The 56,969-nt window shown below is 63.4% G+C and carries 54 protein-coding genes, 1 other RNA gene and 3 pseudogenes (2 of these 58 cut by a window edge); 39 read left to right on the top strand and 19 right to left on the bottom strand.

The features are described 5' to 3' along the window. The 10 genes from AC5Y7E_RS09755 to AC5Y7E_RS09710 all read left to right on the top strand — a co-directional run. Nucleotides 1-237, top strand: partial view of an Rv3103c family proline-rich protein gene (locus tag AC5Y7E_RS09755; RefSeq protein WP_499919885.1) — the final stretch only. 255 nt of this gene lie to the left of the window's left edge; only the last 237 of its 492 coding nucleotides appear in the window; its start codon lies beyond the left edge, outside the window; its stop codon occupies nt 235-237. A gap of 43 nt (nt 238-280) precedes the next feature. Beyond that, nucleotides 281-970 carry a cell division ATP-binding protein FtsE gene (ftsE, locus tag AC5Y7E_RS09750; RefSeq protein WP_067938740.1) on the top strand — a complete coding sequence of 230 codons (690 nt, stop codon included), beginning with the start codon at nt 281-283 and terminating at the stop codon, nt 968-970. After that, nucleotides 971-1,864, top strand: a complete 894-nt coding sequence (gene ftsX / locus AC5Y7E_RS09745; protein WP_499948705.1) for a permease-like cell division protein FtsX — start codon at nt 971-973, stop codon at nt 1,862-1,864. 2 nt (nt 1,865-1,866) lie between these two features. Beyond that, the gene (gene smpB, locus AC5Y7E_RS09740; RefSeq protein ID WP_499919887.1) at nt 1,867-2,376 is read left to right on the top strand and encodes an SsrA-binding protein SmpB; all 510 of its coding nucleotides are present in this window, start codon (nt 1,867-1,869) and stop codon (nt 2,374-2,376) included. Continuing rightward, nucleotides 2,373-3,215, top strand: a complete 843-nt coding sequence (locus AC5Y7E_RS09735) for an EamA family transporter (protein WP_499948838.1) — start codon at nt 2,373-2,375, stop codon at nt 3,213-3,215. The genes smpB and AC5Y7E_RS09735 overlap by 4 nt, the downstream gene beginning before the upstream one ends. 39 nt (nt 3,216-3,254) lie before the next feature. Continuing rightward, complete coding sequence (locus AC5Y7E_RS09730) at nt 3,255-4,100, top strand: maleylpyruvate isomerase family mycothiol-dependent enzyme (protein ID WP_499948703.1); 846 nt, start codon at nt 3,255-3,257, stop codon at nt 4,098-4,100. Nucleotides 4,101-4,188: 88 nt separating this feature from the next. Continuing rightward, nucleotides 4,189-4,556: a transfer-messenger RNA gene (gene ssrA, locus AC5Y7E_RS09725) on the top strand. Between the two features lie 86 nt (nt 4,557-4,642). After that, on the top strand, nt 4,643-5,755 hold the full coding sequence (locus AC5Y7E_RS09720; protein WP_499948702.1) for a tyrosine-type recombinase/integrase: 1,113 nt from the start codon (nt 4,643-4,645) through the stop codon (nt 5,753-5,755). A 559-nt stretch (nt 5,756-6,314) separates the two neighbouring features. Further along, complete coding sequence (locus AC5Y7E_RS09715) at nt 6,315-8,459, top strand: AAA family ATPase (RefSeq protein WP_499948700.1); 2,145 nt, start codon at nt 6,315-6,317, stop codon at nt 8,457-8,459. A 186-nt stretch (nt 8,460-8,645) separates the two neighbouring features. Continuing rightward, on the top strand, nt 8,646-9,032 hold the full coding sequence (locus AC5Y7E_RS09710; protein ID WP_499948699.1) for a hypothetical protein: 387 nt from the start codon (nt 8,646-8,648) through the stop codon (nt 9,030-9,032). A gap of 775 nt (nt 9,033-9,807) precedes the next feature. On the opposite strand, the gene AC5Y7E_RS09705 is transcribed toward AC5Y7E_RS09710, so the two are convergent. After that, nucleotides 9,808-10,353 carry an alpha/beta hydrolase gene (locus AC5Y7E_RS09705; RefSeq protein WP_499948695.1) on the bottom strand — a complete coding sequence of 182 codons (546 nt, stop codon included), beginning with the start codon at nt 10,351-10,353 and terminating at the stop codon, nt 9,808-9,810. Here AC5Y7E_RS09705 and AC5Y7E_RS09700 point away from each other — a divergent pair. Beyond that, nucleotides 10,267-10,758: an alpha/beta hydrolase gene (locus tag AC5Y7E_RS09700; RefSeq protein ID WP_499948693.1), complete on the top strand. Its 492-nt coding sequence runs from the start codon at nt 10,267-10,269 to the stop codon at nt 10,756-10,758. The two genes, AC5Y7E_RS09705 and AC5Y7E_RS09700, sit on opposite strands and share 87 nt — an antisense overlap. Before the next feature lie 565 nt (nt 10,759-11,323). On the opposite strand, the gene AC5Y7E_RS09695 is transcribed toward AC5Y7E_RS09700, so the two are convergent. Next, a complete protein-coding gene (locus tag AC5Y7E_RS09695) occupies nt 11,324-11,590 on the bottom strand; it encodes a hypothetical protein (RefSeq protein WP_499948691.1) in 267 nt (88 codons plus the stop codon). A 304-nt stretch (nt 11,591-11,894) separates the two neighbouring features. Here AC5Y7E_RS09695 and AC5Y7E_RS09690 point away from each other — a divergent pair, with 304 nt between their 5' ends. The 5 genes and pseudogenes from AC5Y7E_RS09690 to AC5Y7E_RS09670 all read left to right on the top strand — a co-directional run bounded on the left by AC5Y7E_RS09690 (nt 11,895) and on the right by AC5Y7E_RS09670 (nt 15,472). Beyond that, nucleotides 11,895-12,170, top strand: coding sequence for a helix-turn-helix domain-containing protein (locus AC5Y7E_RS09690; RefSeq protein WP_499948689.1), 276 nt, complete (start codon nt 11,895-11,897; stop codon nt 12,168-12,170). Nucleotides 12,171-12,271: 101 nt separating this feature from the next. Beyond that, on the top strand, nt 12,272-12,463 hold the full coding sequence (locus AC5Y7E_RS09685; protein ID WP_499948687.1) for a hypothetical protein: 192 nt from the start codon (nt 12,272-12,274) through the stop codon (nt 12,461-12,463). A gap of 52 nt (nt 12,464-12,515) precedes the next feature. After that, a pseudogene (locus AC5Y7E_RS09680) lies at nt 12,516-13,040 on the top strand (putative alpha/beta hydrolase); the annotation flags it as partial. 322 nt (nt 13,041-13,362) lie between these two features. Beyond that, nucleotides 13,363-14,148: pseudogene (locus AC5Y7E_RS09675) on the top strand (IS3 family transposase); the annotation flags it as partial. Nucleotides 14,149-14,719: 571 nt separating this feature from the next. Next, the gene (locus AC5Y7E_RS09670) at nt 14,720-15,472 is read left to right on the top strand and encodes a TetR/AcrR family transcriptional regulator (RefSeq protein ID WP_499948685.1); all 753 of its coding nucleotides are present in this window, start codon (nt 14,720-14,722) and stop codon (nt 15,470-15,472) included. Nucleotides 15,473-15,648: 176 nt separating this feature from the next. On the opposite strand, the gene AC5Y7E_RS09665 is transcribed toward AC5Y7E_RS09670, so the two are convergent. Further along, nucleotides 15,649-15,807, bottom strand: coding sequence for a DUF6307 family protein (locus AC5Y7E_RS09665; protein WP_499948683.1), 159 nt, complete (start codon nt 15,805-15,807; stop codon nt 15,649-15,651). 218 nt (nt 15,808-16,025) lie between these two features. On the opposite strand from AC5Y7E_RS09665, the gene AC5Y7E_RS09660 reads away from it, so the two are divergent. From AC5Y7E_RS09660 to AC5Y7E_RS09645, 4 genes are all read left to right on the top strand, one after another. Continuing rightward, nucleotides 16,026-17,687 carry a wax ester/triacylglycerol synthase family O-acyltransferase gene (locus AC5Y7E_RS09660; RefSeq protein WP_499948682.1) on the top strand — a complete coding sequence of 554 codons (1,662 nt, stop codon included), beginning with the start codon at nt 16,026-16,028 and terminating at the stop codon, nt 17,685-17,687. A 501-nt stretch (nt 17,688-18,188) separates the two neighbouring features. Then, nucleotides 18,189-18,659: a hypothetical protein gene (locus AC5Y7E_RS09655; protein WP_499948680.1), complete on the top strand. Its 471-nt coding sequence runs from the start codon at nt 18,189-18,191 to the stop codon at nt 18,657-18,659. Then, the gene (locus tag AC5Y7E_RS09650) at nt 18,656-18,880 is read left to right on the top strand and encodes a hypothetical protein (protein WP_499948678.1); all 225 of its coding nucleotides are present in this window, start codon (nt 18,656-18,658) and stop codon (nt 18,878-18,880) included. The genes AC5Y7E_RS09655 and AC5Y7E_RS09650 overlap by 4 nt, the downstream gene beginning before the upstream one ends. Before the next feature lie 1,067 nt (nt 18,881-19,947). Then, the gene (locus AC5Y7E_RS09645) at nt 19,948-20,397 is read left to right on the top strand and encodes a DUF5994 family protein (RefSeq protein ID WP_499948676.1); all 450 of its coding nucleotides are present in this window, start codon (nt 19,948-19,950) and stop codon (nt 20,395-20,397) included. A gap of 432 nt (nt 20,398-20,829) precedes the next feature. Here the strand turns inward: AC5Y7E_RS09645 and AC5Y7E_RS09640 are convergent. The 5 genes and pseudogenes from AC5Y7E_RS09640 to AC5Y7E_RS09620 form a co-directional block, all read right to left on the bottom strand. Next, nucleotides 20,830-21,624: pseudogene (locus AC5Y7E_RS09640) on the bottom strand (serine/threonine-protein kinase); the annotation flags it as partial. A gap of 16 nt (nt 21,625-21,640) precedes the next feature. Further along, nucleotides 21,641-23,131 (bottom strand): serine/threonine-protein kinase, encoded by a 1,491-nt coding sequence (locus tag AC5Y7E_RS09635; RefSeq protein WP_499948675.1) that lies wholly within the window; start codon nt 23,129-23,131, stop codon nt 21,641-21,643. A gap of 856 nt (nt 23,132-23,987) precedes the next feature. After that, a complete protein-coding gene (locus AC5Y7E_RS09630) occupies nt 23,988-25,376 on the bottom strand; it encodes an aromatic ring-hydroxylating oxygenase subunit alpha (protein WP_499948673.1) in 1,389 nt (462 codons plus the stop codon). Nucleotides 25,377-25,392: 16 nt separating this feature from the next. Further along, nucleotides 25,393-26,298 (bottom strand): SDR family NAD(P)-dependent oxidoreductase, encoded by a 906-nt coding sequence (locus tag AC5Y7E_RS09625; RefSeq protein WP_499948671.1) that lies wholly within the window; start codon nt 26,296-26,298, stop codon nt 25,393-25,395. Nucleotides 26,299-26,378: 80 nt separating this feature from the next. Next, on the bottom strand, nt 26,379-27,275 hold the full coding sequence (locus AC5Y7E_RS09620) for an enoyl-CoA hydratase/isomerase family protein (RefSeq protein ID WP_499919891.1): 897 nt from the start codon (nt 27,273-27,275) through the stop codon (nt 26,379-26,381). Nucleotides 27,276-27,353: 78 nt separating this feature from the next. On the opposite strand from AC5Y7E_RS09620, the gene AC5Y7E_RS09615 reads away from it, so the two are divergent. Genes AC5Y7E_RS09615 through AC5Y7E_RS09580 form a run of 8 tightly spaced genes read left to right on the top strand, consistent with a single transcriptional unit; the run spans nt 27,354 to nt 36,412 of the window. After that, nucleotides 27,354-27,794, top strand: coding sequence for an SRPBCC family protein (locus tag AC5Y7E_RS09615; RefSeq protein ID WP_499948669.1), 441 nt, complete (start codon nt 27,354-27,356; stop codon nt 27,792-27,794). A 33-nt stretch (nt 27,795-27,827) separates the two neighbouring features. Next, nucleotides 27,828-29,138, top strand: a complete 1,311-nt coding sequence (locus tag AC5Y7E_RS09610; protein WP_499948667.1) for an amidohydrolase family protein — start codon at nt 27,828-27,830, stop codon at nt 29,136-29,138. Further along, on the top strand, nt 29,135-30,328 hold the full coding sequence (locus AC5Y7E_RS09605) for an acyl-CoA dehydrogenase family protein (RefSeq protein WP_499948665.1): 1,194 nt from the start codon (nt 29,135-29,137) through the stop codon (nt 30,326-30,328). The genes AC5Y7E_RS09610 and AC5Y7E_RS09605 overlap by 4 nt, the downstream gene beginning before the upstream one ends. Next, nucleotides 30,318-31,400 carry an acyl-CoA dehydrogenase family protein gene (locus AC5Y7E_RS09600; protein WP_499948664.1) on the top strand — a complete coding sequence of 361 codons (1,083 nt, stop codon included), beginning with the start codon at nt 30,318-30,320 and terminating at the stop codon, nt 31,398-31,400. The genes AC5Y7E_RS09605 and AC5Y7E_RS09600 overlap by 11 nt, the downstream gene beginning before the upstream one ends. 2 nt (nt 31,401-31,402) lie before the next feature. Beyond that, complete coding sequence (locus tag AC5Y7E_RS09595; RefSeq protein ID WP_499948662.1) at nt 31,403-33,484, top strand: CoA transferase; 2,082 nt, start codon at nt 31,403-31,405, stop codon at nt 33,482-33,484. Further along, complete coding sequence (locus AC5Y7E_RS09590) at nt 33,474-33,716, top strand: hypothetical protein (protein ID WP_499948660.1); 243 nt, start codon at nt 33,474-33,476, stop codon at nt 33,714-33,716. Before AC5Y7E_RS09595 ends, AC5Y7E_RS09590 begins: the two co-directional genes overlap by 11 nt. Continuing rightward, the gene (locus AC5Y7E_RS09585) at nt 33,713-34,831 is read left to right on the top strand and encodes a thiolase family protein (protein ID WP_499948658.1); all 1,119 of its coding nucleotides are present in this window, start codon (nt 33,713-33,715) and stop codon (nt 34,829-34,831) included. The genes AC5Y7E_RS09590 and AC5Y7E_RS09585 overlap by 4 nt, the downstream gene beginning before the upstream one ends. Nucleotides 34,832-34,834: 3 nt before the next feature. After that, complete coding sequence (locus AC5Y7E_RS09580) at nt 34,835-36,412, top strand: GMC oxidoreductase (protein WP_499948656.1); 1,578 nt, start codon at nt 34,835-34,837, stop codon at nt 36,410-36,412. A gap of 74 nt (nt 36,413-36,486) precedes the next feature. On the opposite strand, the gene AC5Y7E_RS09575 is transcribed toward AC5Y7E_RS09580, so the two are convergent. Then, complete coding sequence (locus tag AC5Y7E_RS09575) at nt 36,487-37,707, bottom strand: CaiB/BaiF CoA transferase family protein (RefSeq protein WP_499948655.1); 1,221 nt, start codon at nt 37,705-37,707, stop codon at nt 36,487-36,489. A gap of 10 nt (nt 37,708-37,717) precedes the next feature. Then, entirely contained in the window at nt 37,718-38,923 is a 1,206-nt protein-coding gene (locus tag AC5Y7E_RS09570) for a cytochrome P450 (protein WP_499948653.1), read from the bottom strand. Between the two features lie 58 nt (nt 38,924-38,981). Here AC5Y7E_RS09570 and AC5Y7E_RS09565 point away from each other — a divergent pair, with 58 nt between their 5' ends. Genes AC5Y7E_RS09565 through AC5Y7E_RS09535 form a run of 7 tightly spaced genes read left to right on the top strand, consistent with a single transcriptional unit; the run spans nt 38,982 to nt 46,191 of the window. Then, nucleotides 38,982-40,217, top strand: coding sequence for a CaiB/BaiF CoA transferase family protein (locus tag AC5Y7E_RS09565; RefSeq protein ID WP_499948652.1), 1,236 nt, complete (start codon nt 38,982-38,984; stop codon nt 40,215-40,217). Then, nucleotides 40,214-41,443 carry a CoA transferase gene (locus tag AC5Y7E_RS09560; RefSeq protein WP_499948836.1) on the top strand — a complete coding sequence of 410 codons (1,230 nt, stop codon included), beginning with the start codon at nt 40,214-40,216 and terminating at the stop codon, nt 41,441-41,443. Before AC5Y7E_RS09565 ends, AC5Y7E_RS09560 begins: the two co-directional genes overlap by 4 nt. A gap of 43 nt (nt 41,444-41,486) precedes the next feature. After that, nucleotides 41,487-42,290: an SDR family NAD(P)-dependent oxidoreductase gene (locus AC5Y7E_RS09555; RefSeq protein ID WP_499948651.1), complete on the top strand. Its 804-nt coding sequence runs from the start codon at nt 41,487-41,489 to the stop codon at nt 42,288-42,290. Between the two features lie 20 nt (nt 42,291-42,310). Then, nucleotides 42,311-42,757 (top strand): VOC family protein, encoded by a 447-nt coding sequence (locus tag AC5Y7E_RS09550; protein WP_499948648.1) that lies wholly within the window; start codon nt 42,311-42,313, stop codon nt 42,755-42,757. Nucleotides 42,758-42,803: 46 nt separating this feature from the next. After that, nucleotides 42,804-44,003: a cytochrome P450 gene (locus tag AC5Y7E_RS09545; RefSeq protein WP_499948646.1), complete on the top strand. Its 1,200-nt coding sequence runs from the start codon at nt 42,804-42,806 to the stop codon at nt 44,001-44,003. Nucleotides 44,004-44,005: 2 nt separating this feature from the next. Beyond that, the gene (locus AC5Y7E_RS09540) at nt 44,006-45,049 is read left to right on the top strand and encodes an acyl-CoA dehydrogenase family protein (protein ID WP_499948644.1); all 1,044 of its coding nucleotides are present in this window, start codon (nt 44,006-44,008) and stop codon (nt 45,047-45,049) included. 2 nt (nt 45,050-45,051) lie between these two features. Then, a complete protein-coding gene (locus AC5Y7E_RS09535; protein ID WP_499948642.1) occupies nt 45,052-46,191 on the top strand; it encodes an acyl-CoA dehydrogenase family protein in 1,140 nt (379 codons plus the stop codon). 11 nt (nt 46,192-46,202) lie between these two features. Here AC5Y7E_RS09535 and AC5Y7E_RS09530 read toward each other — a convergent pair whose 3' ends face one another. Continuing rightward, the gene (locus tag AC5Y7E_RS09530) at nt 46,203-46,409 is read right to left on the bottom strand and encodes a hypothetical protein (RefSeq protein ID WP_499948640.1); all 207 of its coding nucleotides are present in this window, start codon (nt 46,407-46,409) and stop codon (nt 46,203-46,205) included. Nucleotides 46,410-46,528: 119 nt separating this feature from the next. On the opposite strand from AC5Y7E_RS09530, the gene AC5Y7E_RS09525 reads away from it, so the two are divergent. Beyond that, a complete protein-coding gene (locus tag AC5Y7E_RS09525; RefSeq protein WP_499948638.1) occupies nt 46,529-47,824 on the top strand; it encodes an amidohydrolase family protein in 1,296 nt (431 codons plus the stop codon). Nucleotides 47,825-47,853: 29 nt separating this feature from the next. On the opposite strand, the gene AC5Y7E_RS09520 is transcribed toward AC5Y7E_RS09525, so the two are convergent. Genes AC5Y7E_RS09520 through AC5Y7E_RS09510 form a run of 3 tightly spaced genes read right to left on the bottom strand, consistent with a single transcriptional unit; the run spans nt 47,854 to nt 50,201 of the window. After that, nucleotides 47,854-48,801, bottom strand: a complete 948-nt coding sequence (locus AC5Y7E_RS09520; RefSeq protein WP_499948636.1) for an SMP-30/gluconolactonase/LRE family protein — start codon at nt 48,799-48,801, stop codon at nt 47,854-47,856. Continuing rightward, complete coding sequence (locus AC5Y7E_RS09515; RefSeq protein ID WP_499948634.1) at nt 48,798-49,328, bottom strand: nuclear transport factor 2 family protein; 531 nt, start codon at nt 49,326-49,328, stop codon at nt 48,798-48,800. Before AC5Y7E_RS09515 ends, AC5Y7E_RS09520 begins: the two co-directional genes overlap by 4 nt. A 57-nt stretch (nt 49,329-49,385) precedes the next feature. Further along, nucleotides 49,386-50,201, bottom strand: a complete 816-nt coding sequence (locus AC5Y7E_RS09510) for an SDR family NAD(P)-dependent oxidoreductase (protein WP_499948631.1) — start codon at nt 50,199-50,201, stop codon at nt 49,386-49,388. A gap of 174 nt (nt 50,202-50,375) precedes the next feature. Here AC5Y7E_RS09510 and AC5Y7E_RS09505 point away from each other — a divergent pair, with 174 nt between their 5' ends. After that, nucleotides 50,376-51,233: a mycofactocin-coupled SDR family oxidoreductase gene (locus tag AC5Y7E_RS09505; RefSeq protein WP_499919912.1), complete on the top strand. Its 858-nt coding sequence runs from the start codon at nt 50,376-50,378 to the stop codon at nt 51,231-51,233. A 22-nt stretch (nt 51,234-51,255) separates the two neighbouring features. On the opposite strand, the gene AC5Y7E_RS09500 is transcribed toward AC5Y7E_RS09505, so the two are convergent. Together AC5Y7E_RS09500 and AC5Y7E_RS09495 are read right to left on the bottom strand one after the other, a co-directional pair. After that, entirely contained in the window at nt 51,256-52,053 is a 798-nt protein-coding gene (locus tag AC5Y7E_RS09500) for an enoyl-CoA hydratase/isomerase family protein (RefSeq protein ID WP_499948630.1), read from the bottom strand. Further along, nucleotides 52,050-53,246 (bottom strand): cytochrome P450, encoded by a 1,197-nt coding sequence (locus AC5Y7E_RS09495; protein ID WP_499948627.1) that lies wholly within the window; start codon nt 53,244-53,246, stop codon nt 52,050-52,052. The genes AC5Y7E_RS09500 and AC5Y7E_RS09495 overlap by 4 nt, the downstream gene beginning before the upstream one ends. Nucleotides 53,247-53,348: 102 nt before the next feature. Here AC5Y7E_RS09495 and AC5Y7E_RS09490 point away from each other — a divergent pair, with 102 nt between their 5' ends. Continuing rightward, the gene (locus AC5Y7E_RS09490; RefSeq protein WP_499919915.1) at nt 53,349-54,161 is read left to right on the top strand and encodes an enoyl-CoA hydratase-related protein; all 813 of its coding nucleotides are present in this window, start codon (nt 53,349-53,351) and stop codon (nt 54,159-54,161) included. Between the two features lie 2 nt (nt 54,162-54,163). Then, entirely contained in the window at nt 54,164-55,366 is a 1,203-nt protein-coding gene (locus AC5Y7E_RS09485; RefSeq protein ID WP_499948624.1) for an acyl-CoA dehydrogenase family protein, read from the top strand. 9 nt (nt 55,367-55,375) lie between these two features. Here the strand turns inward: AC5Y7E_RS09485 and AC5Y7E_RS09480 are convergent, their stop codons facing one another. The 3 genes in view from AC5Y7E_RS09480 to AC5Y7E_RS09470 are tightly spaced (at most 10 nt apart) and all read right to left on the bottom strand, a layout consistent with a single transcriptional unit that may run on beyond the window. Then, nucleotides 55,376-56,146, bottom strand: coding sequence for an enoyl-CoA hydratase/isomerase family protein (locus AC5Y7E_RS09480; RefSeq protein WP_499948623.1), 771 nt, complete (start codon nt 56,144-56,146; stop codon nt 55,376-55,378). Between the two features lie 10 nt (nt 56,147-56,156). After that, complete coding sequence (locus AC5Y7E_RS09475) at nt 56,157-56,954, bottom strand: enoyl-CoA hydratase/isomerase family protein (RefSeq protein WP_499948621.1); 798 nt, start codon at nt 56,952-56,954, stop codon at nt 56,157-56,159. 6 nt (nt 56,955-56,960) lie between these two features. After that, nucleotides 56,961-56,969, bottom strand: the 3' end of a protein-coding gene (locus AC5Y7E_RS09470) for an enoyl-CoA hydratase/isomerase family protein (protein ID WP_499919919.1). Its footprint extends 843 nt past the window's final position; only the last 9 of its 852 coding nucleotides appear in the window; the start codon falls outside the window, past its right edge — the gene reads right to left on this strand; the stop codon is at nt 56,961-56,963.

The raw sequence follows: 56,969 nt of genomic DNA, 5'->3' as shown, positions 1-56,969 counted from the left end.
CCGCCGACGACCGTCACCTATACACCGACCCCGACGAGCACGCCGCCGCCTCCGCCCCCGCCGCCCCCACCGGTGACGACGACGACAACGACCACGCCGCCGTTCCAGCTGCCACAGCTCCCGTGCGTCTTGCCGGCCCCGTTCTGCCCGCCCAGCTCGAGCCCCACCCCGTCGCCGCCGCCGCAACCGCAGCCGGGGCCCGGTCCGGTGCCGACTTCGCGGCCACCGGCCAGTTGACTTCGCCTGCCAGCGAAATTCACCGCTACACTGGCGTGCCGTGATGATCACCCTGGACCATGTCAGTAAGAAGTACAAAGCGTCGGCGCGCCCGGCGCTGGAGGACGTCAACGTCAAGATCGACAAGGGTGAATTCGTCTTCCTGATCGGCCCGTCGGGGTCGGGTAAGTCCACGTTCATGCGGCTGCTGCTCGGCGCGGAGAACCCGACCAGCGGTGACGTCCGGGTCTCGAAGTTCCACGTCAACAAGCTGCGCGGTCGTCACGTCCCGAAGCTGCGCCAGGTGATCGGCTGCGTTTTCCAGGACTTCCGCCTGCTCCAGCAAAAGACGGTCTACGAGAACGTCGCGTTCGCGCTGGAAGTGATCGGCAAACGAAGCGACGCGATCAACCGGGTGGTGCCGGAGGTGCTCGATACCGTCGGACTGTCCGGCAAAGCCAACCGGTTGCCCCACGAGTTGTCCGGCGGCGAGCAGCAGCGGGTGGCGATCGCCCGCGCGTTCGTCAACCGGCCGCTCGTCCTGCTGGCCGACGAGCCGACGGGCAACCTCGACCCAGATACCAGTAAGGACATCATGGATTTGTTGGAGCGGATCAACCGCACGGGGACGACGGTGTTGATGGCGACGCACGACCACCACATCGTCGACTCGATGCGCCAGCGCGTCGTCGAGCTGTCGCTGGGCAGGCTGGTTCGCGACGAGCAGCGCGGCATCTACGGGATGGACCGCTAAGTGCGCTTCGGTTTCCTACTCAACGAGGTCCTGACCGGCTTTCGTCGCAACGTCACGATGACGGCCGCGATGATCCTGACGACCGCGATCTCCATCGGCCTGTTCGGCGGCGGCCTGCTGGTGGTCCGGCTGGCCGACAACTCGCGCGAGATCTACCTCGACCGCGTCGAGACGCAGGTGTTTTTGACCGACGACATCTCGGCCAACGACACCACGTGTGCGTCCGCGCCGTGTAAAGGGTTGCGCGACAAGATCGATGCGCGTCAAGACGTCAAATCGGTGCGCTTCGTCAATCGGCAGGACGCCTACAACGACGCCATCAAGAAGTTCCCGGAGTTCAAGGACGTGGCGGGTAAGGACTCGTTTCCCGCCTCGTTCATCGTCAAATTGAACAATCCCGAACAGCACGCGGAGTTCGATGCCGCGATGCAGGGCCAGCCCGGAGTGCGCAGCATCCTCAACGAGAAGGACCTCATCGACCGGCTGTTCGCCGTGCTGGACGGGCTGCGCGATGCCGCGTTCGCCGTCGCCCTGGTGCAGGCCGTCGGAGCAATCCTGTTGATTGCCAACATGGTGCAGGTCGCCGCGTACACCCGTCGCACCGAGATCGGAATCATGCGGCTGGTGGGAGCCAGCCGGTGGTACACCCAGCTGCCGTTCCTGGTGGAGGCGATGCTCGCCGCGTCCGTCGGTGTGGCCATCGCCGTCGTCGGGCTCATGTTGGTCCGGGCTCTGTTCCTGGACAATGCGCTGAGTCAGTTCTATCAAGCACATCTGATCGCCAAGGTCGACTATGCCGACATCCTCTACATCTCGCCGTGGCTGTTCCTGCTCGGCGTGTCGATGGCTGCAGTGACGGGGTACGCGACCTTGCGCCTCTACATCCGGCGTTAGCTGTGGCCAAGGGTTCCGGCCGCGCCAAGGCGGCGGGCGGCAAAGGTGGCAGCAAACAAATCATCGCCACCAATCGCAAAGCGCGGCATAACTATTCGATCATCGAGTTGTTCGAGGCCGGAGTGTCTTTGCAGGGCACCGAGGTCAAAAGCCTTCGCCTGGGCCAAGCATCGTTGGCTGACGCGTTCGCAACGATCGACGACGGCGAAGTTTGGTTGCGTAATTTGTACATTCCGGAGTATCAGCACGGTAGCTGGACCAATCATGAGCCACGTCGCAACCGAAAGTTGTTGTTACATAGGCAACAAATCGACAGACTGGTGGGCAAGATACGAGATGGTAACCTCGCCTTGATGCCGCTGTCTCTGTACTTCTCGGAGGGCAAGGTCAAAGTCGAGCTCGCCCTTGCTCGCGGCAAAAGAGCTTATGACAAGCGCCAGGATATGGCGCAGCGTGATGCACAGCGTGAGGTGGTCCGTGAAATGGGGCGACGAGCAAAGGGCATGACCTGATCGGGGCGGCTTACGCCCAGCTGTCTGCCGTTACGTACGGCGTCAGCGATTTCGTGGGCGGCGTGGCAGCGCGGCGAGTGGCCGCGCTGCGCGTAATGCTGGTCGCTTACCCGATTGAAACGCTGATATTGGGCGTGATGGCCGTCTTCGTCGGCGGTCCTATCCATGTCGGCGCCGTTCTGTGGGGGTGCCTGTACGGCATCGGCATGGCCTTCGGCATGTGGGCGTTCTTCGCCGCACTTGGTTCCGGGCCGATTTCGGTCGTCTCGCCGTTGGCGGCCGTGCTCAACGCCGCGGTGCCGGTGGCGGTCGGCATGGCCCTCGGGGAGCGGCCCGGTCAGGCGGCCCTGGTGGGGGTCGTCCTGGCGCTGGCTGCCGTGATGCTTGTCAGCCGGGAGGCCCCCGTGGAGGGCACGCCGTATCGGTTCACGCCAAAAGTGGCCTGGCTCACAGTAGTTGCGGGTTCCGCGATGGGCTTGAACCTGGTGTTCCTGCACCAGGCGCCGCACGTGTGCAAACTCTGGCCGCTGGTCTTCGCTCGGGTGGCGGCCAGCCTGGTGGTCTTCGCCATGGCCAAAACCAGCCAGAACTTGGCGATGCCGCGCGGACGGCCGCTCAAACTGGCCGTGGCCGTCGCGTTGCTGGACATCTTCGCCAACATCACCATGCTGGCGGCGTTGCACACCTGGCTGCTGTCGTTGGCCAGCATCCTGATCTCGCTGTATCCCGCCGCGACGGTGGTGCTGGCGATGGTGGTGCTGCGCGAGCGGGTGACCCGCTTGCAAGGGATCGGCATGGTGCTGGCAATGGGCTCCGTGGCGATGATCGCCTCGGCCTGACGGCCCCATGCGTGATTGATCGGCCTACGATCGACGACCATGGCCGATCGCCCCGTCACCAGACTCGACAAGTCCACCGTTCTCTCCGGACTCTTCGCGGTGTGGGACGACATCGACGCGCTGCTGGCCGGGCTGTCCGAAGCGCAATGGCGAGCGGCCAGTCCGCTGCCGGGCTGGGACGTCAAGGCCCTGGTGGCGCACATGATCGGCACCGAGTCGTTTCTCGCCGGCATCGCCGCACCGCAGCCCGATATCGACGTCTCGACGCTGGAACACGTGCGCAACGACGTCGGGGTGATGAACGAGTGCTGGGTTCGCCATCTGAGCGCGCACGCCGATGCCGACGTGTTAGAGAGCTTCAGGGCGATCACCAACGATCGGCGCGAAGCGTTGAAGGGCCTGTCCGGCGAGGAGTGGGACGCGGTGACGATGACTCCGACGGGTCCGGACTCCTACGGCCGGTTCATGCGAATCCGGGTGTTCGACTGCTGGATGCACGAAGAAGACATTCGCATGGCGCTGGGTCGGCCGCCCTCCGATGACGAGCTGGCCGGGCCGGCGGCGTCGCTCGCCGTGGACGAGATCGCCGCCACGATGGGTTACGTCGTGGGCAAGCTGGCCAAGGCTCCCGACGGCTCACGCATCCAGTTCGAGCTCACCGGCCCGCTGGCCCGCACCATCCGGGTCAGCGTCGACGGCCGGGCCGCGGTGGTCGAGGACTTCGGCGGCCAAGAACCGACCGCGACCATCCGTCTGGACGGGTTGCAGTTCACCAGGCTCACCGGTGGCCGCCCGATGTGTCCCACGCGTGTCAAGGACATCGAGCTCGACGGGGACAAAGGCGTGGCCAAGCAGGTCGTCGAGCACCTCAACTTCGTGATCTGATCGCAGCGTGGCGGGGAAGATAATCCCGTTGCCGCTGGTTGATAGCCAGGTACCATTGATATTCCTGCCGAAAGTCGGCGGGGTGCGAGGGGCTGAAAGGTTTCGACTTCGCGCATCGAATCAAGGGAAGCGTGCCGGTGCAGGCAACTGACCACCGTAAGCGTCGTTGCAAACAGATAAGCGCCGATTCACATCAGCGCGACTACGCTCTCGCTGCCTAAGCGACAGCTAGTCCGTCAGACCGGGAAAGCCCTCGACCCGGACCCTGGCGTCAGCTAGAGGGATCCACCGATGAGTTCGGTCGCGGGACTCATCGGGACACCAACAGCGACTGGGATCGTCATCCTGGCTTGTTCGCGTGACCAGGAGATCCGAGCAGAGGCATAGCGAACTGCGCACGGAGAAGCCTTGAGGGAATGCCGTAGGACCCGGGTTCGATTCCCGGCAGCTCCACTGAGTATGTGCTGTTCAAAGCGATAAATTGGCTCGAAATCGAGTCCACGTCAAGATTCCAGTCAAGATTGGGTGTAGTCTGCCGGTTCGTGGCCAGCATTCGCACCCGCGCCCGCAAGGACGGCACCGGTTACACATCCGTCCTATACGTGTTCAATGGCAAACAAACGTCGTCATCGTTCGATGACCACACGGAGGCGCTGCGGTTCCGGGATGTCGTCAATCGGCTCGGTCCCGCCGAGGCGCTGAGGATCTGGCGCGCGGCCACGCCCAGCCAGGGGCACACGGTTGCCAGCTTCCTAACCGAGCACGTCGATGCACTGTCCGGGGTCGAGCGCAAGACCGTGGCCGAGTACCGGCGCTATCTCTCCCGTGACATCCAGCCCACGCTCGGCCACATCCCGCTGACGACAATCAGCAGAACCGACATCAGCCGGTGGGTCAACCAGATGCGGGATGCAGGATCGTCGGGCAAGACAATTAGTAACAAGTTGGGGTTCCTGTCCGGCTGCCTCAACCTTGCTGTGCGCGATGGGCTCATGCCCGCCAACCCCGCTGCCGGTGTCCGGCTGCCCCGCACCGTCCGGCGAGAAACGACCTTTCTGACCAAAAACGAGTACCGGTTGCTACGGGCGGGGTTCACTGCTCGCTGGCACCCCTTCCTGGACTTTCTGGTGTCCAGCGGGTGCCGGTTTTCTGAAGCCACCGCGCTGACCCCGTCTGATGTTGACCGAGACGAGTGCACGGTTAGGATCACCAAAGCCTGGAAGCGCATGGACACCTCGGGCGACGCCCGCTACGAAATCGGTCAGCCAAAGACGCGGCGGTCTATCAGGACCATTAACCTGCCGAAGGCGATTTTGGACCAGCTGGACTATTCCGGGGAGTGGCTCTTCCTCAACAGCGACGGAGGCCCCATCCGATTGTACTCCTGGCGGTCAAACGTCTGGATGCCGTCGTTGGCCAAGGCTAGGGCGAAGGACGCGAAGAATCCGGACAAGATCGTCTTGGAGAAGAAACCGCGCATCCACGATCTCCGCCACTCTTGCGCCAGCTGGCTACTCGGTGCCGGAGTCCCGCTCATCGTCGTCAGCGGACACCTGGGCCATGAAGACACTGCAACGACAGCCAGAGTGTATGGTCACCTTGACCGCACAGCTGGGCAAGCGGCGGCCGCTGCTATGGCCGACCTGCTCAGATAGGAACTGTGGCAGTCAATTTCCGCCTTAATCGAGCACCGTCGTGGAACGGCGCGTAAGATCAAGAGCGCGCAAGGCTCACTTTTCTTTCGACCCAGTCCTTGAATTGGCCGAGCGCGACTAGGTGCGCATCGCGAGCGCGAAACGCCCGCCGAGCAAGTGGAGTCCAGGGCTCGGCTAAGGGGCATTACGCGAACTCCCCCAACGACTGACCAACGGTCGACCGTGGGACCCTGCGAGGCTTGGAAGTTCGCGCACCTATGGCTTCTCCTTCCATTTCGATATCCCCACTTGTCGTTGACATCCCAGCAGCAGCCCCGCTGATTGGGTCGTCCCAGCGATTTCTGGCCGATCAGCTTCGGGCAGGCCGCTGGCCTGGCCGCAAAGTTGGACGCAAGTGGGTCCTGACCCAGGAAGATCTAAAAGAGATCCTGCGCCTGTGCGCAATAGCGCCCACGGCTGTAGCAAGCGGTGACACCAATTCAGATGGCGTGCCAGGCAGTTCGATGACGCGGACGACCGCCCGACGGATGCGCGGGGTTGATCAGTCGTGACAGTGTCAATGACCCTCAATGGCAACGGCGGCCCGCCAGTACGAACACCAGGGGCTACCCGCACCAGAGACGAATTGAGGCGCGCCAGTGGCCGAGCAGGTCATGTTGACGACGCAAAAGATAATGGGCGTGCGGCCGTCGAGTTCGTGCGGCACGTCATGGATCTGGGTGTGCCCGTGTGGGTTGCTCCGCCCGGTGGCCAAGAGTTCGTCCGCCCAAAAGGTTGGCACAAGCAGACCCCCGACGGGAACGATGAACGGGTCGGACACTTCAGGCAGGGTATGGCGCTGTGCGCCAACATGGGTGGCGTTGTTGCGGCGGTCGACGTTGATCCCCGGAACGGCGGCGACGCAGAGGCGGTCAGATCTTTGTTGGCCGAGCTAACCGTGCGTGTCTTCGCCGAGATCACCTCGCCGTCCGGAGGGAAGCACTTCTATATCGCTGGGCATGAAGCACTACCCAGCGTGCACGGCAGTAAGATTCCCGGTTTCCCAGGCGTGGACATCCAGTCGTTCGGCACCAATGTGTTTCTGCCGGGCACCCAAAGAGGAAAGTACAAGGGCAAGGGCTACGCGGTCGAATTTGACCACCTCCCTGCACTGGCCGATGGCGGTGACGCCTCTGGGGCAGAAGCTTTCGCCCAGTGGTTGGCAAAAAGTCTTGCGGCGCACGCTAAGCAGAAGGCCAAGAAGTCAAAGGCGCGCGGTGCGTCAGAGTTCATGTTTGAGCCGACCGAACCTTGGAGCGGTGGCGTCCCTGATGCTCGCCAACAGGCGTATCTCGCGGCAGTGCTCGAAGAGAACGCAAAGCGGGTGGCCGAGGCGCAGAGCGGCGAGCGCAATGATGCTCTCTATAGCGCGGCGTTGAAGTGCTCTTCGCTCGTCGCGGGAGCAGGGATGGATCAGCAGTTGGTGGCTGAGCGGCTATTAGTCGCCGCATCAGACTGTGGCCTGTCGGACGATGACGGGGAACGGGCAGTGCTCGCCACCATCAGCTCGGCGTTTCAGGTCGGGCTTTCGAATCCACGGGCGATCCCGGATGAGCAGTCCGGGGTTATCGGTGGCCGCCGCCGGGAAATCGAATGGATCTCGCTGGAAAACGTTAACGACGCTGCACCGAAGTGGGGCTGGTCCTACCAGGGCCATGGGCGCATGCAGGCCGCAGCGCTAACCCTCCTGGGTGGTCGCCCCGGTACGGGGAAGTCCACTGCAGCGCGTTGGTTCGCCGCCGGTTTCAGCAGGGGCGAACTCGATGGCTGCTGGAAAGGCAAGCCGCAGAAGGTGGCCTACATCGCCGCCGAGGAGACGGCCATCTATGTACTCAAGCCCGCCCTGCGCGCGGCTGGGGCTGACATGACTCGAATCATCACCCCTAGGGTGAGAATCGGAACCGGCGAGTACGTGTCACTCTTGGCCACCGACGACGAACGTGCCATGACCGAATACCTCGTCGAACACAACGTCACGGTGATCGTCGTGGACCCGGTGATGGCGACGTTGAAGAGCAAGGTCGACATCTACCGCTCCAACGAGCTGCGGGAAGCGCTGAGCCCGTGGGTGCGTATCGCGGAGGCCATCGACGGGGTCGTCATGGGGATCGTCCACTTCGTCAAGGGCAGCACAGGTGATCTAGTGGCCAGCATCAACGGGTCCTCGGCGTTCGGTGAGGTAGCGCGGTGTGTGTTCGGGTTTGCCAAAGAGGACTCGTCATCTGGCGAAGCCCTCCGCGTTATGACCCAGGGCAAGAACGCCTGCGGTCGCGAAGATTTGTCGTTGGAGTACGCCATCGAAAGCAAGAGCGTGACCGTCTCGACCGGCGAGGAGGTGGAAGTCGGCACGTTCGTCCTTGGCGGTGAGTCCGATGTCAGCGCCAGCGACTTGCTGAGGCCCCGCAAGGGAACACGCCCACTGAACCCGCCGATGCAGCTCGTCCTGGATTACGTCGACAGCCAGGAGAGCCGGGTCACGCCGATGGAGGTGTTCCACGCCGGGCTTGCCACGGACAACAAGCTGGCCGGACAGATGCTGAATCGGCTATACAAGCGCGGGCTGATCCTCAATCCCGCGCAGGGCGAGTACCAGCGGCTCCCCGTTTCTTCACTAGCGGGCAGAGACCTTGCGTCGGTGCTCATACAGGGGGAAATGAAGAAATGAAGGAATACGCGCGTGAACTGCAAGTATGTGAATCAATGATGATTCCCATTTCTTCAGTTCTTCATTTGAATACGGGGGAAAGACCTACCACACAACACACAAGATGCTCGGCCTCGGGAGCCGCGCCCCAGGTACGGTTGTTCAAATCTTTCGTCGGTCAATCCGGTCTACGAAGGAGGCGACCGAATGAAGATCTCTGGTGGCCGCGTACACAACGGGCGATTCGAGCGCATTGAGCCACGTTGTCACATTTGTCGCAATGAGAAAGTGCGGCTTCGGGTTAACGTGCTGCTGGATTGGCACGGTGTTTCGATGCGCTGGGATCACGGTCAGGTGAACGCTCTAACTTACTCAGCCATCCTGCGCGACGTGAACGATGGTCGTGACGAGGCTGATCAGATTACTCATGCCAGTCTGCGAGTTCACGCAAAGCGTCACTACGAGCTTGCCGGGATCGTGGATCACTGGGCAGCCCAGATGGACAAAAAGCTGAGGAGTCTTCCGAAGCTATTGAGAAGTTATAGCCAAATAGCACCAAGTGAGCGTGCCGGGTTCGCCGCAGGTGACGCTTGACTATAGATCTCCTATAGTGTCGGTTAGGTGCAAGGGGGGCGGGCCGTAGCTACGCCCCTGCGTCGTGCTTTCAGGGTTCGGCTCGCCTCGGCGGTCGCGGCGGCTCAGCACATCTTCGGTTATCTCGCGGGAGAGGTCTGATTTATTGCTGTGGGGACAGGCGACCCGTCCTTCCGAAGGTTGCCTGGGAAGCATGGAGATTGCCCAATGATCGTCGGCGCTGAGCCAGGCGGATACGCTGCCTTGATTTGGACGACGTAACCGTCAGGGGCGTAACCAAACCTGTTGGGCTTCTCGAAGCCTTGACGCTCAAGAACCTGCCAACCCCAGCCTTTCCAGATGCTCTCCACTTGCCCGAAAATGGTGTTGATGTCCGTACCCGGCGGAAGGTTGAGATCACCCCAGTAGGAGTAATTGACGGGGGAATTTTGGTTTTTTGGCTCGTCTTCGCAGTAGGCGATTCCGGAACCGACGCCGCTGTAACGGGTCCCGTCCACGTTGGTCCCAGGGGGGCAGCGCGTCCACGGTCTGCTGAATGTAATGGACGACCGTGTTCTGCGCTTCTTGTTGGCTAGCAGGAATTTTCGGTGAGGGAGCGGCTGGTGTCGATTCCATCGGACCTCCTGGGATTGCCGTTGCACCAGACGGCGCGCGCGACGAAGTTTGTTTCGGGGATGTAGATGACGATCCTGATGAGCATGCAGCACATAGCCCCGCTGTGAGCAGCACAGCCAATAAGCAAAGCAGGTTACGGATCGCTGATTTCATCATTTGATTAAGGCGTGAAGGTGGGTGGGGTGACATCGACTCTTCCGGCGATGATACGGCCCATATTGTCCAGTGCCGGGTTGCCAGGGTCCCAGTAACTACTATGGGCCGCTACTGTCGGCAGGCCCAGGGGCCAACCGGGTCCCGGCGCTGCTTCAAAGGGGATTCCTCCGAACTTTGAACTCATGGGGTCCGGTCCCAATGTCATGCCGGTGACTACGCCGATGACATCGTTTTGGGCGCGGGTCGCGAATACGTGCGCTCCGGGATCGAGGTTGAGGTCGCTGGCGTGTCCGGCCAGTACCCCAGGGCTGCCCACCGTGACGACGTTGTTTGCGTCAAGGTGGTGGCCTCCAAGTGCCGCTGCCCCCAGTTCGGTCGAGCCGTAGCTGTGCCCGATGACAGTGTTCAGGGAGGAGGGGCCGCCGGTGATGCGGCCAATCGTGCCCGCGACGGATACGCGAAGGTGAAAGACAGTCTTGGCCCGCCACCGGACAAAGTCCCAACTGGCCAACTGCCGAGGTACCTCGGCATCATCGACGACCAGGGCCACGCCGCAGTCTCAATCAACAATCCTGATACGGCAAAACGCGACGCCACCTTCATTCCGGGCACAGGCCAAGACCTCACGCGCTTCGATGCCAGCGCGTTGAAATCCGAACGGATGCTTTCTGCAACGCTCGCTGCCGACAAGAGTCTTCGTCCCGGCGATGTTTCGGTCACTACGTGGATGGGTTACGACCGGCCAATGAACCTCGTCGAAGCCGCGTCGACCAGTTACGCCCACAACGGGGCCACCGCACTCGACGACTTCCAAGCAGGATTGCGAGCCTCCCACAACGATGCGCTCACCCCCGCATACTGCCCAACCGTCATCCGTCGAGTATGGCCACGACCGCGAAGTCAACATCCGCTAAGTTGCACTCGCTGCCCATCGCGTTTTCTCAGTCACAATTGACTAGCCTGTGTACTCAAGGCCACCTCTGTTGTCTCTAGAGCACTTCCACTTTGCCCCAGGGGAAGGGCAGGAGCCGTCATTGAGATCGGTCTGAGCATAGAGCACTTCGTCCATCGCCTGGGTAACCGTTATGCCGTGAGTACCAGCACCTTGTGCCGACTTTGCGTAAAGGTTCTGAGCCTCAGTGTTAGGGGCGATTCCCCAGCGAAGATCGTAAACGATACTCCAACCCTGATTCACCAAAGCCTGCTTATCACTCACTAACGGAGTATTGCTTGACGAGTAGATGACACCAACGCCATTTACGTGGATAATATATGCTTCTTCCCCTTGTGTAAACGGGGGTCCAGCATGAGATTCCGGCGACACAATGATAGCCCGCAACAACTCGGCCGATAGGAGCAACGCCAGGGTAGGCGTTGAAAACAACCGCCGACGTGCGGAAGAGGTCGTGGTGGCGTAGCGACTCCCTCGGTTACGCAATGCTGAAATATGCGACGCTTCGGAGCAAGGGCCGTCAACTGGCTCACTTGTCGAGTTTCTGCCTTGCCGTGCTCCTGTGGGCTTATTTGACGACATCAACGCAGCCTGCGACAAAATCAGTAGAACTAAAATTCTTCGGGAGCTTTTCCGTCGTTCCGAGAGCAGAACCATCCATTGCAATTTGAGCAAGCTGATTGCACGTTTGCGCGGCGGTTGCGCTACCGAGGTGTTTAACTGGTACTTCTTGACCCTTGTTTTGGCCCATTTCGTATGACTCGCTGTGGCTTGCCCCGCATCCGGCCACCGCGAGGCCAATTGTCACGCCCGTCACAATTGCCTTGTAATCCACCGATCCCCTCTCATTGAACGCGGCGCTTCGTCGCTAGTATCCAGCTCATTTTCCGGATACTTGATGCCTGGCAAAGTTAGCCTCAAGCATCGGATCGCCATTTGGGCTGCCCGGCAGCGCGTCACTGTCGTGCGTGCAGATTGCCAGCATGTTCAGACAACCTTGGCATGGCGCACTCCTCTGATCGGCGCGGAACTGAACTGAGGCGCGTTTCGCGAGCAGATTAGCAAGATCTACGTCTATTGCGCATGAGAATGAAACGCATGGGTGCGTAACGCTCTGGCCGATTCCACGCGGGCCGTATGTGGTTGCCCTCGTGTCCGACGACTCATCCAAGTCAGCCCTTAACGAGACCACCCGCGAGTTCGGTGCGAGGGTCCGCAATCGTCGCGCAGCGCTTGGACTCAGCCAGGAGGCCGCAGCTGTGCGCTGCGGCATTCACTGGACGCAGCTCGGCAAGGTAGAGCGAGGGCAGCGCAGCCTTCGGTTAGAAACCATTGTCAAGATCGCCGACGGCCTGGCAATTGACGCCGGAAACTTGGTCAGCGGTTTGCCTCTACCGCCCGACGAATCTCGGTAGATCTTTCGGCCTTCCACTCGACGGTCTTAGGGGCCGTGTCCCGTGAGCACCAGCGTCGCGGTGAAGTGTGTGCGGCGGGTTTTAGACATAGGCTCGCCCGCGTGCGCGACCTCGATGTAATCGATGGCGAGCTGCGCCTGGTAACAAGCGCATGGCGTGTGGCCCGCGAACTTACCCGGCACTCTCCGAGCACCGAGCTGATCGATGCGTTGCTGGACGAACGAGCGGCGATGACGGTAGCTCAGTTGGAACCTGACTTCAACACCAATCGTCCAATTAGTGCCCAGCGATGAAGTCCACCGATATGGGTGACTGCTGCGTCGGCCAGTTGGGGGCGGCGGCCCGATGCACCTGAGCTATCTCAGCATCGGGGAGCTGGTCGCGGGGGCTGGCGGCGACCCGTGGGAAGTCAACCGGACTCTGCAAGCAGGCCAGCCAGCACAGATCTCTAACCTTGCCAAAGCCTTTCATGGCGCTGGGCGCTCGACTGCCGAGGCTGATGCGACGTTCGAGCAGGCCCGTAAGCGCTTCGATGCTGCTTGGAATCACCAGAATGGCGATCACCCCATCAACGACTCTGCTGAAGTGCAGCGCACCGTCAAATCGCTTGGCGCGCAGTCCGCGCAGTTGCCCAAAATCGGCGCTGATCTGGAAAACATCGCCGCGACGCTAGCCGAGGCGCAAAAGACCGCAGCCGGACAAATCACCGGACTAGAAGCCCAGCTGCAGAACCTGGACGAGTTGATCGGCGAGGCCGTCGACATGGAAGACGATGAAGGCGTCACCCAGGCCGACATCGATGCGCTGGAAGCGTTTATCGCCACATGTCGCAGCGACGCGGTCCGTGACACCAGAGCCGCGCTGGGCCAGCTGCAAGCGACACGCGACGGCTACTCCAATACGTTGCAGAACGCATTGGGAACGCTACGCAGTGACGGGTACGACCCCGCAGGTATTAGAGCGCAAGAAGGACCACTATCACCCGCACCCGCGCTGCCGGAGGACCCAACGCAGTTTACGCAAGTATGGAACTCACTCACCCAAGAGCAGAAAGACGCGGAGTACAACCGCAATCATTTCATCGGCAACCATCCGGGGTTCCTCTTCAGGACCCCGATGACACATGGCGGCACGGTGCAGTGTTTCTGTTGCGGAAGCGGGCCAGGGTGTCATGTTCGGTGTCGCTTGGCGGGTCAGCGAGCGGTTCGCCTGTCGCGTCACCGGGCAGCACCGCGCCACCCAGCGTCACGAATCCGCCGCGGCGACGCTCGACGATCCGGATGCTGCCCTACGGGAGTGGCTGCGGACCTACGCCAAGAAGCATCCCCGCCGCGGCTTCCGTCCTGCGTACCACGACGCTCGTGGTGAGGGCTGGGCAATGAACCACAAGAAACTCCAACGGCTGTGGCGTGAGGAAGGCCTACGGGTGCCGCAGCGACGCAAGCGCAAGCGGCACGGCAGCTCCACGGCCCCAACGACGGTCGTCGCTGATACGCCCGATCGGGTATGGGCGGTGGACTTCCAGTTCGACGTGACCACTGATGGGCGGCCGATCAAGATCGTGTCGATCATCGACGAGCACACCCGCGAATGCCTGAGCGAGATGGTCGAGCGCAGCATCACCGGCGAGCACCTCACCGAGGAGCTCGACCGCGTGGCCGCCCAACGGGGTGCCTATCCGACCGTGCTGCGTTGTGACAACGGTCCCGAAATGGCCTGTGGCGCAATGGCCGATTGGGCTGACGGCCAGGTTGGGTTGCACTTCATCCCACCGGGTGAGCCGTGGCGGAACGGATACGTCGAGTCGTTCAACTCCCGCATCCGCGACGAATGCCTCAACATCAACAGCTTCTGGTCCCTGGCCCACGCCCGGGTCGTCATCAGCGACTGGAAACACGACTATAACCACCACCGCCGACACTCGTCGCTGGGCTACCTACCTCCAGCCCAATACGCTGCCACATGTACCCACCGATGAACCTTTCGCTCGCAGTGGAGCAGTGCATGGGTCCGATCACCAGCGGGAACTTCGACCACGGCAAGCCGCCATCAGGGATGCTGTGACGATGAAGCAATTCCGCCGCGGTGAACTCGTTTTTGACGTTGTTGATTCTGGGACGCAATGATGCTCGAGCTTCGGCGCAGCGAGGGGTGTCGAGGCGCCGGTTGACGACCAGGATTGCCCGTTGGAGGGGGCAGGTGCGGTTCGGGCGTCGTGTCGTCGGCGCGCAAGGCTTGGCGTGCCGGCCACGAGCACGATGGGTTCGAGCAGAGCCACCGCGCCGACCACGATCCCGAAGAGGAACATTGTGCCGGTGGACCACGTGACGTGGTAGCCGAACACGGTCGGCGGGTGGGGGCCCCTGCAATACTCGGCACGCCAACGACTGTGGCGCACGAGGATCAATCCAACGGTGGCGAGCATTCGACACCTCTGATCCTGTTGCAACCCCCAGTACACGCTCCTTAAGCCCGCCTGTCAACAGTGTTGACGCATGCCGTTAACATAGGAGGCGAAGCCGCGACGCGTAAGGGAAGGGGTGCCCACGATGGCGAAGCAGCCGACGGTTCCCGATACAGCCGCTGATCGACTTAGCCCGTCCGTTGCCAGCGGCCCAGAGGACGGTCAGGTCAGCCGGTCGGTGATTTTGCAGTGTGCGTTGGAGTTGGTCGATCGTGACGGTGTGGATGGGTTGTCGATGCGGCGTCTGAGTGAGGCGGTGGGTCGGGATCCGACGGTGATTTATCGGCATGTGCCGAACAAGGCGGCGCTGCTCGACGGGGTCGCCGAGATCGTGCTGGGCCAGTTGCGGGTGGACACTGCAGACCCGGACTGGGCCGGGCAGCTGCGCGCGGTGGCGCATGACTTCCGCCGGCTGGCCCTGGCGCACCCGAAAGTGGTGCCGCTGTTGGTGACTCGGCCACTGGCCACGCCGCTGGGGCAGCGGCCGCCGGGCATGCTGCGGCCACTGGAGGACGTCGTCGCGCTGCTCACATCGGTGGGGTTCAGCGGAGTCGACGCGCTACACATTTACCGGGTGCTCTTCGGCTATCTTTATGGCCATATCCTCACCGAGCTGCAGGAGGTCGTCGAGCGGCCCGAGGAGTCCGATGATGTGCTGCGCCTCGGGTTGCACCGGCTGGCGATCACCGAGTTCCCCCAGGTGCGTGCGCTGGCCACAGCGCTGGGCTCCTACGACGGTGCGGCCGAACTCGACCGCGGTCTCGATCTGTTGCTCATCGGTCTGGCCGCCACCGTGTCAGCGCCGAGGCGCTCGGCCCGCAAGCGGGTGAGGAAGTAGGCGGGCATGGGTCAACTGCGCCTCGGTGTCATCGGCGCCACTCGCAAGGAGAACGAGCGCCGTCTGCCGATTCACCCACACCATCTCAATCGGATAGATGCCGATTTCGCAACGTTCGCAACAGCAATCAGGAAATCCGTGCGGTCATTGAATGTTAAGCCCAGCCGGGCCGTTGGTCAGCGCATCTTCTCGGGGATTGAGTTCAGTGCATGCAGGACGTGTCCGGCGAGTTTGCCTGCCGCGTCGTCGCCCAGCTTCGAGTGGGCGCTGATGGTGTCCGTGACGAGTTGGAGACGAATCTCGTAGGGAGTGCGAAACGTTGTGAGCGAAGTCATCAAATTTCCTTTGTAGTCGAGCATGTTCGCTCGCAACCGAGCTGCTCGATACTGCTGACCTTACGCCGTTTCGCGGGCCGTGACTCGCACGTGCTTACGCGTCAACGGTGTTGACAGACGGTGATCACCACAGTGTATGCTGATCGAAGTGCCGCTGGCATGAATTGCGAGACAGTGCTGGGATCACCAAATCACCTCGTGGCCATGCGGTTGGGGGGGTGCGTCCCGCGCCGCCGTTGCTGAGCGCGCGGCGCGAAAGTCGCCAGCCAAGCCTTGAGCTGACAGCTCGGGTATGCAGATGGAGCAGCATGATGAAACGATTGACCGGCTTAGACGGTGTCACGCTGCACGGCGAAACATCCGTGATGCCCACCCACGTGACAGCAGTGTTGTTTTGCGACCCCGCGGCGCGCGGCGAATTGACCGCCGGGGCGATTTACAAGCTGCTGGCTGAGCGCACTGCGGCGATGCCGGGTTTCCGCCAGCGCCTGCTCACCAAACCCTTGGGGTTGGGCCAGCCGTCATGGATCGAGGACCCCGCGTTCGATGTCCAAAGCCATCTGCATCGTGTGCGGCTGGCCAAACCCGCCACCATGCGGGAGTTGACCACCCTTATCGGCGAGCTGCATGGGCAGCCTCTGGACCGCAACCGCCCGCTGTGGGACGCCTGGATCGTGCAGGGTCTCGCCGACGGCAGACTCGTGGTGCTAATAAAGTTCTCCCACGCCATTACCGATGGGGTGGGCGCGGTGACCTCGATGCTGCCCGAACTGATGACTGTTGACGCCGACGCTGAATTTGCGGCGGCGCCAACGCGGGCCCGGGCCACGATGCCCGGCGCGGCCGCGAGGGTGTGGGACGTGATCGATGAGGTCGCGGCCAACACCGTTGTGGCCATTCGGATCGCTGTTAGGTTGGGTCCCGTGGCGGTGAAGTCGGTGGTAGGAACCGCGCTGGGATCGCCACGCCAACTCCTCCGGGGCGGCGGCCCGCAACGGGTCGAGAATTTGGATTCCAAGGAGGACGAGAGCTCGCCGCGAACGCTGCTGAATGCCCCGCTCACCGCGCGACGCAGCGTTGCGTTCGCCGCGGTGTCGATGGATGATCTGCGCGTCATCACGGCCGCGTTCGATGTCACCGTCAACGATGTTTTCCTGACCGCAACGACATCGGCGCTGCGCCGGTGGCTGGCAACACACGACACGGTGCCCAGTCGTCCGCTGCGCACCATGATGCCGATCTCGACACGCGGTGTCGATGGCGACGCGTCCAATAGTTGGTCACCGGTTGTCGTCAAATTGCCAGTCGATCTGGCCGACCCGGCACAGCAGTTGGCCAGCATTCACGACGCCACATCCAGGATCAAGAACGGACGACGGGCGGTGCCGCCCGTCAACCTCGCCGATGTCATAGATCTCGTTCCACCGGTGGTCATCGGCATGGTGATGGGTGTCTACACCGGCCTGAAACTGTCGCGATTCCACTCTCCAGTCGCTCATGTCATCACTTCCAACGTTCCCGGTCCGCGCGACGAAATCTATTGCGCCGGAGCACATGTACTGGGCATCCATGCCCTGGCCCCGTTGTTTGAGGGCGCCAATCTCAACATCACCGCCGTGTCCTATGGCGGCATGCTGGCTGTGGGCATCGTCGCGTGCCCCGACAACGTCGATAATGTCGCATCGGTCGCGCGCGGCATCGAAGATGTGGTGGGTGAACTGAAAATGGCCGCCGACGAGAAGACCGGCCAGAGCGAACGCGTAGCCCGCTCCAGCGGGCCGGAGCCCACTATGAAGACCATTGCCACAACGCAATTCGCGGGGGCCGCGACGCGGGCTGGCGCCAAGAAGGGGCCTCCCACCACGAAACGGCCGGCATAGCTCACTTCATCTAGTCACGGAGGGTCCTGATGTCCCACCTAACGCACGAACAGAAGTCATCTTTCGGCCCCTGAGCCGCGAGGGCTTCTCCGCGGTCTCGCGCTGGGGATAGAACGGTCGATCATCTTTGGCAGTGCGCCTACGCCGTTTGCCTACAGTGTTGACATTGCGTCTGACAGGGCGTTTACTTGAGGTCTAGTCCGGAAACTGCGCTCGTGGGCGTTTACCATTCGCGGTGGGGCCCCACGCGTTTCCGCTTGATCCCGGAAGTCCGGTGCAGACCAATGTGCACGACGACGACACGCGTCGGAACCCGCGAACATGCGTGCCCACCCTGTCAATCAAAAGGAGAACGACCCCGATGAATCAGCACAACCGCACTGTTGTTCTCGCGATCGGCGCTATCACCGCCCTGGCCCGGCAGTTCCGGTCACTGGCAACATGAAGGTTCGACACGTGGCTAGATCAAGGCGCCGGCGACCACCCGAAATGAGTTCGCAAATGAGGAAATCTGACAACGCGAAACGAAATATTTTTCGCGAGAACGTGATCCACGTAGGCGCGGGTTTCGTAGGCAAGGAGCGTCCGCACGTCATACAGACGTTGTCCACGCTCGAGGCGCATCTAGGCAGGTGGGATCCGAATGATGTGGACATAGACGTCAGCCTGCAGGACCGCGGCGGCAAGGAGCAGCGCACCACGTTGCGCACAACCCTTCCCGGCCATCCACCGCTGGTAGCGGTCGCGGACAACCCGGACATCACCCGTGCTCTCGGCGCTGCAAAGCGCGAGTTGATCCGGCAGCTCGAACACCAGAAGTCGACGCACGATCCGATGAACAACCGCCGGCTCAGGCGCGCGACGATCCGCCATCCGGTCACCTCCGCACCGTTCGAGGTCGCCCGATTCGCTCTGCAGGACCCACGTCAAACAGCAGCTCGCTTCAGCGGGCAGATAGGTGCACGACCATGACGCACACCACCGAAACGCATTCAATCGCCATCGCTGCCGAGCAGCGCATGACGGCCCCAACAGAATCCGACGTCTCGTTGATCGACAACGGCCCATTGACGGTCAGGGACGTACTCCGTGCGGGCATGCGCCGCAGGGCCAGACGCAAGGAAATGGCCGCGCAGTCGATCTGGGATTCCGATGGGGGCGTCGGTGAGCGGTGGACAACCGACGGGCAATGAACTCCACGTTGTCGCGTCAAAGGAGCCGGCACCCAACTTGTGGGTGTCGGCTCTTGCATGCGCTGGCAAAGCGGTCAGACGACACAGCGCCGGGAGCCGGTTCATCACGGCGTCGAGTTCGGATAGCGGCCGCCGCAGCAACTCATCGACAGGAACACTCTGATCGCTACCGGCGACGGCACCCGAGCGTCGCGGGGCCGGACTAGTGCAGGCTCTTCCGCACTGCATCACCCTGGTGGCCCTGGGGGCGTCAAGCACCTCGTTAGGAGCGGAGCGTGTGCTGCGGACGGGCTGCGTCGCTCGATGGGAGCGGCTGGGATCTGCCCTTAGCCGGCTAATCTGACCTGTGCGGCTGGATGTGTCGTGATGGATCGCCGGATTGGTCGGCGCGCTCGAAGCCGGGTGCCGAAGCGGCCGCGGCCTTCGGCGTCTGCCACAGCGTGGACGTGGCCACCCTCGAGTGGGTCGTGGAATTGAACTCGTTAAGCCGAAGGACATTCAGGTACCTAAGAGCATAAATCGCGCGATGGCTTGGCAAGCCAAGGCCGAACGCGAGAAGCACACCAAATCATTGCAGTGTAAGGCGAATCAATGCCCGCAGCTGCCCTTGGGAATGCCTTGGACACGATGATGACCCATCCGCTCGCGCTGCAACCGCGGAGCGCGATCGGCGAACTCGGCAATTTCCTCGCCTGCGAAACCGCTGCCGCACAGGGGATCACACCCAGGCCGGCCGCGGCCAAACCACCGGTACTATCGGCCGCCGATGTAGCAACCAAACTGGAGCCCCCAAAACGGTGCAGCGCCCGACCCGGAGCACACCGCCGTGAATCGCTACCGTATGTGGGCGCCCGACGTGCCGCGGGTGTTGCGCATCCCGCCCATTGCCGGCTTCATCCGGAAGCTTGGGAAACAGCCAGCCCGCCGCGCCGCTTTCGTCGGTTCTGATTCTGTCTCTAGGGAGTAGAGTGTAACCATCGGCGATACTTCGCACATGACCGTTTGAGTTGTGTCGTCGCCGATTCAAATGATGTTGGCCGGTTCGCGGCCAAGACAGGAGCGTCGCCATGACGCTACAACAGGCCCAACCCGAAGCCGGTCGACACCTCACACCACCGGATTACACGCCGCGATTGCGCCTGAAGCCCAAGGCACCCCAAACTGGGTATGTCGATGGGGCCTGGTGGCCGCACGGTGATGACCTCACCACCGAGCTTCCGGACCTGCTTGCCGTGCTCTCGGTTCGGCTCGGCGCCATTGATCGCGTGCTTTACAAGCTCGACGAATGGGCAAAACTACCCGCCAAACTCGCGACCGGTGGACGCAAGGTACGACTCGACGGATACCGATATCAGCCGACAAACACCCTGCAAGTCCTCGGACTCAACCGCACCAAGATCCTGCTGCTGGTAGTCCCGCCCCACACCGATCCGGGCCAAGCGCATACGACCATGATGGCCGCGGCAGCCCCGAACAACGACTCGACCGTCGCCGACCTACTCATGGTCGGCGTGTGAGATAGGAAAGCGCGCAGGCAATTAGTTGCCTTGGCAGAGCGGTGCTACTTGCGTTGTGGCTACACCCTGCGGTGTTTGGGCGGGTCGGCGTGGCCGTGCGAGACAGGCCTGATCGATCTTGAGTAAAGGCATTGGCACACGGAGTTTCTCACTGGATACCCGAAGAGCAGCCAGACATCGTCGCCCGCCTACTGCTCGAATGGATCGACACCCATTCCTCTGCATGACCCACGCAAAGCCAATCGGTTGCCGTCACGGCAACGCTGCTCCGAGACTCTCGACCAATCCGCAAGCCGGAATGAATGCGGTGTCGCTACCCGTCGGGAGTCCACAGCCCAAGCGGAGCCTGCTGCTGCACGACTACGCTTTCGATGGCAACGATGATTATCGACTCTCAAGCGCCATGGACCAGTTCACGGGGTCCGGTCACTCGAACCGGTCTTCGGGTCGCTTGGCTAGGCCGATGGCGAGAACTGGATCTAGCTTCGCAAGGCGTGGTCGGCTGTCCGCCAGTGCTGGTGGTTGCACGTTGAGGTGGTGGCTGATGATCACTGCGGGGTTAGAGTTAGGGAATAGTTGCGAACCGGTCAGCAGATGAAATGCGGTGGCGGCCAACGAGTACTGGTCTGCTCGTCCGTCGAGGTTTTCGCCGAGCAATTGCTCGGGTGAGCTGTAGGCGACTGTACCCACGGTCATGTTCGTCTTGGTAAGGCCGCTGATGTCGTCGACATTGCGAGCTATCCCGAAGTCGGTCAACAGGATTCGCTGGTCACCGTTGTCATCGAGGTTGGTCATCATGATGTTGGCTGGCTTAACATCGCGGTGCAGCAGGCCTTGCTTGTGGGCGTAATCCAACGCACTGGCCACCGCAGTAACGATACGAACGACTTCTTCGACCGGCATGCCGCCTGGATACCGATCAGCCAGGAGGCGTGCGGCGTCGAATCCATCGACAAAGTCCATGGAGAGCCACAGTTGACCGTCTTCTTCGCCACGGTCGTGCACTCCCACGACGTGGGGATGCCAGAGCGTAGAAGCGAGATCAGCTTCCCGATTGAACCGAGCCCGGAACTCCTCGTCGGCCGACCACTCGCGAGGCAGTAGTTTCAGGGCATCTCGGCGGGGAAGCCGAGGATGCTCAACGAGATACACCTCGCCCATGCCCCCAGATCCCAGCAGACGAATGATGGTGTACCCGGCGAATATTTGACCGATCGTTAACGGCATGGATGCATCCTCGGGATTACCTTGCCGCGTACTCGATCATTGGTTCGGACTCCACATGGCCGCTCGGGGATGTTATTGAGATGCCGGTGGGTCGCACCTGATAGCGAGTTCCATCGACGGGATTGGTCACATCGAATCCGCCCGAGGACCGCACCGCATTCGCGAGTTCAATGCTGGCACCGTCGCTGAGACGAACACCGCGATAGTAGTAATTCGCTGGTCCGGCCTCACAGACCACGATCAAGGACTGGGTGGTGCGCGCCATCAACGCTGGCGTACTTCCTGCGTCGCAACGACCAGCAGGATAACCGACGAATCCCTGGGCATCGGCGTCTGGCAAGGTGATTTGAGGCTTCGATGTCGTCGTGAAAGACGGTCGGATGGTCGAAGACTCCGCTGTTTCGCCAGTAGTCGGTGCCCTCGACGACGTTGAGTCTGAAGCGCTAGGCGTCGACTCTTGGTTGTTTCGCAAGATCAGTAGTGCCGCTATCAGTGCGGCCGCCACGAATGCAGCCACGGCTCCGGCAACCAGTACCAGTCGCCCATGCCCGAACTTGCGTTCTGGTGGTGGGGTATGAAGGTGGTCGGCATATGGGGTATATCCGCTTCCGTCGGGGTTGGGCCATCGTGCCGGGAACTCGCGGGTATACACCGGCCGTTGAGGGACGGAAGCGAAGGCGGTCGGTGCTTGGGAAGACGCTGCCGCATCGCCTGCTGCCCTAGCGAGTTCGCCTGCTGAGCTGTAGCGGTCCGTCGGGCGCTTCGCCATGCCGCGAGCAATGACATTGTCAAACGCGGCCGGGACACCTGGGGTCAGGTTGGAGGGTTTTGGCGGGCTGAGGGTGAGATGAGCGGTGATCTGCTGTTCGGCACTATCACCGGGATACGGCTGGGCACCGGTAAGGCATTCGTGCAACAAGCATGCCAACGAGTAGATGTCAGCCCGGGCATCAGCGACACCATCGGTGAAACGCTCGGGGGCCATATAGGCCAAAGTTCCAATAATGGTGCCGGTTTTGGTCACTCGTGTCGCCGCGACGTTATGAGCGATACCAAAATCAATCAGATAGGTGAAGTCTCGGCCGGTCATCAATGCGTTGGAAGGCTTGACATCTCGGTGAACCAGCCCAGCGGCATGTGCAGCATCTAGTGCGGCTGCGAGCTGCTCAATGACGACAACAGCCCGCTGTGGGTCCATGGGACCCTCGCGCTTGAGCAAGTTTCCGACATCGGTGCCATTGATGATCGGCATGACCAGATACAACCTGCCCTCGACTTCTCCGGTGTCGTAGATGGGCACAATGTGCGGCTCGGTTAGCCGAGCGGCTGTGTGGGCTTCCCGGCGGAAGCGTTCGCGGAACCCGGGCTCACTAGCTAGCTCGGGGGACAACACCTTGACCGCGACATGGCGGTCGATGACTGTGTCGTGGGCTCTGTACACCTTGCCCATGCCACCTTGACCGATCACCTCAATCAGCCGGTAGCGTCCGAACGCCACCTCATCCATGGAAGACTGTCCCCATTAATCCTCCGGCAACCGCAGCTCCAATCGTCCACGACAGTAACTTCGAGCTGCCCTTGGCGTCGCGGTTTCGTTCACTTGGACAGTGGCGTGCCGCTCTGGTCCTCATCTAGCGATGCCGAGGTCCGGTTGCGCTGCGCATCGGCCAAAAAGACGAGATGTTGTCATGCCGTCGCGGACCCGCCACTGGTGAACCGGGTCCCGTCGCTGGTGGGCAGTACCTTCCAGCCTGGATGTCGTAGCTCTGGCCGTAGCTCAGCACCATGTCGTTCTCTGGTGTGCCGCCGCCGCCCGGCTTTCCCATCCAACCACCCTCTCAGGGATGGCCAGCCCCAAGCACCGCATCATGAGCACTCGCCAACGCCACATCATGAGCACTCGCCAACGCTGTCGCGGCTTATCGCGGCGCCCGGTGAGTACGGGATCGCAGCTCGGGACCTCCTCAAGCAGCTCTCGTTTCTCATGGCCGCGATGGCTGCGACGATGCCTTCGGCACCATGCCGATTCGGGGGCCGGAAGTGAGTTGATCATCAAGCCAACCTTCGGATTGGTGGCGCGCGGGCCGACTGTCTTGTCTGGACAGAGCGCACCCGGTATTGCTCTTGACGCCGTCAAGACCCGAAAACGAAACCGCAGGAAATGAGCGGGACCGAACGGGAACGAGATGTGACGAAACGCCAGTTGAGACGGCATAATCCCAGGTAGGGCATCGGTTTCGATTCCCGGCAGCTCCACCGGAAGGGTCGCTCTTGAGCGGCCCATTTGCTCGGTACACGAAACGTCCGAGTGTTATACCCGGATACTCACCGGGCCGCTCTCCGTTCGGCGCGGCAGGAATCATTTACTCGTCTGAGTTGCCCGAACCGAACAGGTATCTGTCGGCGATCGCGTGCTCGTTCCGGATCGACATCTCCTGGGCGGTGTTCAGCCAGAGTCCGTCGAAGCCCGCCGAATGCATGCCGGCGTGAATGGCTCCGATGTTCTTCAAGTCCTGCGAGGGCAACTCGCCCCAGGCGTCGTGATCCTGCCATCGCTCGAACACTTGCCAATGTGTCTGGGGAACCTCTCCGGGTGCGAAATGCTCCAACGAGAACATTTCGAACGTGCACCGATTCGGATCTTCGGCATCCGGCAGCATGCGGTATCCGAGCAGGCAGGACTTCTCGACGAGGATGACCATGGTGGGAAACACATGCCAGTCGCCGTTGCCCGCGAAGTACTGCTCCATCGACATCTGCGGAAAGTCGACGCCTTCCGCGCGTGCGAGTTCCTCGCACAGCTGGTGATAGAGCACGAACGGCGGGACTTCGCTGGGCTCCTGCGTCGCCAGTTTTTGCGCGGCACGGTAGTCGCGTTCGGTGACCAGCGAGCCGACCTCTAGGTATTGGTATTGCATCGAATTTGCGAATACCTCCGGTCGTGCCGCCAGTTCCTGGCGCGCGCTGTCGCGACTGGCGTGTTCGGGACGCTGGGTGTACACGAACCGAGAGTGGTTGTTGTAGGTGATCGTTGGCGTGTAAGGCGCGTAGACGTACTCCTGCGGGGCGGCGGGCGCTGCCGATGGCCGCGGGCCCTCTGCGGATCGCATCGTTTGCGGGTGGGTGCCAGGAGTGTGGTAGCCCTCGATGAATGCGTCGACAACCGTTTTCCAGTTGGCACGCAGGAAGGTGCGCTTGCGCCAGCGGTAGCGCATGTCCTGCAACCGAAATGGCGCCAGCGCCGTAGGCAGCGGGTCCAGCCATTCGAGCAGATCCGGCGGGTTCTCCGCCATGCTCACGAACACCCACCCGCCCCAAGTGCCGGCGGCGACGGGCCGCAGGTTCCATTGTTCGCGTGGGCGGGAGGCGAATTCGTCACGGCAAGGAACGAACGACGACCGCCCGTCTAAGCCATAACGCCAACCGTGAAACCCACAGCGCAACTCCTTGTCCGGCGCACATCCGCTGTCGCGGACGATTTTCATCCCACGGTGCGCACAAGCGTTGTGAAACGCCTTGATCCCGCCATCTTTCTGGCGCACCACGGCGATGGATTGCCGGCCGATCATGTACTCGTAATAACAACCTGGCGAAGGGATTTCCTCTTCGCGACACGCCGGCTGCCAAACTTGGGTGAATAATCGATCCAACTCGAGTTGCAGGAACTCCGGATCAACATACCTACTCTTCGGCACGAACGTCTCACCGCAGGCGTATTTCTTGGGCACCCGCTCGGTGGCAAGCTCGGTCATGATCACCCTCTCCGTCTCAGCTGGCGGGTGGCTTGTCGAAGATATTGGGATACAGGACGGCTTCCTTGAACGACGTCTCGATCTCGGCGAAAGCAGTCGGGATATCCCAGGTTCCCGAGGTCGACACGATCTCGCGTTCGACGACCGGGTTGGACATCAGGCTGATGCGGCCGTTGCCGGCGAAGATGACGCGGCGGTTAAGCCAATCAGACTGCGCGCTGGCCAGATACACCACGGGCGGCACGCAGTTCTTGGGCGATAGGCGAACGTTGGAATCCGAGTAGTCCATGCTCCCACCACCCTTGATGCCCTGGGTCATGCGGGTGCCGGCGATCGGGGCGATTGCGTTGCAACGCACCCCATAGTTGCGTAATGCGTTGGCGCACGAGAATGTCAAGCCAACTATTCCCATCTTGGCGGCAGCGTAGTTGGGCTGGCTGGGGGCGCCCTGCAGTCCCGACATCGACGTGAACGTGATCAGTCGGTACTGCCCGCCTCGGTTTTCGCGCCACCATGCCGCCGCGTGGCGGGTGACGTTGAAAGTGCCTTTGAGGTGTACCGAGACCACCGCGTCCCAGTCCTGCTCGCTCATCTTGAATACCATGCCGTCGCGCAGGATTCCCGCGGCGTTCACGACGACATCCAAGCCTCCGAGCGTTTCGGCGGCGCGGTCGATGAGATCCGCGCACGCAGCGAAGTCGGTGATGTCGGTGGTATCGGCGAACGCCTTACCGCCGCGGCTCGCGATCGCCGCGGCCACGCTTTCGGCCGGGCCCGCGTCATGGCCGATCCCATCGACGGTGACTCCGGCATCCGACACCAAGACCGTCGCACCCTCGGCTGCCAGCCCCTCGGCAACCGCAGCCCCAATTCCACGTCCCGCGCCGGTTACCAATGCAGTACGTCCGTCAAGCACACCCATCGTCATTCAGCTCCCCGTGCCGTTTGCCTCAGCATACAGAACACCAATACAAGATCTGTACAGGTGTCGCATTAGCGAAACTATTCGAATCCCCACTCGGAATAGCGGCGCTCGAGCTCGGCCATGGCCTCCCGGCCGCCGCGAGAGCTACGTTCCTTCATGAAGTTGAACTCGTCATCACGCCAGGACAGGTTGCTGAACACGGTGTGGCCCATCGGAACCCAGTCGCCGAACTGCGCCATTCCGACTGCGTGCCAGAACGCGATCAGCGCGTGCTTTCCCACCATCAACCCGTCGGCCGAGTGATGGGCTATAGCGTGCGCGTACCGCATGGCTTCGTGGCGCAACGACTCGGCGGGCACGACGGACGCGGCCACGCCCCATTCGCGTAACTCGGCCGCCGTCACCTTGCGGCCGGTGATCATCGCCTCGTAGCCGCGGTTAGGTCCTAACTTGAGCAGCGCCAACGGCATAGCTGTGGAGAATCCTGCGAAGCCGATGCGCGCCTGCGGGCGGGCGAGATACATGTCGTCGGAGACAACCAGAATGTCAGCGGCGAGAGCGAGGTTCATTCCGGCGCCCAGGGTCGCGCCCTGACAGGCCGCGATCACCGTCTTGGGAAACTCCAGCCAGTTCGTGAGGTGCCGGTGTAGTCGTCGCGCGTTGCCCAGACGTGCGGTCTGCGGCAACCGCTTCCCCTTGGTCAGCCCCGCCTGCTCCACTGGGAGCCGGCGCACATCGTCACCGCTGCAGAAATCCTTGCCCTCGGCCAGGAGGATGACGACTTTGACCTCATCGTCATCTTCGGCGCGGGTCAGCCGCTCCTTGAACAAGTTGTGCATGTCGGGCGACAGGATTGCGTTGCGCCGGTCCGGCCGGTTGATGGTGATCTGGGCGATGTGCGGTTCGACGACTTCATAACGGACCGAGTCGTCATCCACCTCGTATTCGCCTTCGGCGGGGGCGTCGGCGCTCATATCACCCTCCTCGTGCACTCGGCAGTACATAGAAACAGTAGTCGATCAACTGTTCCATGGTGGTGGTACCTTCAGCGAATGCCATCGTTCACGGTCACCAAGCGGCTCGCGGCATCGCCGGACGCAGTTTGGGCAGTCCTGGCTGACTTCGGCAACGTCGATTGGATCCCCGGGCCCAGCGATGTCCGGGTCGAGGGCGAAGGACCGGGCATGCGACGGTTCATTGCCGCAAGCAGTGAGAAGCCGGTAATCGAGACACTCATCTGGATCAGACCGGACGAGCGCGCGCTATCCTACGAGATCGCCAACAATCCCATGCCGGTCAGCCGATTTGTGGCGGTCAACACCGTCTCCGAAAGCACGGATGCCGTTGGGGAATCGGTCGTTGTCTGGGACATCGACTATGAGCCGATAGGTGACGATGCCGCCGCGCGCGATGCCATGGAGAGCGTTTACGGCTTGATGGCGGGCTGGGTGCAAGACTTCGCCAATGAGCGCCCGCCCGGATGGAACACTTAGACATAATCTGTTAATTAGTCTAAAATGCATCAGGTGATTGACCCTCTCGATCTGGTGCTGATCAGCGTGGACGACCACACCGTCGAACCGCCCGACATGTTCGCTGGGCGGGTGCCACGCCGTTTCGCCGACGACGCTCCGCGCATCGTCGAGGACGCTGACGGCGTGTGCTTTTGGGAGTATGACGGTCTGCAGCTGCCCAACATCGGACTCAACGCGGTCGCGGGCCGGCCCAACGATGAGTGGGGATTTGAGCCCTCGCGATTCAGCGACATGCGGGCAGGCTGTTACGACGTCGACGCACGGGTGAACGACATGAACGCGTCCGGCGTGTTGGCTTCGCTATGTTTTCCGTCGTTTCCCACCATCTCCGGCGCCCTGTTCACCTACCGGGGTGACCGTGAGGTCTCCGAGGTGATGGTTCGCGCCTACAACGACTGGCACATCGAGGACTGGTGCGGCCGTCATCCCGACCGGTTCATCCCGATGGGCATTCTGCCGCTGTGGGATCCGGCGCTGGCCGCAGCTGAGGTGCATCGGCTGGCGGGGCTGGGCTGCCGGGCGGTGACGGCGCCACAGCACATCGGCAACTATGGCCAGCCGCCGTGGCAGGACCCGCACTGGGACCCGCTGTGGGAGGCGTTGTGTGAAGAGAACTCCGTGGTGAACATCCACATCGGCACCGGCGGCGGCATGCCCGTGCCGTCCGACCTGACCACCTACCTGGCGTACAACGCGATGATCCCCCTTGACACCCAGCGGTTCACGGCCGATCTGCTGTTCTCCCCGGTCCTCACGAAGTTTCCAACTATCAAGTTCTCCCTATCTGAGGGCGGGATCGGCTGGATCCCGTTCCTGTTAGAGCGATTCGAGGACATCTATTCCCGCCAGCGGGCGTGGACCGGAGACGATCTCGGTGATGGCCTGAGCCCCACCGACGTATTCCGGCGCAACTTCATGTCATGTTTCATCCGTGACCGCGTGGGCATCGAGATGCGCGACCGTATCGGGGTGGAGACCATCTGTTGGGAGATGGACTACCCGCACTCGGACAGTAGTTGGCCCGACGCGCCCGAGCAGCTCGCTACCCAGCTGCAGGGCTGCACCGCCGAGGAGGTCGAAGCGATCACGTGGCGTAACGCGGCCCGTGCTTTCGGCTACACGGGCGTTGAGCGACTCGGAAGAGCGAACTGCACCGTTGCAGCATTGCGCGGGAAGATCGCCGGCTTGGATCTGTCCGCCCCGAAGGTAGACGCCGGCCGCGCGCCGAAGGCAGGAGCCACGGCGATCACGTACGGGGACATGAAGGTGCGGATGGCCTCGATCCTTCGCGGTGGAGCGTGACCGAGCCGGACTATGGCGTCATCCTCGCCGACGCTGATCGCGAGTTCCGCGATGAGGTCCGCGGTTTTCTCGCATCAGCGCTGACGTCTGATGTCCTGGGTCCCGGAGGCAACGAGACCGACCGCCTGGACCGAATGCGGTTGTGGCAGAGACGGCTTTGCGAGGCCGGTCTGGCCGCGATCTCTTGGCCTGTGCAGTTCGGCGGGCGCGCCGCCACACCGGTGCAGCAGCTGATCTTCAACGCGGAGATGGCTGCCGCCCGCGCGCCCGAGCCCATCAATCGGAGCGCCGTCAATCAGTTGGGGCCCACCATCATTCAGTGGGGCAACGACCAGCAGCGCGCACGATATCTGCCCAAGATTCTGTCTGGGGAAGAGGTGTGGTGTCAGGGCTTCAGTGAGCCCGAGGCCGGCAGCGACTTGGCTGCGCTGAAGACAAAGGCCGATATCGACGGCGACGAATTGGTGATCACCGGTCAGAAGATCTGGACTTCGAAGGCCCAATACGCGGACTGGATCTACATTCTGGCGCGTACCGATCTGACAGCGGATAAGCACCATGGAATCAGTTACGTCCTAGTGCCGTTAGGAACCCCCGGAATAGCAGTGCGCCCGATACGGCAGATCACCGGTCAGTCGGAGTTCAATGAGGTGTTCTTCGATTCGGTGCGTGTGCCGCTCGTCAACGTTCTCGGGCCGTTGAACGGCGGTTGGAAGGTGGCCAAGTCCACACTGGGCTTCGAGCGTGTGGGCCAGAGTCGCACTCATCGCATCGAGCGGCGGCTTGCGATCCTGGTCAAAATGGCTCAGGAGGAGGATGCGCTGGCCCGCAACGGATTTAACGACAGCTATGTCGCCGATCACATCGTCGGATTCGCGGCGCAGGTGGAGGCGCTTCGACAGATTTCGGCACAGGCGACCGCCGCGGGCGTCCGTGGTGTCAGCCCCGGCCCGGAGGCGTCGGTGGCCAAGTTGCTGACCTCGGAGGTCGACCAGGCGATGGCGAATTTCGGGTTGGAACTCGCCGGCCCCGCAGGCACGTTGGAGCGCGGCTCGGTGGGGGCGGTCAAGGATGGCAATGTCGCGCAGAGCTACTTGTTGATGCGGGCCGCGACCTTCGGCGCGGGCACATCGGAAATCCAGCGCAATGTGATCGGCGAGAAGTTGCTGGGGCTGCCCCGTGACTGCTGACGCCCTGTCGTCGTTGACGGAGATCGCCGACACTGCAGCAGAACTGGCCCGGTTGCGCGAGTCGGCCGACGATATCCTGCGGCGGGCATGGTCGCCACAGGCATTCCGGAGCCTGCTCGACCGCCCCGGCCCGGCCTTCGACCCGGTGTTGTGGCAGACCATCGCCGAGTTGGGATGGCCCGATGTTTTGGTGAGCGATGCGGGCGGCGGGGGAGGCGAGGGTCTTCGTGAGTTGTGTGCGCTGGCCGAGGCGGCAGGCGCGGCGGCGGCCCCGGTCCCGCTGGGCGCGGCGGCTGCCGCAGGCTGGTGCGAGGATCGGCGCGCGGACGGCATCAGCCTGGTACTACCCGAGCGCGGTGAACTCGCCGGCGCCGGCAACATCTCCGGAGTATGGCCGCTTGTGCCCTTCGCTGCGGTTGCGACCAGGCTCCTGGTCTGTGCCGGCACGAACGACCAGGCTGTTCTGGGTGTGGTCGACCCGACCGGCGCAGGCGTGTCATGTGAAGCGATCACCCCACTGGATCACAACCCTGCTGCCCGAATCTCGCTGCAGGAAGCACCGATTGACGTCATCGAGTCGGGTGACTCAGCCGAGGTCCGCTACTACGGCGCGACAATGCGTGCACGGGTCGCTCAGGTGGCCGAGCTGGTCGGCATCGCCTCGGCCGCCAACGAAGCGGCGATCGAATACGCCAAGCAGCGCACCGCGTTTGGCCACCCGATTGGTGCATTCCAGGCGGTCAAGCACCGCCTCGTCGACCAGCGGTGCGCGATCGAAGTCGGACGGGCCCTTGTCAACCGCGCCGCCGACGCGTGTCAGCACGGGCATCCCGACGCTGCGGCGCTGGCATCGCTAGCCGCATATTGGGGTATCGATTCGCTGCGCGCCGTCCCTGAGGGCGCGATCCAGGTGTTCGGCGGCATCGCCTACACCTGGGAGCACTACGCCCACGTTCACCTTCGCCGCGCAGCGAGTGTCGCGGCGACGTTGGGGGAGCGCGCCTATCACCGTGACGTCGTCACCCGTTGGCTCAGTGCCCGACACCCGTCCGTCGACAACGGAGATCGTTAAGCGTGAACACCGTCGAACACATTCGCTTCCTGTCGGGAATCACCGTGTTGCAGCTCGGCGACGGGATTGCCGGTTCGGCGGCGGCCGCACTGCTGGCGAGCTTGGGCGCCGACGTCACCAAAGTTGCCGCCGGCAAAGTGGCTGAGCGCACAGGTCCGAGGATCACAACTGCGGCGGGACCCGTTGCCGCCGTGGACATTACCCTCGATCACGCCAAGCGGGTTGCCCCACCTGACACCGACCTCACGACAATGATCGGCGGACACGACATCGTGATCGTCGATGGTGCCCCCGGTGCGGCACCAGAGGCCGAGAATTGCGTCGTGGTCAGTGTCAGCCCATTCGGTCTGGACGGGCCCCGGTCAACACAGCCGGGCGGCGAGCTCGTCGCCCAAGCCGCCGGTGGGATGCTGGCCACCATCACCGGATCCGACGGCGCTCCGTTGCCTGCACCCGGGTATGTCGCCCTCAAGGCGGCGGGGGCGGTGACCGCGCTGGCGTCTCTGCACGGTCTGGACCGGCGCTACAGCACGCACGATTCAGTGAGCGTTGATGTTTCGGTGCAGGAGGCGGTGGTGTTCACGGCTTCTCTTCCCGAGTGCGCCCACGTCCTGTACTCGTGCCAGGGAAAGGCCGGCAGCGGCCGCTATCTCGCGCCGTCGGGTACGTTCGGCTGCCGCGACGGCTTGGTCCGGATCACCGCGGTGGAAAACCACCAGTGGCGCGGACTGCTAGCGGCGCTCGGCCATCCGGAGTGGGCGATGGGTCTCGACGAAAGGGCTGCCCGCATTGAGCAGGCCGATCTGATCAACCGGCATGTCGCCGAGTGGGCGGCGACGCACGACAAGGAAGCGTGTTCAGCACTGTTGCAGGCCAATGGCGTTCCGTCGACCCCGGTCAATGCACCGGCAGAAATCCTGACTTCACCGCAGTTCGCGTTCCGTGAGGCGCTGTCGTCAACACAGGTCGACGGTGTTGACGTTGCGGTCCTGGATGCCCCGTGGCTGACCACCGCCGGGGGGCGCTTCGATCGCGGCCGCACGGGTCGTCTGACCGATCTGCGCATCGTGGAATTGACCCACGTGTTGGCCGGACCGATCGTCGGCGCGCTGCTGGGCGGGATGGGGGCACGGGTGATGCGCCTGGAAGACCCCGATCGGCTTGATATCTACCGGCGCACTGGACCTTTCGCCGATGGGAAGCCTGGCGTCGAGCGTGGGGCCTACTTTGCGGTGGCCAACCATTCGAAACAGAGCCTGCTGATCGAGCCTGGCCGCGCCGTTCTGGACGTCGCGACCGCGCTGGCTGACGCCGATGTCCTCATTGAAAATGTCGGTAAGTCACGACTGGCCCGGTTGGACGTGGATCCTGCGAAGATCGCCGGCTCGGGCGGGCTTGTCCTGAGCGTGTCCGGCTTCGGATCTAGCGGTCCCATTGCCGGATATAAGGTGTACGCCAATAATGTTCAGTCCTACGGCGGTCTAGCCGGACTGACCGCCGGCGCGGATGGATCGCCGGCACGACTGGGTACGGTCATCGCGGACCCGCTGTCGTCGGTGGTGGCCGCCACAGTCATAGCCGCGTGGGCCATCGGGCCAGCCCGTGACACCGGCGCTGTGATCGATCTGTCCATGGCCGAGGTCGTCGCCTCCACGGTGGCCGAATTCGTCGCCGCGGCCTCGGTCGACGACCGATCGGTCGCCGACACCGCCGCGCATCGCGAGGTTTACCGCGCAGCCGACGGCCGTTGGGTGGCAGTCGAATTCGTAGAGCGCGACGACGGGCGGACCGACGAACTGCCTGCGATGATCGCCGGGACATCGGCTGACGAGGCGGCCGAGCGCTTGCGCGCGATGGGCGTGTCCGCCGCGGCGGTGCAGGCCGCCGAGGAATTGGTGGCCGACCCACATCTGGCCGCACGTGGATTCTTTCCCGAAATCGCCCATCCCGACCCCGACATAGGTACTGCCCGGCTGGTGGGCTTGCCATGGCGGTTCGTCGACCAGGGACCCATACCGCTGGCGCCACCACCGGCTCTGGGCAACGCAAACGTCAGTCAGGAAAGGATGAGCAGTGCCCGCTGACACATCCACCGACACGGCGGCGACCGTGTGGGCGTCGACCTTTGTGCCGTCGAAGTCACCCATCTCCGGGTACGGAGAGGAAGGCTACAGTGTCGCCTGGGTGGACACTCCCGACGGTCGACTGCAGGTGCTGGTGTCCGGGCCGCGGCCCGCGCCCGGCACCGTAGGCCGGGTCGTCGAGAAGACCTTCGGTGAAACGAAAACCACGCTGTTCGAGGCGAATCCGGCATGACGCGCGTCCACGTCGCGGGGATCGGGATAACGGCGTTCGGCAAGCACGGTGACACTGCGTTGGCCGACCTTGGGGTCGCGGCCGCCGAGCGGGCGCTCGCCGATGCCGATCTCGACTATGCCGGTGTCGGCGAGGTCTTCGCATCTTCCTCGATGGCGCCGCCGCAGACTGCGCTGAAAGTGGCGCATCGTCTGGGCCGCACCGGAATTCCCGTGACCGCCATCGAAAGTGCTTCAGCGGGTGGCATGGTTGCGTTGCGGCATGCCGTCTGGGCGGTTGCCTCCGGCCGCTGCCGCACCGCGCTGGCGATCGGCTACGAGAAGACCACCGCGCTGGAACCCGGGGGAGTGGTGCCGGCGGCGGTCGATTTCTGGGACCGGTTCCCGCCGCAGACTCACTACGCCATCGAGGCCGCCCGCTGGCTGCACGACGCCCAATGTGGTCCCGAGGTCATCGGTGCTGTCGCGGCAAAGTCGTACAACCAGGCGCGGCTCAATCCTCTTGCCGCACGGCGCAACGACGACGAGGTGACCGTCGATCAGGTGATGTCGGCGCGGATGGTGGCCGAGCCGCTCACCAAAATGATGTGTCACGCCTCGGTTGACGGCGGTGCCGCGATAGTGGTGACGGCGGATCCGGTGCCGAGGGCCGTGGGGGTCAACGCCATCGAGCAGACCAGCTGGCCGGGGGACCCGATGTGGCCGGTGGCAGGTCCATGCGTGGGGCCGCCCTCCCAGATCACCATGACCGCGCAGCGAGCCTTCGATGCCGCGCAGGTCGCCCCAAACGACATCGGCATTGTCTCCCTGCACGACATGTGCGCCAGCGAGGAAATCACCGCGCTGATCGCCCTGGGACTGGCTGACATCAAGGAGGCGGCGGAGCTGGCGCAGTCGGGTGGCCTCGCCACGGGTGGCAGGCTGCCGACTAACACCGACGGGGGATGCCTGGCTCGCGGCCACGCGTTCGGCGCGACGGGCCTGGCTCAGGTGGCCGAGGTGGTTAGTCAACTTCGGGGAGAAGCGGATTCGCGACAGGTCGCCGACCCGCGGATCGGACTGGCGCAGGCGATGGGCGGCGGCGGATCGTGCGTCGTCGCCGTGTTGAGCGGGTAGCCCGTGACGGCGTTCGCCTGCTCGGTGCGGAGGCTGGCGCGAGGCGGACTAGCACGAATCGCGCCAGTCAGGGAGCGCGCCGCTGCAGTGCAGGTGCCGGTGACCCGAGAAGATCACAGGGTTGTCGTGGTGGGCTCGGGTTTTGGCGGCGGGGTCACCGCGTTGCGCTTGGCCGAGGCGGGTGTGCCGGTCACCGTGCTCGAGCAGGGCATCGAATGGCAACTGGCGAAGGACCGCGAAACTTTCCCCCGCCCGACACACAACCCGTTTGACAAGCGGATCTTCTGGTTTGACTCCGCCCCAAAAGTGTTCGGGCATCCCGTGTTAGGTGGCCCCCACCCCGGCGTGCTCTGCGCCTTCTCTGGTGACAACGTGATGTCCATCGCGGGCGTGGGCGTCGGCGGCGGGTCGCTGCTCTACCAGGGCATGAGCTTGCAGCCCAATAGGGAACTCTTCGAGACGTACCTTCCTTCGGCGCTCAACTACGACGAAATGGACCGCGTTTACTATCCGCGGGTGGCCAGTATGCTGCGGCTGGCCACGGCGCCTGACGAGCTGATCAACAGCCCGAACTACCGGGTGAGCCGCGTCTTCGCCGCCCGTGTCCGCAGGGCGGGCTATTCGGTCGAGAAGGTACCCATGCCCATCGACTGGGACTGCGCACTCGCCGAGCTGCGAGGTGAGGTGCGGCCCTCATTGAGCAACGGCGACTGCGTTTTCGGCGTCAACAACCCCGGCAAGCACACGGTCGACAAGACCTACCTGGCCGCGGCTCGGGCAACCGGCAGAGTCAACCTGCACACGCTACACAAGGTAACCGCCATCGCCTTGGCACCCGACGGCCGCTGGCAGGTCGAGGTGGACCGCTTCGACATGAAAGGCCGCAAAAAGCAGACGAAGATCCTGACCACTTCCGCGCTGGTGCTGGCCGCCGGCAGCGTGAACACCAGCCGGATGCTGGTGCGCGCCGCAGCGCTGGGCCACATCCCCGATCTGCCTTCCGGCGTGGGTGAGGACTGGGGCACCAACGGGGATCGAATCTATGTGTGGACCGATCTGGCCGAGGGTTTCGGCCGGGTTCAGGGCGGCCCCGTCGTCTACTGCAGTAAGGATTGGCACGATATTCACCGCGCTAACACGCTGATTCAGGCCTCCATTCCACCCGTTGCAGGACTGGACATCCGCACAACGATCCTGGTCGGCTTTGGTGCCAGCCAGTCGCGGGGGCGATTCAGTTACGACGCGGACGCCGACGAAGTGAAGCTGTCGTTCCCGCGCAACGGCGACAGCGCCATCCGGGCCGAAATCCACTCCCGCGCCAAGCGGATCGTCGGCCGGGCGGGCATCCTGGCCGACACCAATCGGTTGAACAACACCACCTGGCATCCCCTCGGAGGGGCCCCTATGGGCACCGTCTGCGACGCGGAGGGCCGGGTGCGTGGACACCGAGGGCTTTACGTGCTCGACGGTGCGCTGATCCCAGGGACCACCGCTGCGTGCAACCCATCGATGACCATCGCCGCGGTAGTCGAGCGGGCACTCGAGCGCATAGTGCGCGAGGACGTCGGCTCGGTGATCTAAGAGCGGCTGCTGCGGCCTGGTCGCTCGCGCGCCAGTCCGCTCCCGAGACCAACTCGGGCTGACGTAAGCATTGGTCAGCCGATGGCGCCATTTTCCTTGAGCGCGACGATCCGATCCCAGTCTCCACCGAGTTCGAGGATCAGCTCCTCGGTGTGTTCAGCGAACTCCGGTGACGGACCGAGACGCAACGGCGTCTCGTCGAACAACACCGGGCTAGCAACCAATTCGAAAGGCTCGCCGTCACGCTCGATCACGACGATGCCGCCGTTGGCGCGCACCTGTGGGTCTTTCGCCACCTCGGCTGTGCTGAGCACCGGCGCCCACTGGCCGTCGAAGTCCGCAAGCACTTTGCGCCAGTACTCAAGAGGGTGCGCCGCGATGGCCGCACGCAGCACTTCGGTCGCCTCGCCAGCGTTCTTGGCCAACAGCTCATGGCTGGAAAACCGCTCGTCGCCGGCAAGCTCAGGAACTCCTACTCGCTCGCAGAAGGCCGCAAAGTACCGAAACGCCTGCAGCATCGACAATCCGAGGAACCGGTTGTCGCTCGTCCGATAGAAGCCGGTGAGTGGATTGTGCGGCGTCACGTTGGCACCGGCCGGGTTGGCCACCCACGGCTGGCCGCTGACGAGGGCGGCATTGACGGCTACGCCCATCGCCCACACCCCGACACCGAGCAGCGAGATATCCACGGTGCGAGCCACTCCGGTGCGCTCGCGCTCGAATAGTGCGGCAGCAATGCCGCCGGCGATGGTCATGCCGCCGATGGAATCGCCGTAGGCAGGCCCCGGTTGGGCGACGACCCCGCCCAAATCGCTAGGAGTGGTGCTGGCGGCACCGGCCGCGCGACACCAAAACCCGGTCATGTCGTAGCCGCCTTTTTCGCCGTCCTCGCCGAGCGGACCGTAGGCGCTACCGCGGGCATAGATGATTTCGGGATTGACGAGCCGCACGTCGTCGACATCGATCTTGAGCCTCTTGCGGGCATCGGGCAGGAAGTTGGTCAGGAACACGTCGCTGCTCCGCGCAATCTCCATCAGCAGCTCATGGCCGTCGGCGGTCGAGATATCCAGGGCGATGGACCGCTTACCACGATTGGCGTGCTCCATCACGGGATTACGCGCGCCTTCAACGGTGATGTTGCCGAGCTGGCGAAGGCCGCGTTGGGAATCGCCGGTGCGCGGATGCTCGACCTTTAGAACATCGGCACCCCAGTCGGCCAGTACGGCTCCCGCAGCGGGAACAAACGTCCACTGGGCGACCTCCAAGACGCGCACGCCGGCCATCGGTCCGCTCATCAAACGCCCCTCAGCGGTAGTTCAGCATGACCGGCAAGCGGTCGTGAGTGTGCACCAGCGCGGATGCCCGCTGCACACGTTCGCCGACAACGTGAATTCCCTTGGCGCGCTTGGCGATTTCCTCGAGCAACAGGCGGGCCTCGCGCCGAGCCAGCGCGGCACCCATGCAGAAGTGTTCGCCGACGCCGAAGCCGAGGTGATTCGCGGCATCGGCGCGGGTGATGTCGAACTGCTCGGCTGTGGGTCCCCAATGCTCTTGGTCGCGATTGGCCGACGCGTAGGCGAGCAGCACACCGTCGCCTTCCTTGACGGCGACGCCGCGAAGTTGCACGTCGTGGGCGGCTTGACGGGCCATGCTCATCACCGGCGTCCAGTACCGCAGCACCTCCTCGACCGCGTTGTCGGCCAGGCTGGGGTTCGCGAACAATTTCTCGGCCTGGTCGGGATGCTCGTCGAGGCAGTCCGCTATGCCCGCAATCAGGCTCTGCGTCGTTTCGCTCCCCGCTGCCAGCAATGTGAGCGCGTAGATCATCACCTGGGCGTCGTTGAAGGGTTCTCCGTCGACGGTCACTTCCGACAACATCGTGAGCAGGTCGTCTCGCGGGTGGTCTTTGCGTTCGGCGACTAGGCCCAAAAGGTAAGGGCCGATCTGGTCGAAAATCAACGCCATGTCGCTGTCATTGGCCAGCCCGCTGCCCACATTTGCGATCGTGGTCGCCCAACCGGCGACTTTGGGCCAGTCCGCTTCCGGCACCCCGAGCAGGTAAGCGAACACATATACCGGAATGGGCTCGGCGATCCGCTGGATCCAGTCGAATTCGCCTTCTGGCAGGCCATCGAGCGCATCGTTGACGACCTGGCGTACCCGGGCTTCCATCTTGGCTACTGCGGCGGGCGTGAAGCGAATGCCGATGGCCTTGCGATGCGCACGGTGTTCGGGCGGATCCATGAACATGATTCCGCGGGACTTGTAGCCCTGTGGGTCTCGTCCTTCCCGGTGCGCGATCAGGTCCATCATGATGCCGATGCGCTCGGACCTGAACTTCTCGGGACGCGCCGAGATTCCCTTGATGTCATCGTATTTGGTGATGACCCAGAACTTGCCCTCGTCATACCAATGAACGGGATCGCGGTCGCGCAACTGCGCAAACGTCTCGTTCGGGTGGCCGAGGTAAAACGCCGGCTCGTCGAACCGGGCGGCTGCGATCGTCACCATAAACTTGAAGAATAGCCTCTGGTTGGCAGCAGAACAAAATGTGTTTTATTGTTACACGGTGACCGGCGGCTTGTCCCATCTACGCGTGTGCGACCTGGGCGGCCAGCTGGCTGGGGCAGGCGCAACAAAAATCTTGGCTGCGTTCGGTGCGCAGGTGATCAGGGTCGAGGATCCGCTCACCAACGGCATGTGGGACGCACTGCGCGGAGTGGGCCCGTTCGTCGACGAGCGAAGAGGTGTGAACCTCGGCGCCGGTTTCAACAACCACAACGTGGGCAAGCTCGGCGTGACGATCAACCTGCGCGCCGATGCCGGTAAGCAGTTGCTCCGCGAGCTGATCGGGGTGTCCGACATCGTCTGTGAGAATTTCGCGGCCGGCGTGCTGGCCAGGATGGGCTTCGGCTACGACGAGCTGCGGCGAATCAAACCAGACATCATCTACGTCTCCAACTGCGGATTCGGCCACACCGGTCCATACCGTCAGTTCAAAACCTGGGGCCCGATTGTGCAGGCACTCAGTGGGCTGACCTTCACCTCAGGGCTGCCCGACAACGAACCTGCGGGATGGGGCTATTCCTACATGGACCACATCGCCGCTTACTACATGACCGTCGCGATCCTGGCGGCCGTGCATCAGCGCGAACGCTCCGGCGAAGGCCAGCACGTCGACTTGGCGACGGTGCCGGCCGGCATCGCGATGCTGCCCACCGAAGTGCTCGACTGGACGGTCAACCGGCGACCCGCACGCACGGCCGGACGTCCCGACGGAAATCACGCTGACTTCGGCGAGATGGCGCCACATGGCATCTACTCGTGCCTGGGCGAGGACCGGTGGATCGCCATCGCCTGCCGTGACGATCGCGACGTCACCCTGTTGGCCAAAGTCTTGGACGAGCCGGAACTAACCGCCGACCGTTTCGCCACGCTCGAACAGAGGTTGCGCGCAGCTGACGAACTCGACGAGATGATCTGCGCATGCACTCGAATACGCGAGGCCTCGCTCCTGGCAAGCGAACTCACCACCGCGGGAGTTCCGGCCAGTGTCGTCAAGTCACCCGCTGAACGCATCGACGAAGATCCCGACCTAGCGGAATGGGGTCTCTTCCCGACGGTCGAGCATCCGGAGATTGGGACGGTGCGGGTCGAGGGCCTGCCGCTGCGATTGTCGGCGTCGCCATGGAACGTTACGCAGGCGGCGCCCTGCCTCGGCGAACATAACCGCGATGTGTTGTGCGGGCTGCTCGGGCACCGCGATGAGGAGTTGGACGAACTGAAGAAGCAGGGTGTGATCTGAGCGCACTAACGGGAATTCGCGTCGTCGAGATCAGCGACCAGTTCACTCCTATAGGGGGACGGATACTCGCTGAACTCGGCGCCGACGTCATCGTCGTCGAACCTCCGACCGGATCGCCACACCGGTCGCGGCCACCGTTTGCGCGCGACATTGCCGGGCGCGATGCCAGCCTGCGGTGGTGGGGCGGCAATGTCGGCAAGCGCTCGGTGACCATCGACCTCGACGCGCCTCAGGGCATAAGTGTGCTGCAGCGCCTGATCGCCGGCGCCGACATTGCGATTTCGGGGGCCGGCGCGGTCGGCGGTGGCACGCTGAGTCACGACAACCTCGTCGCCGAGAATCCTTCGCTGATCTGGGTGGTCGTCAGTCCGTTTGGACTCAACAGTGTCCGGGCCGACCAACCGGTCACCGATCTGACGATGCTCGCAGGCGGGGGCCCGGTGTGGAATTGCGGCTACGATGACCATTCGTTGCCACCGATTCGGGGCGCCGGCGAGCAATCGGCAAACCTTGCAGGCCTTTACTGTGCGATCGGCGCGTTGGTCGCGGTGGCGCACCGCGACCAGACCGGCCAGGGTCAGGTCGTCGACGTCAATGTCAATGCGGCCTGCAACGTCAGTTGCGAGCAGACCACCTACCACTGGCTGGTCAACAACGAGACGTGCTTGCGACAGACCGGCCGCCATGCGTATTTCACGCCGAGCCAACGTACCCAAGTTTTTTGCGCGGACGGCGCGTATGCCACCACGGGCGTGCTTCCCCGCAAGCCTCACGAATTCGCGAATTTGCTGGACTGGCTGGCGGATCTGGGTCTCACCGACGAGTTGCCCGAGGCGGTCTTTTTGGAACTGGCCGCATCCCGTGACGTGCCGGTGGATATCGCGCTCATTGGCGCCGACGACGAAACGACCGCGATCCTGACGGCGGCACGGGATGCGATCACCTTGATCGCGTCCCGGATGCCCGCTAAGGAATACTTCTTGGAGAGCCAGCGGCGCGGATTTGCAGCCGGCGCGGTGTTGTCCCCCGATGAGGCATTCGACGACGAACACATTGCCGCCCGCGGATTCCCGGTTCCCGTAAGCCATCCGGAGCTGGGTACGACAGTCAGCTACCCGGGCATCCCTTATATCTTCGGTCTCGCGCCGACCACGACGCCGGCTCGGCCACCGTTGCTCGGCGAGCACAACGACCTACTGGATGAATATTTCATCAACGGCGAATGACGGCCTGGGCGAGCAGCGCATCGATCGTAGGAGGGAGCTTGGCATGGAGTTCAAGGACAAATATGGTCCGTGGGCGCTGATCGCCGGAGCGTCCGAGGGGCTGGGCGCGGCCTTTGCCATGGGAGCCGCCGAGCGCGGATGCGACGTCATCCTGGTTGCCCGGACCGAATCCAAGCTTGCCGCCGTAGCGGGCGAGATCGAGCGCACCCATGGCGTTCGGGCTCGCACACTGGCGATCGACCTGAGTGGACCCGATGCCGCGGCGCGGGTCGTCAAAGCAGTGGACGACATGGAGGTTGGACTCCTCGTCTACAACGCTGCGGCCGAGCCGCGCGGTCTGTTTCTGGACACCCCCGATGAGCAGCTTGTACATAACGTCCATATGAATTGCACTGTGCCGACCCTCATCGCCAAGGCACTCGCCGCCAAGATGGTCGAGCGGGGTCGTGGGGGAATTGGATTGTGTTCGTCGGGCGGGGCTCTGCAAGGATTGCGCATCTTCGCCGCGTACGGCGCGGCCAAGGCCTATGAATTGCTTCTCGCCGAGGGACTTTGGGACGAGCTGCGGGGCACGGGCGTTGACGTCATGGGCTACGTCATCGGCACCACTCTGACGCCGACGTTCCGGCGGGAAAGGAATGTCACACCGGAGCTGGAGGCGGCGCTGCGTGAAGCAGGTGCGCAGAGCCCCGCGGAATGTGCCGCCCGTTTCTACGACGTTTTCGGCACGGGCCCGCGCGGATATGCGTCCGACCGCATCGCGGAGAAGTTCGCCGCGGATGCGCAGCGCCCGAGGGCCGAGGTCGTTGCCGAGTTGGGGGAGTTCATGCAGGCTGGATTCGGGTGAGCCGCTCGGGGAAGCGTTCGATGAGTGCCGGCCACCGCCTCACCCACGTCGGGCTTTGCGTAGGCGACCTTGACCGCTCGCTCGAATTCTACTGTGAGGCCTTGGGATTCGATGAGCTTGGCCGCATGCGCGCCGACGATCACGCCACGGCGCAGCTGCTGGATGTTCCCGGCCTGGTGCTCGACATCGTCTACCTGCAGCGGGACGGATTTCGCATCGAGTTGCTCGGTTACGCGGCGCCCGGGGTGCACGGGAATCTTGAACCCCGGCAGATGAATGCAGTGGGATTTACCCACTTGTCGTTTCGCGTCGACGACCCCGACGAACTCATCGCGCGGATCGAGCGCTCCGGGGGGCGGGCACGACCCGAACGGACGGTGACATTCGAAGGTGGCAACCGCGGCCTGATGGCCACCGACCCCGACGGAAATTGGCTGGAGTTGATTGAGCGCCGCCCTAGACAGTGATCAACTGATCACAAAACGTTCGATTGTTCAGCCAAATGATAGAGTCATGGCTGTGCCGGCCACCAGTGAGCTGATGTATTCGCCGTTCTCTAAGGCGATCTTCGACAATCCGTACCCCGTCTACCGGCGACTGCGCGACGAGGCACCGGTCTACCGGGATCCCGAGGACCGCTGGTGGGTGCTGTCCAGATTCGACGACGTCTCACGGGCACTCCGGGACTGGGAGACCTTCTCGTCCAAGCTTGGTCCGGCACCGGAGAATCCCGACAACGACGGCCGCAAATACTCCGTAATCTCGATGGACCCCCCTCGCCACGACCGTATTCGCGGCGTCCTCAAGGGCTTCTTCACACCAAAAGCGGTCGCCGCGATGGAGTCCGCCCTGCAATCGGTGGTCAACACTCATCTTGACCGGCTGCGCCCCGGAACCACCGTCGACGCCATGGAGGCCTTCGCGTTCTCGGTTCCCACCGACGTGATCGGCGACCTGCTCGGCGTGCCGCACGGCGATCGTGCGCGGCTGCGCGTCTGGTGGGAGGCCTTCCTGACGCGCGAGGAAGGCGAAGTGGTCATGCCGGCCAAGGCCATCGAAGCGAATCGGATGATCAGCCAGTACATCGGCGACCTCATCGAACGGCGCCGCACCGAACCCGGGGACGATTTGATCAGCATCGTGCTGCAGGCCACCTTCGACGACCCCGAGGCCGGCGGTGAGCGCTCGTTGACCGCGCACGAGGTGCTCATGTTCTGCAACCTGCTTTCGGCCGCGGGGTCGGAAACCACTCAGAAATTGATCTCCAACGGCTTGGTCGCGCTCGCGGAGCATCCCGACCAGTGGCAGCGAATTGTCAAAGACCGCAACCTTATTCCCGTAGCCGTCAATGAGGCACTTCGTTATGACACCCCGAGTCATTGGGTGGCCCGCACGCTGACGCGGCCCATTGAGCGGCACGGTGTCACCATGAACGCCGGAGACTGGGTGCTGCTGCTTTTGGGCAGCGCGAACCGGGATGAACGTCGATACAAAGACCCCGACCGTTTCATCATCGGGCGGCCTCGCGGCACCGACGTCTATTTCGGCTGGGGAATCCACATCTGTCTTGGGCAGTGGCTGGCGCGCCGAGAGGCGCAACTGGTGTTCGACTACATCGCCAAGAAGTTCCCGAACTACGGCATCGGGGCGCACGAGCGGGTACTCACCGCGACCGTGCGCGGCTACACCCGCGTGGAGATGACCCTGCGCTGACCATGAACATCGCCTTCACCGACGAGCAGCAACTGCTGCAGGACACCGCCACTCGGCTGGGGGAGAGCCTCGGCGTCACCGGCCCCGAACAACTACCTACCGATGCGGTGCTCGACGCACAGTGGCGCCAGGTTGTGGAACTTGGTGTGCCGACGCTGCGTTCGCCTGCCTTGTGCGGACTCGCAGCCAGCGGCGTGGAAACCGCCATCGTCATCGAGCAGCTGGCGCGAGCCCTCAGCGCCGTTCCGGTGATAGGCCAAGCGGTGCTGGCCACCGAGCTTTTAGAGGCTGCCAGTGCCGAGGAGGAACTGCGGCTGGTCGCAAACGGAAGCCTGCGGGTGGCGCCGGTGCTGACGATGGACTTGGCGGGATTCGCAGCGGCGAATCAGCCAGGAGTGGCATTCGACGCGGCAGGCGCTACCCACGCACTACTAGCGGTCCGAACGGATGGGCAACGCAAGCTCCTCTGCGCGCCGCTGGATGGTGACAAGGCGGCCGCCCTCGACCTGACCCGCGTGTTGCGCCGCACGCCAGCCGATTTGGCGGCTTCGGCAGTCGCGACCGGGGAGCCCATCAGTGATGAGCGCTGGCAGCGGCTGGAGTCGCTGGCCATGACCGCGTTCGCCGCCGACCTTGTCGGCGTCATGCAAGGCGCGCTCGATGATGCGGTGCGCTACGCCGGCGAACGCGCGCAGTTCGGAGTCAAGATCGGCTCATTCCAGGCGGTGGGGCATCTGCTCGCGGATGCCCTGGTGCAAGTGGAAGGCGCCCGCAGCTGTCTGTGGCACGCCGCGTGGGCGATCGACCAACTGCCGGTTGAGGAGGCGCGGTTGGCAGCGATGACGGCGAAGGCATACGCTGCCGCGGCGGGCCGCGAGGTGGTGGAGACGACCGTTCAGGTGTTCGGCGGCATCGCGATCACGTGGGAGCACATCTCGCATCTGCGGCTGCGTCGTACGCTGCTGGACCGGCGCTTATTCGGTGACGAGGTGGTTCACTATGACGCCATCGCGGCGATGCGGTTGGCCAACCGGGAGTTGGCGTAGCGATGGACTTCAACGACAACGCGCCCGAAGCGCAGTTCCGCGCCGAGCTGAGGCAGTGGCTTTCCGAACACGCCGCGGACGCTTCGATCCCCGAGGATCCCGCCGCCCGCGCCGATGCGCAAAATGCTTGGCATCAAACGCTTTACAAAGCCGGGTACATCGGGCTCTCCTTCCCCGTCGAGTACGGAGGGCACGGCAAGGCCCCCATCTACGAGGCGATACTCAACGACGAACTCGGCCGCGCCGGCGCCCCGCCCATAGAGGGGGTCGGCCACCTCAGCAACGCCTTGCGGTTGTTCGGTACGGACGAGCAACGGGACACCCTGCTGCCCGGACTGTTGTCCGGCCAGGTGCGGTGGTGTCAGGGATTCTCCGAACCCGAGGCTGGATCCGACCTCGCCGGCCTGAAGACCCGCGCCGAGTTGATCGAGATCGAGGGGCGTCAGAGCTTCCGCGTCAATGGCCGCAAGATCTGGACGAGCTTCGGGGCGGTCGCCGACTGGTGTTTCCTGCTGTGCCGCACCGAGTCCGAGGCCCCCAAGCACGCTGGCATCTCGGCGCTGTTGGTACCGATGTCGACGCCAGGGATCCAGGTCCGGCCGATTGTCAATGCCGCACGCAACCGGGAATTCACCGAGGTCACGTTCGACGACGTGGACGTACCCGTGGCCAATCTGCTAGGTGAGCGCGGCCAGGGCTGGTCCATCGCAAGCCAGCTGCTGGCCTACGAGCGCGGTCCCGGCGACATCAACTGGGTCAGCCGGCTCTCGACACAATTGCGGCGGCTCGAGAACGACATCCGGACCGGCTGGCTCCTCGACTCACCCGCGGCGCGGGCCCGGCTTGGACAGGCCTACGTGGAGTTACGCGCTCTCCAGGTCAAGGTTCAGCGCTCACTCACGGAGCGCCAACGCGGCAAACTTCCGGGCCCGGAGGGGTCGGTCGACAAGCTGCTCATGGCCCGTGCGGACCAGTACTTGGGCCACACCATGATGGATCTGTGCGCCAGCGGCCCTCTGCTCACCGAGGGCCTGGAATGGGACATCTACCTGTGGTCGCGCGCCGCCGGCATCTACGGGGGCACCGCGCAAATCCAGCGCAACATCGTCGCGCAGCGGGTGCTTGGGCTGCCACGCGCCTGAGCAGGTGCCGGTTAACCTGGCCCGGCCTCGGTCAGGTGTCTGTACGCCTCTTTGAGACCGTTGAGCCGCCTTTCGAGGATCTCGTCGCCCGCGTGGGCCCCGCTGAGTTTCGCGCCGACCTCGGCTATCTCCGCGGAGAGCCGTTCGGCCGCTTCACCCTTGGTGAGCAAATCTTGGTCGGCCCAGTCGTCATGGGGGATGCGCTCATGCGAGTCCATCGTCTCTCCTCAGTGCACCATTGGTTTGAGCCTAGGTGGAGATCGGCGTTATAGTCAGTTAGGCATAAAGTGTTTAGTTGTACTGTAACGCATGAATCGGAAGAGTTGAGGACTGGACGATGCCCCTGCAACCATCGATGAAGCTTCTGTCGGTCGACGATCACCTCATCGAGCCACCCCATGTCTGGATCGACAGGCTGCCGAAGAAGTACATCGATCAGGGTCCTCGCATCGTCGACTTCCCGCGCGAGGGTGCCCCGCCCATGCAGCAGTGGGTCTATGAGGGCCGACCGTATCCCAACATCGGGCTGAACGCGGTCGCGGGCAGGCCCCCGGAGGAGTTCGGCGTCGATCCGATTCGCTACGCCGACATGATCCCTGGATGTTATGACCCGAAGGCCCGTTTGGCCGATATGGACATCGACGGTGTCCACGGGATGTTGTGCTTTCCGTCGTTTCCCCGATTCTGCGGCACGGTCTTCCTCGAGGGGCAGGACAAGGAACTGGCGCTGCTGGGCGTCAAGGCGTGGAACGACTTCTCGCTCGATGAGTGGTGCGCTACGGATCCCGCCCGCTTCATCCCTATGGCGATCACTCCGCTGTGGGATCCAGCGCTCATCGTCGCGGAGATCGAGCGTGTGGCGGCCAAGGGAGCCCGGGCGATCGGCCTCCCGGATAACCCGACAAACCTCAAGCTGCCCAGTTATCACACCGCGTACTGGGAGTCGGTGTGGTCGGCGTTGGAAGAGACGAATCTGACGGCGGTGATGCACTTCGGCAGTGGCGGATTCCCGCCTCAGACGGCGCCGGAGGGGCCGTTCGCGGTGATGATCACGTTGATGGGCACCACGTCGATGGCCGCGGCCACCGAGCTCATCTTCTCGCCGGTGTTCCATAAGCATCCAAACCTCAAAGTGGCGTTCTCCGAAGGTGGCGTCGGCTGGATGCCTTACCTAGTCGAGCGCGCGGATTACGTCTGGCGCAAACACAAGTACTACCAGAACATTCACCCGACCGTGGCGCCGTCGGAGCTGTTCCGGCGCAACATCTCCGGATGCTTCATCGAGGACGAAGTCGGGATGGCTATGCGGCACCAGATCGGAATAGACAACATCACCTGGGAGTGCGACTATCCTCACTCCGACTCGTTCTGGCCTAAGAGCCGAGCACGCGCCGAGGAAATGCTGGCCGATGTACCCGACGAGGAAGCTGCCAAGATCGTCGAGCTCAACACTCGGCGCTGGTACGCATTCCCCGAGGAAGGCTTCAAGTCCTGCACGGCGGACTCGGGGTGGCGCCCGAATGACGGCAACCCAGCCGACTATGACTACGACGAGGTCATGGCAAGTCATGGCGGGGTCGGCATGGAGGCCTTCATGAACAAGATGGAGGAGCAGAAGGCTCAGAAGGTTTGAGCCTGAAGCGTTCGGACAGGCTGCGTCTCTCACGGTGACGCCTGGTCGACGCCTGAACTCTTCAGCCAGTTCTCGACCATGACCAGTCGTCCCGATGATGCGAGCGTCATGAACAACGTGTGGCCATCGGGACTCAATGCGACATTGGTGGTCATCGGGTCGTCGGCGGTAATCGCGCCCAGCAGTTCGCCGGTCGGCGAGAAGACGCTGACACCACCTGTGCCGAGGGTTGCGACCAGGATGCGGCCCGTCGGGTCCACACACAGCCCGTCCGCTCCACCGACGTTCAGCGGGCCACCACTGGGCAGGGTGGCCAGTCCACGCGCCCGACCCACCACGCCGGGTTCGTCGAGTTCGAATTCCCAGATGCGGCGGGTGCGGGTTTCCGCCACGTACAACAGCGCGCCGTCGGGCGACAACGCGACGCCGTTGGGCATTTCGAGCGGGTAGACGATTTCGCGAAGGCCGCCGTCGACGGTGCCATAGAGCAGCCCAGTCATGGTGCGGTTGCGGTTTTGCACCACTCCGCCATCGGTGACATAGAAGCCGCCATGGCCGTCAACGCAGATATCGCTGGGCCGCGTCAACGGCAGCACGCTCCCCGAACGCGTGCTGAACTCGGCGGTGAGCGTGCTGACATAACCGCTTGGATCGACAAGCTGTAAAGCCGGAACGACCGGCTCGTCAGGCGGGCCAACCGGCCGGAAAAGCGTTGCACAGCCGTCGAAGTCGTAAGGCCACGGGCCGAGCCCGAACGTAGAACCGCCATTCTGGCAGACCACCAGTCGGCCATCCGCGAGTCGAGCCAATCCGTTGGGCCCGCCGCCGGTCTCGGCAACAGTCTCGGTGACCCCGTCCGGGCGAACGCGGGTGATCCTTCCCGCCGCCATCTCCGACACCACAACCGAACCGTCGTCGAGGGCGAGGGGGCTTTCGGGGAAGGCCAGCCCATCGACCAGACAGCGGCTCCCGCTCACCGCCGCTGTTCCTTGTCCGTCTCAGCGGCCGCGTTCGCCGTGCTCTGCCACCAAGCGGCGAACACCGGATCGGCCAGCGGCAGGTCCCCGACACCGGTTTGGTTTCGCGGCCACTCCGCTGCCTGTTGCGTCAGGGGCGACGTCTGACGGCTGACCCCGTAGCACAAGCGGTGCCGTCGATGCACGAAAAGCCAATGCCCGCCGTAGTATTCGTAGCTGTCTTCGTACTTGATGAGCTGTTCGATGAACCCGTCGGCGTGAGTCTGTGCGAAGCACTGGGCCCAGACCTGCCCGTGCGCGCGGTCTACGGCGTTGAGCTCGATGAGGTGGTTGGCGACGAGGATGACCGCGAATACGCTCGCGTCGACGCTGTGGGACATCAGCCGGCGCAGGCCCTCGCGGCCCTCACCGTGGTGGCCGAACCGCGCGTGTGGGACGAACAGGTCGGCCATCGCCTCGACATCCCGTGTTTCAATCGCCGCGCCGTAACGGTAGGGCAGTTGGCGAATCTCTTCGCGTGCCAACATGTCCCTCACTGGGTCGGCGTCTTCCATCGAATCCCCTTCCGCAGACCTCGTGGGGCCCTAGGGCGCCGGCGTCGACTGGCCGAGTATGTAGTGCCCGGATTGCGGATGGTGGTACCAGCCGCCGGCCGCCGACGTTCCGCCATCGACATGCAGCGTCTGCCCGGTCACATATGCGCTGAGACCGCTGGCCAGAAAGACTGCTGCTCCGGCCATTTCGTCAACGTGACCGGCCCTGCCCATCGGCACCATGAGCTTGGCGTTCTCGGCGCCCGCGGGGGCCATCTTCGCCAGGCTCTCGGTCAGGGTGAAGTCGGGCGCCAGCCCGTTGACTCGGATACTGTGCGGAGCGAGTTCGAGCGCAGCGGTTTTCGTGAAGTTCACGACCCCCGCCTTGGCCGCGGCGTAGGCGGCAAACCCGGGTGCCGCCCGCACCGCCTCAATCGTGCTGACGTTGATAATGCTGCCGCCTTCGCCTGCTTCGATCATGGCACGCGCAACCCGTTGCGTGCACAGCAAGACCTGGGTCAGGTTGATGCGAATTAACGCGTCCCACCCGTTGGACGAGGTTTCGAGTAGGCCGGACCAGAAGACTCCGCCGGCGTTGTTAACCAAGACGGTTGGAGTCCCCAGCTTCTCGACGGTGGCGGCGAGGGCATCATCAACCTGCTCCTCCTCGCGAACGTCGGTGACGCAGGCGAGGCCGCCGAGTTCCGCGGCCGCTGATGTTGCCGTCCGCGCGTTCCTCTCCCAAATCGAGACCTTCGCGCCGAATTCCGTGAACGCCGCGGCCACCGCGCGCCCAATCCCGGACCCGCCGCCCGTCACGACCGCTACCCGACCGTCCAGCGATGCGGCGTTTCGGTGCAGCGTCACTGGTTTTTCCTCATGCCGATCAGCCTGGTCGCAGGTATCCACCCGCGTGACAGATTAACACTGAGTGTTCTATTATCCAATAACGTCGGCGGGGTCGCGCCCGGACGTTCGGTCGGCTGCCGTAGTCGGGGTGTGAGGTCGGGCCAGCCGGCTCATCGAATGACGGAGGAGCAGATGCAGCGTCTGAGCGGCAAAGTGGCCGTGATAACCGGAGCGGCGCGTGGACAGGGCCGCAGCCACGCGATTCACCTGGCCGACGAGGGCGCCGACATCATCGCGCTGGACATTTGCGCCGATATCGACACCAACGACTACCCCCTTGCCACCCGGGAGGACCTGGACGAAACCGTCAAGCTGGTCGAAAAGTCTGGTCGCCGCGCGGTCTCGGCGGTCGTCGACGTGCGGGACCGCGCCGCGCTGAAGAAGGCGATCGATGAGGCGGTCGCCGAGTTGGGCGGTCTTCATGTCGTGGTGGCGAACGCCGGAATCCTCCCGATGGGTATCAACATCCCGTCCCGCGGCTTCATGGATGCGTTCGACGTCGACTTCGTCGGCGTCGTCAACGCGGTGCACACTAGTTTCGAGCACCTGCGGGCGGGTGCATCGGTCATCGTCACCGGTTCCATTGCGGGGCTGGTTTCACAGAAGGACCTGGCCACCGGTGGCGGACCGCAGGGTCCCGGGGGTGCCGGTTACGGTCTCGCCAAGAAGATGCTGGGGGAGTACACCAAGGGGTTGGCTTTGACGCTGGCGCCAGAGCAGATCCGCATTAACATCGTGCACCCGACCAACGTCAATACCGGGATGTTGCATAACCTTCCGATGTACCGCACGTTTCGTCCGGACCTCGCCGAACCGAGTCGCGAGGACGCAGAGCTTGTCTTCCCGTTGCTGCAAGCGATGCCCGTCCCATGGATCGAGCCGGAGGACATCTCCCACCTGGTGGTGTACCTGGCCTCCGACGAGTCCCGTTACGTCACCGGTCAACAGATATTCGTCGACGCCGGCGCGGGTATGAAACTGGGCCTTTAGCAGTCCATTCGCCAAGCGGTCGTCAGCGGCCACGGAAGTCGGGGTCGCGTCGCTCAACGAAGGCGGCCATGCCCTCTGCGACGTCGTCTGTCCCGGCTACCTGTTCCACGAGCAGGGCCTCGGTACGAAACGCCGCATCGCGGTCGACGTCAAACGCTTGATTGAGCATCGCCTTGGCCGCCGCCAGCGCGCGTGTCGGTCCACTCGCAAGCCGACGGGCCCATGCGCGCGTCTCGTCCTCGAGGTCGCCATCGGCGACCACTTTGTTGACCAGGCCGATCCGGTAGGCCTCGGACGCTGACAGCTCCTCGCCGAAGAACAGCAGCTGCTTGGCGATATTGAAGGGCACCTTGCGGGCCAGCAGGTAGGCGGCACCGCCGTCGGGCGCAAGCCCGCGGCGTGTGAAAAGCGCCATGAGCCGAGCGCTTTCGGCAGCGACGATGAGATCGCAGGCGAGCACCATGCTGGCGCCCACCCCGGCGGCGACGCCGTTGAGCGCGCACAGCACCGGCTTTTCGCAATCGAGCAAAGCTGACACCACCGCCTGAGATCCCATACGCAGAATCCGGGCGGCATCGCCGGCGACCCTGTCTTTCTTCGGTTGCATGCCTGGATCGTGGAGATTGGGTCCGGTGCAGAAGTGCCGGTCGCCGCGACCGGTGAGCACCACCGCTCTGATCTCGGGATCGCTGGACGCGGCCTGGAGATTCTCAATCAGGCTTCGCTGCATGGCCCGCGTCACCGAATTGCCGGCGTCTGGTCGGTCCAATACCAACCAGCGGACCGCGTCCTCGGTCCGTGCCGTCAGATCGGGGATCACAGCCGAATCGGCACGCTGGCCGGGCCGCGCACCGAATTGGTGTGCACGTAGGTCACCGCCTCTTCATCCACGTCCCACGCCGGAAATCGCGCCAGTGTCTCTTCCAGCGCGACCCGGGCCTCCAGGCGCGCGAGTGCGGCACCGAGGCAGAAGTGCGAACCGTGACCGAAGCTGATGTGGCGGATTCCGGTTCGTTCGACGTCGAAGACGTCGGCATTCTCGTATTGGCGTTCGTCGCGGCCGGCCGAGCCGGTCAGCAGCGCCACCCGTGAACCCCCGGGGATGAGCGTTCCGTGATAGGTGACTTCGCGTGCTGTGTAACGGCCCTGTACGGGCGACGGGGCGTCGTAGCGCAGCAGTTCCTCGACGGCGTTGCCGATCAGTTCTGGGTTCGCGGCCAGTTTGGCCCGCTGCTCGGGGTAGCGCGCGAGCGTCAGCGCCGCCCAGCCCAGCAGCCGCGCCACTGTTTCGTTGCCGGCGACGTTGATTGTTGCGATGAACATCAACACCTCACCGTCATCGAGGCGACGCGACTCGCGGCCCGCTTGGACCAGGTCGGACCCCATCAGGTTGCCGACGATGTCGTCGCTCGGAACGATCCGGCGCTGCTGAATCTGGTCGGCGTAATAGCCCAGCAGCTTGGCGTTGGCTTGCTGGCCGTCTTCGCTCAGCTGAGTTGCCCCGTCTTCGCGGTGGAGCTGGGCATCTGACCATTCCCTCAGGTTGTCGTGGTCCTGCTCGGGAAACCCGAGCAGGGAACTGATGACCATCACCGGCAGCTTCATTGAAAAGTCGCGCACGTAGTCGAAGCCCTCGGTGCCGACGAACTCGCCCAGGTAGCCGCGGCACAGCGTGCGGACGCGGTCCTCGAGTTTGGCGACACTTGTGCGAAAGAAGGTGCGGTTGACCATCTTTCGCAGCGCAGTGTGGTCGGGCGGATCCATCATGATAATCGGCTTGGGCGATACCCACGGATCGTCGCCGATCGCGTCCAGCGTGACACCGTGCTCCGAGGAGAACGACTCGGTGTCCAGCGACGCCTCCATCACGTCGGAAAACCTGCTCAAGGCGTAGAAGTCGTACTCCGTGTTGTGGTAGACAGGCGCTTCGTCGCGCAACCGTTTCCAGACCGCATACGGGTCCTTGTGCAGGGCGCGATCGAACGGATCCCAACGTAGGCCCGTTGTCGTCATCGGCACCGTCCTCCTCGTAAGGAACAGTAATACATTATCTGTATAGTTGCACTATTATGGTGGCGCGGGTCGCCCACCCCCTGCTGAGGAGGACGAAGGAACGTGGAAACCCGAGATCTCGAGCACGTCGTCTACGAGAAGGACGGCGCTATCGCGCGGATCATCCTGAACAATCCGGACGCCGCCAACGCCCAGACCTCTGAAATGGTCCATAGCGTCAACGCGGCCCTCGACGACGCGCAGTACGACTACGACATCAAAGTCGTGATCATCAAAGCCAATGGCAAGGGCTTCTGCTCTGGCCACGTCCCCACGGGTGCATACCCCGAATTCAAGGCCGAGCTGGAAGCATCGGGGAAAGTCTGGCGGTCTGCTGCCCAATTATTTCTGTGGCCGGTCCTCAAGCTGTGGGAGTTCCCCAAACCGGTGATCGCTCAGGTGCACGGCTATGCGATCGGCGGGGGCACGACATGGGCGCTGATTCCCGAAATCACCGTGTGTTCCGAGGACGCGTGGTTCCAGATGCCGCTGGTTCCCGGCTTTGGGCTCCCCGGCGCCGAAACGATGTTTGAGCCGTGGGTTTTCATGAATTACAAGCGCGCCGCCGAATACCTCTACACAGCCCAGCGGTTGACGGCCGCCGAGGCCTTGGAGTTCGGTCTGGTCAATCGGGTGGTGCCCGCCGATCAACTCGAAGCCACCGTCGAGGAGCTGGCCGCGCAGATCGCCAAGGCGCCCTTGATCACGCTGCAGGCAGTCAAGTCCGGCGTCATCCGGGCCTGGGAGACCATGGGGTTCCGCACCCATCAACAAGCCAGCAATGACCTTCAGGCGATGGTGACCGGCAGCAAGGAGTTCCAGCAGTTCATGGCGGAACTCATGAAGAAGGGCTCAAAGCCCAGTAAACGCATCTGAGCATGCCTCTCAAACCGATCATCCGGTTCGGCGGGGACGAGGAGACCGAGTCGCTGCGGGCTTCGGTCCGTGGCTGGCTTGCGGGCAACTTGCCGGATGAATTCCGCCGCACCGCGGCCAATCCCGACTACCTCCCCCGCGATGCGCACGACCGTGCGGTGGCGTTCTGCCAGGCGTTACACGACCAGGGCTGGTTCGTGCCGCACTGGCCCGCCCAGTACGGCGGGGGCGGCCGCGGTGTCGTCGAACAGGTGGTCATCCGGGAGGAGCTCGCCTACGCCGGGGCACCGCTGGTCAACACCAACGGCGTCAACATGCTGGCGCCGGTGTTGTTCAAATACGGTACTCCTGAACAGAAGGCGGAGCACCTGCCGGCCATCGCCCGCTCAGAACGCATGTGGGCACAGGGGTATTCGGAACCTGAGGCCGGCTCGGATCTGGCGGCACTGCGCATGACCGCTCATCAGGACGGCGACCATTACGTCCTGGACGGGCAGAAGACATGGACGAGCAACGGCGTGCTCGCCGATTGGATCTTCGTCTTGGCCCGCACCTCGCCGGTTGCCGATAAGCGCCAGGCGGGAATCTCGTTCTTCCTCGTCGACCTTGAGACACCGGGAATCACCCGCCGGCCCATCCGCTCGATGACCGGATATCCGACCTTCGCCGAGGAGTTCTTCGACAGTGTGCGCGTGCCGGCGGCCAATCTCGTTGGGGCAGAGGGCGAGGGGTGGACGGTCGGAAAGGCGCTGTTGGAGGTCGAACGATCGAATATCACCAGGGCCGCGCAGGCCCAGCGCTATCTCGATGAGTTGATCGACTGGTGCCACGCGCAGAAAGGGTCGCCGCATGATCCGCTGGCTGAACCGACTACCCGCATCGCGCTAGCCCGCGCCGTCGAACGCGTAGAGGCCGGCCGCGCCCTGTCCTATCGCGTAGCGCACCTGCAGGCCGCGGGTGCTTTGGATCCCGCGTTGCCGTCGTTGTCGAAGCTGTACCACTCCGAGCTGACCGCCGAATTACGGGCGCTTGGCGCCCAGATCCTCGGTCCCGCTGGTGAACTCATGCCGAACGATCCGGATTCCATCCTGCATGGGCACTTTTCCGAGGGGCTCCTGTTGTCGCTGCTGCATGCGATCGGCGGAGGTACTAGCGAGATTCAGCGAGATCTGATATCTACGGTCGGCTTGGGCATGCCGCGCTGAGATGATCGCTTAGGAGAAGGCGGTGCGGCCCTCAACCGCAGCCGAGCGCTGCTGCGCAACGGTGGCCATCGCCAGTTCGAGCGGATGGAACGCGGCGAGCTGAGCGCTTTCGGCCGAATTGATCAGCCGCTTGGTCATTTCCACCGCTCCGGCATCGGCTTGTGCCAGCTCGCTGGCGATGGCCAGCGCCCGGTCGATCGCCGATCCGGGATCGACAACGTCGGTCACCAGTCCCAGCTTCTCGGCCTCGAAGCCCGACATCCGTGTCCCGCGCAACAGGAACGACGCCGCACGGTGCCGGCCCAACTGCTGAGTCAGGCGCCAAGCGAGCCCACCGTCGGGCACCACCGCGCGCGCCACGAACGGCGCAGCAAAAAAGGCGTCGGAAGCGCACACAACCAGATCGCATGACAGTGCCAGGCTCCAGCCGAGGCCGACGGCCGCGCCCTCGACTGCCGCGATGGTCGGTACCGGCAGTGCTTTGAGTTGTTCCATCACTCGTTGGGCGTGTTCGACACGGCCGGCGGGGCTCAGCGGACCGTTCCCGTGTGCCGGTCCGGTCTTCAAATCTCCTCCGGCGCAGAAGAATCCATCTGCACCGGCCAAAACCACGCCGCGGTCGCCGTAGGCAACTAGTCCGCCGAGCGCGATGGATAGCTCGGTCCACGAGTCATACGACAACGCGTTACGCTGGCGTGGCCGATTGAGTAAAACGACAGCAATGCCGTCTCGATTTTCGCATCGGATCAGCTGAGCCTCAGCATCGGTGTGGTCGGCCATTGGATCGCCCCTACCGGTTGAGGAACTTGTCGATGGCCGCGCGATGCTCGGGTGTGGTGAAACACTCCGTCTCGGCCGAGATCCCGTATTCGAGGATGCCGGTAATCGCGCGCTGGGCATGCAAATTCAACGTTCGTTTCGTGTCCTGCACAGCCCTTGGCGGCAACGCGGCGAGGCGGTGAGCAACCGATAGGCCCTCCCGCTTGATATCCGGATGCGGTACGACCCGGTTGGCTAAGCCCAGCTCGACCGCCTTGTCGGCCTTGATGCGTTCGCCGAGCATCAGGTACTCCTTGGCTTTGATCAGGCTCATCAGCAACGGCCACAGGACCGAGCCGCCGTCACCGGCAACCAGTCCGCTCGCTACGTGAGTGTCGGCGAAGAACGCCCGGTCTGACATCAAGACGATGTCGCACAACACTGCGATGCTGCACCCGAAGCCGACCGCGGGGCCGTTGACAGCCGCGACTACCGGCAGTGGAAAGTCGATCACGTCGCGCACGATGCGTCGGGCGTCTCGCATTCCGGCGCGGCGAGTGACCGGGTTGTTGACATGGGTTTCCAGCCATTCCACCAGGTTTCCGCCGGCGGAGAAGTAATCGCCGGTGCCGGTGATCAGCACCGCCCGGGCGTCGGGGTCGTCGGCCAGCGTGCCCCACAACCGGGTGAAGGCGGTGTGCATCCGGTTGTTGACCGCGTTCGCGTTGTCGGGGTTGTTCAACGTCACGATACGCACGGGACCGTCTGCGGCCACGAGGATCTCGTCGCACCCGGTCAGTTCCGGTGTGCCCTCCGGTACGTCCGTCATCGGCGTTCAGCCCTC

This window comes from Mycobacterium sp. NGS17 (assembly GCF_059813205.1).
This window is presented reverse-complemented; position numbering and strand designations above follow the sequence as displayed.

What these genes read in the sequence shown, in the direction of transcription:
- ftsE (WP_067938740.1), top strand. Translation starts at nt 281, where the DNA reads ATGATCACCCTGGACCATGTCAGTAAGAAGTACAAAGCGTCGGCGCGC.
- AC5Y7E_RS09730 (WP_499948703.1), top strand. Translation starts at nt 3,255, where the DNA reads ATGGCCGATCGCCCCGTCACCAGACTCGACAAGTCCACCGTTCTCTCC.
- AC5Y7E_RS09715 (WP_499948700.1), top strand. Translation starts at nt 6,315, where the DNA reads ATGACCCTCAATGGCAACGGCGGCCCGCCAGTACGAACACCAGGGGCT.
- AC5Y7E_RS09710 (WP_499948699.1), top strand. Translation starts at nt 8,646, where the DNA reads ATGAAGATCTCTGGTGGCCGCGTACACAACGGGCGATTCGAGCGCATT.
- AC5Y7E_RS09670 (WP_499948685.1), top strand. Translation starts at nt 14,720, where the DNA reads ATGGCGAAGCAGCCGACGGTTCCCGATACAGCCGCTGATCGACTTAGC.
- AC5Y7E_RS09665 (WP_499948683.1), bottom strand. Translation starts at nt 15,807, where the DNA reads ATGACTTCGCTCACAACGTTTCGCACTCCCTACGAGATTCGTCTCCAA.
- AC5Y7E_RS09655 (WP_499948680.1), top strand. Translation starts at nt 18,189, where the DNA reads ATGAGGAAATCTGACAACGCGAAACGAAATATTTTTCGCGAGAACGTG.
- AC5Y7E_RS09650 (WP_499948678.1), top strand. Translation starts at nt 18,656, where the DNA reads ATGACGCACACCACCGAAACGCATTCAATCGCCATCGCTGCCGAGCAG.
- AC5Y7E_RS09645 (WP_499948676.1), top strand. Translation starts at nt 19,948, where the DNA reads ATGACGCTACAACAGGCCCAACCCGAAGCCGGTCGACACCTCACACCA.
- AC5Y7E_RS09635 (WP_499948675.1), bottom strand. Translation starts at nt 23,131, where the DNA reads ATGGATGAGGTGGCGTTCGGACGCTACCGGCTGATTGAGGTGATCGGT.
- AC5Y7E_RS09630 (WP_499948673.1), bottom strand. Translation starts at nt 25,376, where the DNA reads ATGACCGAGCTTGCCACCGAGCGGGTGCCCAAGAAATACGCCTGCGGT.
- AC5Y7E_RS09625 (WP_499948671.1), bottom strand. Translation starts at nt 26,298, where the DNA reads ATGGGTGTGCTTGACGGACGTACTGCATTGGTAACCGGCGCGGGACGT.
- AC5Y7E_RS09620 (WP_499919891.1), bottom strand. Translation starts at nt 27,275, where the DNA reads ATGAGCGCCGACGCCCCCGCCGAAGGCGAATACGAGGTGGATGACGAC.
- AC5Y7E_RS09615 (WP_499948669.1), top strand. Translation starts at nt 27,354, where the DNA reads ATGCCATCGTTCACGGTCACCAAGCGGCTCGCGGCATCGCCGGACGCA.
- AC5Y7E_RS09585 (WP_499948658.1), top strand. Translation starts at nt 33,713, where the DNA reads ATGACGCGCGTCCACGTCGCGGGGATCGGGATAACGGCGTTCGGCAAG.
- AC5Y7E_RS09575 (WP_499948655.1), bottom strand. Translation starts at nt 37,707, where the DNA reads ATGAGCGGACCGATGGCCGGCGTGCGCGTCTTGGAGGTCGCCCAGTGG.
- AC5Y7E_RS09570 (WP_499948653.1), bottom strand. Translation starts at nt 38,923, where the DNA reads ATGGTGACGATCGCAGCCGCCCGGTTCGACGAGCCGGCGTTTTACCTC.
- AC5Y7E_RS09555 (WP_499948651.1), top strand. Translation starts at nt 41,487, where the DNA reads ATGGAGTTCAAGGACAAATATGGTCCGTGGGCGCTGATCGCCGGAGCG.
- AC5Y7E_RS09550 (WP_499948648.1), top strand. Translation starts at nt 42,311, where the DNA reads ATGAGTGCCGGCCACCGCCTCACCCACGTCGGGCTTTGCGTAGGCGAC.
- AC5Y7E_RS09545 (WP_499948646.1), top strand. Translation starts at nt 42,804, where the DNA reads ATGGCTGTGCCGGCCACCAGTGAGCTGATGTATTCGCCGTTCTCTAAG.
- AC5Y7E_RS09540 (WP_499948644.1), top strand. Translation starts at nt 44,006, where the DNA reads ATGAACATCGCCTTCACCGACGAGCAGCAACTGCTGCAGGACACCGCC.
- AC5Y7E_RS09535 (WP_499948642.1), top strand. Translation starts at nt 45,052, where the DNA reads ATGGACTTCAACGACAACGCGCCCGAAGCGCAGTTCCGCGCCGAGCTG.
- AC5Y7E_RS09530 (WP_499948640.1), bottom strand. Translation starts at nt 46,409, where the DNA reads ATGGACTCGCATGAGCGCATCCCCCATGACGACTGGGCCGACCAAGAT.
- AC5Y7E_RS09525 (WP_499948638.1), top strand. Translation starts at nt 46,529, where the DNA reads ATGCCCCTGCAACCATCGATGAAGCTTCTGTCGGTCGACGATCACCTC.
- AC5Y7E_RS09515 (WP_499948634.1), bottom strand. Translation starts at nt 49,328, where the DNA reads ATGTTGGCACGCGAAGAGATTCGCCAACTGCCCTACCGTTACGGCGCG.
- AC5Y7E_RS09505 (WP_499919912.1), top strand. Translation starts at nt 50,376, where the DNA reads ATGCAGCGTCTGAGCGGCAAAGTGGCCGTGATAACCGGAGCGGCGCGT.
- AC5Y7E_RS09495 (WP_499948627.1), bottom strand. Translation starts at nt 53,246, where the DNA reads ATGACGACAACGGGCCTACGTTGGGATCCGTTCGATCGCGCCCTGCAC.
- AC5Y7E_RS09485 (WP_499948624.1), top strand. Translation starts at nt 54,164, where the DNA reads ATGCCTCTCAAACCGATCATCCGGTTCGGCGGGGACGAGGAGACCGAG.
- AC5Y7E_RS09480 (WP_499948623.1), bottom strand. Translation starts at nt 56,146, where the DNA reads ATGGCCGACCACACCGATGCTGAGGCTCAGCTGATCCGATGCGAAAAT.
- AC5Y7E_RS09475 (WP_499948621.1), bottom strand. Translation starts at nt 56,954, where the DNA reads ATGACGGACGTACCGGAGGGCACACCGGAACTGACCGGGTGCGACGAG.